Source organism: Streptococcus infantis (assembly GCF_000960085.1).
Classification (GTDB): Bacteria; Bacillota; Bacilli; order Lactobacillales; family Streptococcaceae; genus Streptococcus; species Streptococcus infantis_C.
The window spans coordinates 1-57104 of record NZ_JYGT01000004.1; the positions used below are offsets into that span (position 1 = coordinate 1).

A 57104-nucleotide genomic window follows, 5' to 3' on the forward strand; every position below is an offset into this window, starting at 1 on the left:
CGACCCCAAGCGAAAGTTCTGGTATTAAAGAATGGATTTTGGGAATTGGCCTCGTTATTGAAGTGATTGTATTTGGTTTTTTCTGTTTGAAAAATGTCAAGGAAACTCCGGACGAACGCTTTTATGCTAATTTAGCAAAGGCAGCAAGCTTAATGTTTGTTTTTATACTAGGCGCACTGATGATTCTAGCAGTTATCATTGGGTATATGGGGTCTCTCACTCTTTACATGGGCCAGATCTTTATTAGCATAGCTGCCTTGATTTTCATCTTTGCGGTTGTCTATCTTATCTTGGAACGGAGAGGATAAGTATGTCCAAAGAAAGCAATATTATTACTAATCTCAAATCTGTTCGTGAGTCCACAGGCATGACCCAGCAGGAGTTAGCCGACCTCATCGGCATGCGACGCGAGACAATTCTTCACTTGGAAAATAACCGTTACAATCCTTCGCTGGAAATGGCTCTTAAAATTGCTCAAGTTTTTAATCTGAAAGTAGAAGACCTCTTTGAACTCAGACAAAAAGAGGAAGCATAATTCTTTTCGAGACCTAGTATTAAGTTCATTGATTAATTAGGAATTGAAGTCAAAAGAAAAAATCCTTTGAAAATGTGCTCTTTTAAAATATAGTAATTCTTTCGAATTAGCGTTTACTAATTGTGATGCTTTACGAGCTTTTTTCAAGCCTGGCTTTGGGTAACAAAAATCAAATATCTGTAAAAGCCTATTAAATTAAGCAATCAAAATTCATTTTCGTTGGAAATAAACACTTATAACCTAATCTTACAAACAATGGATTATCATTAGATTACCAAAACTTCGTTTTCGGAGCTTATGTTATTGAGAAGTGAAGTAAGCATTCAATACGAATTGATATAGAAGAAAAACGCTCTAGTCCTATTTTCTAGAGCGTTTTTGTGTTGTTTTGAAATTACATATCAATTTTATCAACTTGTTATTTATTTTTATGAGTGTACATTTGGCAGAGACAATATCACAGACAATATAGATTCCAATTTTACTATTTTAAATATTTTAAAATAAAAAAGGTAGTAAGAGAGTATCTTACTACCTTTTTTGATTTATAAACCTAGTTTACTAAACTAATTCAATCAACATTAACCTCTCGTATCTTTTTCGACAGATTTTAATAGTTTGCTTGCTAGATAGGCCAATAGGATAGAGAAAGCAACTAAAAGGATCCATGCAACTATTAAATTTACTTGTACTTTTGTTGACGTACTGAAAAATGATCCTCCCTCTTTAAAACCCGCTAAGTCTAAAAGCCCATCAAAACTATAACGACTAAGTGTGAAATAAGATAAGAACTGCAAAAAGCCATTTAAAGGTATATTTCCTGCAAAGAGAAATTGAAGGAGAATGACAAAGGGCATTACAGTCATTGCTTTTTCAACATTTTTAACAATTGAAGAGACAAATAAACCTAAAGCATCTGCCGAATAAATGGTTAAAAATATAGTTAAGAAATAAGAAATGAATCGTAAACTGTCATTATCAAAGATAGTTTTAAATTCTGAAATTGAGTTGTGATAGAATAAGAATAAAATACTGGAGAAAATAATAGCTTGAATTAGAGAAACAAGGGCTTGGAATAGCATATGAGCGAACATATACGATGACAGGTTCATGCCTCCTCGGTATTCGTGCTTAATAATATCTCTTTCTTTACAAATCAATGTAATAGAGTTAAAAACCCCTATCCAAATACAAGCACAAACAATAATGAATGAAGTGGATTTCACTTCTGCACCTAAGCCGGTTGAAAATCCGTCTTTTCCAGCAACAATACAAGTAATAAGGGCAATGATAGCAGTACTTATAAAAGAATACCATCCGTTAGAATTTAAAAAATTTCGTTTAAATTTACCCAAATAGATCAAAATTTGTTCTTTATTCGATGCGTAGTTCATTTTAATCTCCTTTATATTCTTTATATTTTTCGATGTAGTAATCTGGAGTTTGCTCTACTTCAGACACCACAAGTTCAAGTTGATTGACATTAAAGAATTCTAGGGTATCTTCTACAGAGCCATAAAAGGCCAGTTTACCGCACGATTCTTCCTCACTTTTAGCGAGAACTAATACTTTATCAAATAATTCTGGTGTTCGATCTGGACTATGAGAAATAACAAAAACAATCTTATTGTCATCAGCGATACTTCTTAAGCTAGCCATAATTGAACGAGCGTTACTGCCATCTACTCCAGAATCTGGTTCATCTAGAACGAATACAACCGGATCTGCGATATACTCAGTAGCAATACTCAATCTTTTTTTCTCTCCGCCGCTTAATTCAGATACCAAGGCCTCTTTTTTCTTTGTTAGTTTGACTGTTTCTAATACTTTTGAAATTTTTTCTTCTAATAAAGCAGAATCCTTGGTAAAGTCTCGTACGAGTTTCATCTCTGCGGCATTTTTTAGAGTCATATAAACACTATCTTTTTCACGATGAAGACTGAATTGGGGTACATTAGCAATCATTCTTCGAACTTTGTCGAATTGATTATAGATGTTTATATTTCCTAATAAGATATCAGCATCCGCTTTTTCTATGCCCATGATTGCGTTAATCAGTGTGGTTTTTCCTGCTCCTGAACCACCTAAAATGAGCACGATTTGCCCAGAGGATACTTGAAAGTCAATCTCTGATAATAAAAGCTTCTCTCCTGCGAGACGTTTTCGAATTCGAACAGATAACTGTGTATCTTGTTCAATTCTATTGATATTATCTGCGAGACTCTTTCCTTGACTTTCAGTTAATTCATGTTGAAAAACTAAACAATTATTATAAACAACGAAAAGTCGATGATTTATGGATACTAAATCATAGTTATTTAGGTATGTTTTATCCTTAATTAGATGATTATTCAAATAAACCATGTCCCCTAGGGGGTGGACATATATATTCCCATTATCTAGGACTTCAAAATGCTTGTCCACTTTCTCCTCTAGACTTGTGTTGATTTCCTCTTGCTTCCATTCAATATCCTTCTGGTTCATGAGACTAAAAATATAAATAGTATCATCAACACGGAGGTTATCTCGATTATTTAGGTAGTGTTTTTTACCAATATCAATTTTTCTATTGTTTATATAGATGACATCCGTATTACTCTGTAAATAGTAACCAGTATGATCTTTTTCTAATGGAAAATTCTCATCATCATTCAAAATTTCAGTGATTTCTTTGGTAACAACGATAGCTTCTTTGAGAACAAAGGTAAATAAGGAAATTGTATGATCTTGAACTTCCTCTCCTTTGTCTAATTTTTCAGAGATAGTTTCTTTTATCCTATCGCCTACATTTTTGAGAGTTGATGGCTTTTTGAAAGGAATATTTTTATTTTCTTGACCGTTGTCTCTATAAATTTTATCGACATACTTTAAGTCCACTTTAGGTTTTGTATTATCAACATACTCTCCACAAAAAGGACAGAATTTCCAACCGATTCCAATATTTTTGAAACAGTTCGAACATTTTAGTTTTACAATATAATCCTTCATTTCGACTCTACTTTACTACTTTTCCACAATTGATGCAAAATTCGAAGCTTTTTGATAGACTTGTTCCACAATGGGGACAAGAAACTAGGTCTTGACCAGATGAATCAATAGATTTTTGAAGAGAAATCTGCTCTTGAAAGAGCTTAGTGATTTCAGCGATTTCAATTGAATAGAGAGGATTTTCCTTTATTTCTTCTAAATGTTCTTCAACAAATTTGATGCCTATTAATCTATACAAGTCATTGATTTGATTTTGTAGTACTTGAATTTCCTTTTTCTTGCGAAGGTTTTCTGCATTTTGCTTTCCTTCTGAAATAACAGTGCTTGTTGTCTCTTTGACAAGTCTAGCTCCATCTTTCAATTGATCTAAAAAAGCCATCTGTTCTCCTTATCTATGATTATTGTAAGTATATATTTCACTTGATTCCAGTATAACACATATGATAATATTATCAAAATTTCCATATACCGTTTTAAAAGTTAATAGAAAATAGTTTGATATTGGGATTCATAAGTTCTAATCAAGCTTGTACTTAGAGAAGTGATGGTTGTAACGGACATAATTCCAATATAGCTTTTTTCTATTTATATTTACTGCTCCTATTTTTGAGAGCGCTTGAAATATGTTATAATAAAACTAGATTAATTTATAGGAGGCAAACCGTGGGAAATTTCATTGAGCTAGTCTTTCATCGTTTCTTTTTGGGGATGATTGCGACAGCTTATTTTTGGTTATTGACACTAGCAGGAGGAGTGGTCTTTGGTATAGCGCCCGCTAGTGCAACTCTCATGAGTTTATATGCAGAACACGGTTATTCTTATCGTGCTTATCGTTTTAAGGAAGCCTGGGCTTTGTTTAAGAGTAATTTTGTCAAAAGCAATCTCAGCTTTTATACCTTTATGGGAATTGACTTAATCTTGATTTACGGTTTGTATCTGATGATTCAATTGCCCAACCAGACCATTATCCACTTGGCAGCAACCTTTCTAAATATCTTTTTAGTAGCCTTGGTATTTCTAGGCTATGCAGTGTCTTTAAAACTGCAGGTTTACTTTGAATTATCCTATAAAAACACTCTAAAGCTTGCTTTTATCGGAATATTTATGAGCCTATCAGCCATGACCAAGGTTCTTCTTGGAAGTGTCTTGTTGATTATTATTGGTTTCTACATGCCAGCCCTCCTTATTTTTGTAGGCATTGGAATGTGGCACTTCTTTATTAGTGATTTATTGGAGCCTGTTTATGAGAGTATTCATGAAAAATTGGCCACAAAATAATACCAAACAGTTTCGTCTCCACTCACTTCTTAGACTCTATAGTCTGGTCATGATTGCTATCATCACTTGTTTTGCTCTCTTGCTTTCCTATGCCTACTGGGATATGCGTGAAAAGGAAGCAAGTCGAGTTAGTCAACGTGTCTTGGCTCGGACAGTCGATGAGGTTGAATACTATTACCGTGAATCCACTCGCTTGGCTCAAGGTTTGGTAGAAAATCAAGCTCGCATCGAAGGGATTTATAAGTATTTCAGTCTCAGTACACCAGACTATTTCTATTGGCAACTCGAACGAAAGGCGTCTCCTTATATTTCGGTCTCTATTTATGAAAATATCGATGATATCTACGTTCGAAATGATTTTGTGAGCGGTGTTGCGATTGTTCTGCAGGATTCAACCGAGGTTTTTGTTTCCAAGAGAGATAATCGAAGTGGACAGAAGGTTCCAGCTGAACACTTTAAACCAGATGCCAATAGTTTTGCCGTTCCAGTATCTGATCCAGTATCAGACCGGGCCCTAGGAGTTATTTATATCTCAGTGCCACCGGAAGTCCTCTATAAGGCGATTGATAACACTAGAGGAATCGTTCCAGTCACTGTTTCTGTCATCACGCCCTATGAAACAGATATGTTCGATTTGGGAGAAAAAAGGACTAGAGGTTCTTGGCTTGTAGGAACAACAGCGCACGGTTATCAGGTTCAAGTGGCCGTGCCTCAGAACTATGTTTTAAATAGTAGTTTAGCGAGTTCAGCTCTAATCATTGGTTTGAGTGCTCTCTTTATCATCATCTTATATGTCACCCTAAGAAGAACCTTTTTTGATTATCAACTTCAGGTTGTGGACTTGGTGGATTCGATTCAAGCCATTACTAAGGGAGAGCAAACCAAGAGGATCAATACCGACAAAAAGGATCAAGAATTACTTTTGATTGCTGAGACGACAAACGATATGTTAGACCGGCTGGAAAGTAATATTCACGATATTTATCAACTGGAACTCAATCAAAAAGATGCCAACATGCGTGCGCTACAGGCTCAAATTAATCCGCATTTCATGTATAATACTCTGGAGTTTTTGCGGATGTATGCTGTGATGGAGAATCAAAATGAACTAGCAGATATCATCTATGAGTTCAGTAGTCTCCTACGCAATAATATTTCCGACGAGCGAGAAACGACACTCAAACAAGAAGTGGAGTTTTGTCGGAAGTACAGTTATCTCTGTATGGTTCGCTATCCAAAATCCATTGCATACGGATTTAAGATTGACCCTGAATTGGAAGAAATGCGTATTCCAAAGTTCACTCTCCAACCCTTGGTAGAAAATTATTTTGCCCATGGGGTTGACCACAGAAGAACAGATAATGTGATCAGTATCAAGGCTTTGAAAAAAGATGGCTATGTCGAAATCTTGGTAACCGATAATGGCCGTGGGATGTCTGCTGAAAAACTAGCAGAAATCCAAGCTAAATTAACTCAAAGAACCTTTGAACACACAGCAGATTATAGTGGGGAACGGCAGTCTATTGGGATTGTGAATATCCACGAACGCTTTGTGCTCTACTTTGGAGACCGCTATGACATTAGTGTAGAATCCGCTGAACAAGAAGGAGTTCAATATAGAATCACCATTCAGGACGAAGAGAAAGGATAAACATGTATAAAGTACTATTAGTAGACGATGAGTACATGATTACAGAAGGGCTCAAGCGTTTGATTCCTTTTGAAAAATGGGATATGGAAGTCGTCGCAACAGCCAATCATGCTGACGACGCTCTGGACTATGTTCGAGAGCATCCTGTAGATGTCGTCATTTCTGATGTCAACATGCCTGACAAGACAGGTCTTGAAATGATTGGGGAGATGAAGGAATTGTTGCCAGATGCATATTATATCCTTCTCTCGGGTTATCAAGAATTTGACTATGTCAAAAAAGCTATGAACCTCAATGTTGTAGACTATCTTGTCAAACCAGTTGATAAGGTCGAGCTAGAGCATTTACTTGAGAAAATCCTCGGTCAGCTTCGTGAGAAAGTGCATGAACCAGAAATGTTAAGCCAAAAATTAGATGAAGAAGCATTTAAGGCGCATCTCTCTCAAAAAGAAAACTGGTGGATTGGACTTTCCCAGGAAAAACAAGGGGATTTTGTCATTCCTTACTACGTCCTAGGTCAAGACTGGCAAATTGTGATTGCAGACCAGAAATTCGACGGTTTACTCGTTCTGCCTTTTGAGGCACCTTATCAGGCCAACTTTGAAAAATGGAAGTTTGATGCTGAAAAAGCACTTTTCTATGGAACGGTAAATCTAGATCAGTCTGAAAGTCTCTTCTCATATTATGAACCCATCTATCGAGTTATCATCCAGGGAAATCTTCAGCAGATTATCGATGAGTTAAACCTACTCGAGAAGATTGTGCTAGAAAATACACCTAGAGTATCCATCACCAAGCAACTCTTTACTCAGTTTGTTATGGATGTCTTTCATCTCTTCGAGCATCTGAAAGCAGATGATATGACAGATATCGTCAAGAATATTCAAGCCATCACATACTTTGAGGACTTAGTCGCTTATACAAAAGAAACCTTAACTTCCTTCTTTGGTCAATACCGCATGAATGAAAATGTCGTCAGTGTTCTCGAAGTTATTGGTAGAGATTACAAAAAAGAGTTATCTCTCAAGGATATCAGTAAGGACCTCTTTATCAACCCTGTGTATTTAGGGCAGTTAATCAAGAAGGAAACCAATTCAACCTTTGCGGAACTTCTCAATAAGCAACGCATCAAGGCTGCCCAGCAACTCTTGCTCTCTACAAACGATAGTATTGAGGATATCTGCTATACGGTTGGGTATAGTAATGTAGGGTACTTCTACAAGGTTTTTCGAAAACTATGTGGAAAGTCTCCTAAGGCCTACCGCAAGCAGATTGATGTAACCCTCTAACTTTTGTTATCCATTTTAAAATATGCTATAATAAGTTTAAAAAATATGAGGAGGTTACTTTTATGAAAAAGAAACCAATCTATCTATGGGTATTACTGATTTTTTCAGCCTTACTCTCAGCAATGTCGCTATTTGGAATCATATCTCCAGTACCTACTGCGGAGGGTATGAGCAATTTAGAAACATCAGCATCAGGTGTTAATGCCACTTATGCTAAGGAGCTCGTTGATTATACGATTAAGGTATCGGAGCATGGTCATTCTGTCTTCAGTATTCTCTTGGTTGTCTTATCTGTTATTCTAGTTGTTGTGGCTTTGTTTTTCCTTGTTCGTAAAAACATCCAATTGGCTAACTACACTTATCTTGGTTATGTCTTCGTTGCCATCGTTGGTTCTATCTACAACTTTATCGGCGTTCAGGATGCGGTTTCACTTTTTACAGATCCTAACATCCGTATGGGAGCGGAGCTTGGTGCCAAAGGTTCAGCCATTTTTGGGATCGTACTCAATGTTATCTTCCTAGCAATCGTCTTCTATAAAATGTGGCGTCAGCAAAAAGAATTAACAGAATCTCAAGAGGAAGAACTCGCCTAAGAGTTGACAAAGAATAACTATCAAGATACAATCTTGGTAGTTATTTTTTTGGATTCGAGAAAGAGGGAGGAAAAGATGAAAAAAATTTCCTTGGTCTATATAAGTTTGAGTGGCAATACGGAAAGTTTCGTAACCCGGCTAAAAGCATATTTGTTGGAGCAGTATGAGAACATTGAAGTAGAAAAGATTCATATTAAAGACTTGGTCAAAGATGGAGAAGACTTCTTTGAGATGACTAATCCATATGTGGCTTTTCTACCAACCTATCTAGAAGGCGGTAATGGTGTTGACAATGGAGACGTGGAAATTTTGACCACTCCAGTAGGTGACTTTATCGCCTATGGTGACAATGCCAGTAAGTGTTTTGGTGTTGTAGGATCAGGTAACCGCAATTTTAACAATCAATACTGTTTGACAGCTAAGCAATACAGCCAACGTTTTGGTTTCCCTGTTTTAGCTGATTTTGAGATGCGTGGCATGCTGGGAGACATCAAAAAGGTTGCAGCTATTATTGCAGAACTTTATGAACTTGAATCCTTGTAAGAGGACAGATTTTTTGTCGAAATGAGTAAATTCCTTAGATTTTTCTATCATAAGAAAGGTAAACCAAGCTTTAAAAATATTATGCTATGTAGTGCCTTGCTGCTCTTGGCAATTAGTCTGATACTGTTCTCTGAGAAATTTCTTGATGAAAGTTTGTCAACTTACGGAACCATGGCATCACTAGGAATTGTTATTTTGGTGGGAATCTTAGTTGTAAGAAAAAATAAATAAAAAAGACTCGAGAATTTTTATCTCGAGCTTTTTTGTTAGTTGCGAATTTCGTCAACGATTTCTTTTGAAATGGGAATTCCTAAACGGTAACCTTTATTGATGTAGTCGATGACATCATTGATGTTTTCTATCGTTTGGATTTTCTCTTTGATAGCTGCACGAAAAGCTTGGTCTTTCAATAGCTGGTCCTGAAGCAGTCTTTGAAGTTTTTCTTTTTCGTATTTATTGACAAGAAAGAGGAAAAGAAGACTGATAACAACTAAGATATAAGCATACTGGCTCATAAAAATTCTCCCTAAGTGATAAAGAAGTAGGTGGTAAGAGAAAAGCGAAACTTCTTCGCTTTTCGACTGATGATACTGTAAAGCATTTAGGCAAGTCGCCTCATTTACGACGTCGTAGCCCCTAAATCGATTATATTTAGGAACCACGACTAGTGAAGCAGTTAGCTAGTCCGCATAAAAGTGGCTAGCGTCCAACAATTAGGAACTTTAGTTCCAATTGTTGGTACTGAATCACATCTTCTCTGGCGCCTCTACACCCAGCAAACGAAGGGCTTCTTTGAGGACGACTGCAGTTGCGTAGCTGAGGGCTAGACGACTGTCACGTTCTGGACTTTCATCCAAGATACGAGTGTGGGCATAGTATTTGTTAAAGGCTTGGGCCAAGCTAATCGCAAATTTAGCGATGATAGAAGGCTCGTAGTTGTCAGCTGCACGTTTAATAATACGTGGGAAGTCTTGGATTAGCTTGATGATTTCCCAGCTTTCAGCATCGTTCAAGCTATAGTTGGCACCTGCTTCAGGTTTGAAATCGGCTTTACGCAAGATGGATTGGATACGAGCATAAGCGTATTGAACATAAGGACCAGTCTCACCTTCAAAGGATACCATAGCTTCGAGGTCGAAGTCGTAGCCGTTTGTACGGTCGGTTTTAAGGTCATAGAATTTAATAGCCCCAACTCCAACAGCATGAGCGACTTGGTCTTTGTTTTCAAGTTCAGGATTTTTGGCTTCGATCTGCGCTTTTGCACGGCTGATGGCTTCTGCAACAGTTGGCTCTAACAAGATAACATTCCCTTTACGAGTAGAAAGTTTCTTTCCTTCTTTTGTAACCAATCCAAACGGAACATGGACAATATCTTGACTCCAATCGTAGCCCATCTCTTGTAGTACTGCCTTGAGTTGTTTAAAGTGAGCAGATTGCTCTTGACCAACGACATAGATAGATTTGGCAAATTGATATTCGTTTTTACGGTAGAGAGCCGCAGCCAAGTCACGTGTGATGTAGAGAGTTGCACCGTCAGATTTCTTGATAAGAGCTGGGTGTTCAATTCCGTATTTTTCAAGATTCACAACTTGAGCACCTTCTGATTCGACCAAAAGTCCTTTTTCGGCGAGGATATCTACAACTGCATCCATTTTATCGTTGTAGAAGGCTTCTCCGTTGTAGCTATCAAATTCAACTTGTAACTCATTGTATAGACGGTTAAATTCTACCAAGCTTTCATCGCGGAACCATTGCCAAAGAGCAAGAGCTTCCTCATCGCCGCTTTCAAGTTTGCGGAACCATTCACGTGCTTCCTCATCCAAGCTTGGATCGTTCTCAGCTTCAGCATTGATACGGACGTAGAGCTTGAGAAGTTCATCGATTGGATGAGCTTTGACAGCTTCTTCGTTACCCCATTTCTTGTAGGCAACAATCAACATCCCAAACTGTTTCCCCCAGTCTCCCAAGTGGTTGACCTTGACAGTTTGATAGCCGATTTTTTGGAAGATTTGTGACAAGCTGTCACCGATAACTGTTGAACGAAGGTGGCCGATAGAAAATGGTTTAGCGATATTAGGACTAGACATGTCGATAACGATATTTTCTTGGTTACCAATTGTTTGGTCAGCGTAGTGATTTTTTTCAGTAACGACGTTCTGTAACACTTGACTAGAAATGGCAGCCTTATCAAGGAAGAAGTTGACGTAAGGACCTGTTGCTACAACCTTTTCAAAAGCTTGACTATTGATCTTTTCAGCGATGTCAGCAGCAATCATTTGGGGAGCTTTGCGTTCAACCTTTGCTAATGAAAAGACAGGGAAGGCGATGTCTCCCATATCTGAGTTTTTAGGTGTTTCTAGTAAATTTAAAATAGCCTCTTGATCCAGGCTATCAATGACGCTAGCCAACTCGCCAGCAATCAATTCTTTTGTATTCATTTAGGGCTCCTTTAGGGCTTTTCTACTATTTTAACACAATTTACTACATTTTTTTGGAAAGAAGAGAATTTTTTTGAAATATCCAGTTTTTTTGATATAATGTTCTTACTAAAAAAATGTAAAATGTTATAAATATGCACTCGAGAGGAACATATGAGAAAAAGAGAACGTCATCAGCTTATTAAGCGAATGATTACAGAAGAAAAATTAGGAACTCAAAAAGAAATCCAGGATCGTTTGGAAGCTTGTAATGTCTTTGTGACACAGACAACTTTATCTCGTGATTTGCGAGAGCTTGGCTTAACCAAAGTTAAGAAAAACGATGTTGTCTATTATGTATTAGCAAATGAGACAGAAAAGATTGATTTGGTCGAATTTCTTTCACATCACTTAGAAGGTGTTGCAAGAGCTGAGTTTACCTTAGTTTTGCACACTAAATTGGGTGAAGCCGCGGTTTTAGCCAATGTTGTTGATGACAACAAGGATGAATGGATTTTAGGAACAGTTGCAGGAGCAAATACCTTGTTAGTCATCTGTAAAGATCAACATGCTGCTAAAGTGATGGAAGAACGCCTGCTAGAGTTAATGGAAGATAGATAAGGTCTTGAGAGCTTCTCTCAGGACTGTTTTTACAAGGAGAGAATGAATGACTACTGAAAAATTATCACCGGGTATGCAACAGTATGTGGATATCAAAAAGCAATATCCAGATGCTTTTTTGCTTTTTCGTATGGGTGATTTTTATGAGTTGTTTTATGAGGATGCAGTTAATGCTGCCCAGATACTAGAAATCTCACTGACCAGTCGTAATAAAAATGCTGAAAATCCTATTCCCATGGCTGGTGTTCCTTACCACTCTGCCCAACAATATATCGATGTTCTAGTGGAGCGTGGCTACAAGGTTGCTATAGCTGAACAGATGGAAGATCCTAAACAGGCTGTCGGTGTGGTCAAGCGTGAAGTTGTCCAGGTTATTACACCAGGGACGGTCGTTGATAGTAGCAAGCCGGATAGTCAAAACAACTTTTTGGTAGCTATTGATCGTGATGGGTCTCAATATGGTTTAGCCTACATGGACCTAGTAACAGGTGATTTTTATGTAACGGGGCTATCAGATTTTTCTCTAGTCTGTGGTGAAATCCGCAATCTCAAAGCGAGAGAAGTGGTGATTGGTTATGACTTGCCTGAAGTAGAAGAGCAGATTCTCAGTCGTCAAATGAATCTAGTTCTTTCCTACGAACAGGGAACTTATGAAGACCTACATCTATTAGATTCAGGATTGGCTCCTGTTGAGCAAGCAGCTAGCAGTAAACTACTCCAATATGTTCATCGGACTCAGATGAGAGAGTTGAATCACTTAAAACATGTTATCCGCTATGAAATCAAGGATTTCTTGCAGATGGATTATGCGACCAAGGCTAGTCTGGATCTGGTTGAAAATGCTCGCTCAGGTAAGAAACAAGGCAGTCTTTTCTGGTTGTTAGATGAAACCAAGACTGCCATGGGGATGCGTCTTCTACGTTCTTGGATTCAAAGTCCTTTGATTGATAAGGAACGTATCCTTGAACGTCAGGAAGTTGTGCAAGTGTTTCTGGATTATTTCTTTGAGCGCAGTGATTTGACAGAAAGCCTCAAGGGAGTCTACGATATCGAGCGTTTGGCTAGCCGTGTTTCTTTTGGGAAAAGCAACCCCAAAGATCTCTTGCAGCTAGCGACTACTCTAGCCAGTGTTCCTCGGATTCGAGCGATTTTGGAGGGAATGGAGCAACCGGCTCTAGCCTATCTAATTGAACAGCTGGACGCTATTCCTGAGTTGGAGAGTCTTATAAGCGCAGCCATTGCTCCGGAAGCTCCTCATGTCATTACCGAGGGTGGCATTATTCGAACTGGCTTTGACGAGACCTTGGACAAATACCGTCGTGTTCTCAGAGAAGGGACTAGTTGGATTGCTGAGATTGAGGCCAAGGAAAGAGAAAATTCTGGTATCCATACGCTCAAGATTGATTACAATAAAAAGGACGGCTACTATTTCCATGTGACCAATTCGCAGCTAGGTAATGTTCCAGCCCACTTTTTCCGCAAGGCTACGCTGAAAAACTCTGAGCGTTTTGGAACAGAGGAGTTGGCGCGTATCGAGGGTGAAATGCTAGAGGCGCGTGAGAAATCAGCAAATCTAGAGTACGAAATCTTTATGCGTATTCGTGAGGAGGTTGGCAAGTATATCCAACGTCTACAGGCTCTGGCTCAAGGAATTGCGACTGTCGATGTCTTGCAAGGCTTGGCAGTAGTTGCAGAAAAACAACACCTGATTCGACCAGAGTTTGGGCAAGAGTCGCGGATTGATATCCAGAATGGTCGTCACGCAGTTGTTGAAAAGGTCATGGGAGCTCAAACCTATATCCCAAATAGTATCCAAATGGATGAAGATACTAGCATTCAACTAATTACAGGGCCGAACATGAGCGGTAAGTCAACCTACATGCGCCAACTAGCCATTACAGCGGTTATGGCGCAGATGGGATCTTATGTCCCTGCAGAAAGTGCTCGTTTGCCAATCTTTGATGCAATTTTTACCCGTATCGGGGCGGCAGATGACTTGGTTTCTGGTCAATCAACATTTATGGTAGAGATGATGGAAGCTAACAATGCTATTAGTCATGCGACAAAGGATTCATTGATTCTCTTTGATGAGCTTGGTCGTGGAACCGCAACTTATGACGGGATGGCTTTAGCCCAGTCTATTATCGAGTACATCCATGAGCATATTGGAGCCAAGACTCTCTTTGCGACCCACTACCATGAATTAACCAGTCTGGAGGCTAGTCTTGAACATCTAGTAAATGTTCACGTGGCTACGCTAGAGCAGAATGGTCAAGTTACTTTCCTTCATAAGATTGAACCAGGTCCAGCAGACAAATCATACGGTATTCACGTTGCCAAGATTGCAGGCTTGCCAGCAGACTTACTAGCAAGAGCTGATACTATTTTAGCTCAGCTAGAGAGTCAAGGTCAGGGTAATCCACTTTCTATCAATCAAAGGAACGTTGTCAATGAGCAAATGTCTCTCTTTGATGAAAAAGAAGAAAGTCCTATCCTAGCAGAGTTGGCTGAAGTAGATGTTTACAATATGACACCTATGCAAGCCATGAACCTCTTGCTAGAATGGAAGCAAAAACTATAATCAAAAACCCACTCAGTCCTGTGAGTGGGTTTTTAGCTATTATTTTTTATGAGCCAATAGTTGATTGATGTCTGCAACTTTTTTAGATTCTCTCTTGTAGAGAACAATCCAGATGATGAGGTAGACGATTGCAAACTCTGGGATGAGCTGAAGGATGAAAGTCCAGTGAAGCGGGAACCAACCAGCTAAGATTGCTAGAGGGACGAAACCTAGCAACATAAGGAAGAAGTGAGTGACAGTAGCTCGAAGGAGACTCCAGTCTTGGGCAAAGAGACGACCGCCAAAACTAAAGAGGACTCCAATTGCTGCCCAAATAAGCAGACAGTAAAGTAGGACGAGTGACCCATGAACCTGATGTTGGGTCATGAATTGACCGATCAAAGAGTTGGGGCTGAGAGGTGCGTAGTTACTTGGTGAGTGGATAAACGAAAAGATAATAGATAGGATGAGGCCGATGAGGATACCAGTTGTGGCATCGTGAAATACTTGTTTTTTCATAGTTCTAATTTCTCCTTAATAGCTTTGAGGTAACGGCGAGATGAGTAGGTAAAACTGTCGTTTTTGAGATAAATTTCAATCAAGCCGTTAGAGGTTAGTTTAAGATGACTGATAGCATCAATGTTGACAATTTCCGATTGGGAAATTTGGATAAAGGAAGCAGGTAAAATTTCAACTGCTTGGTAGAGACGAATGTCGAGTGCATAGGTTCGATTACCCGTTTCAGCTATCACTTTACGGTTTTCAATGTAAATCCGTTGAATCTTTTGAATTTCGATAAGAAAAACCTGATCTTGAAATTTTCCTTTAAGAGTTTCTTTTTGATCCAGCGATTGAACAAAGTCTTTAACTTTTTGAACTCTTGGAGACAAGGTTGGTGCCTCTATGAAGATTTGTTCTTCGGCATATTGTTTATCAATGTCAAGTCTGACTTTCATAATTTCTCCTTTATCAAGTTGTAATAGAGATCTCTTACTTACAAATCTATTAAACACCATTTTCTAGACAATTACAAGGTGATTTGACTATATGGTCGGATACAGAGTCTATGTGGTTTGTAATAAAACAAAGATGAAGGAAGTCGAAAAATAAGAAGAAATGTATTGACAAAGATAGAAAAATCGTGGTACAATAATAGACGGTACTTTTTACTTTTGGTCTCTCAAAAGTGTACAGGGACGTGCTGACAAATGTTGCAAAAGTACACACAGATGATAGCTGTCACCAAGTGTATCATCACCAAAAATAAAAAAACACAGGAGAATGTAGATGCCTACAATTAACCAATTGGTTCGCAAACCGCGTAAATCAAAAGTAGAAAAATCTAAATCACCAGCTTTGAACGTTGGTTACAACAGTCATAAAAAAGTTCAAACAAACGTTTCTTCACCACAAAAACGTGGTGTAGCAACTCGTGTTGGAACTATGACACCTAAAAAACCTAACTCTGCCCTTCGTAAATTTGCTCGTGTACGTTTGAGCAACCTTATCGAAGTTACTGCCTACATCCCAGGTATCGGACACAACTTGCAAGAGCACAGCGTGGTACTTCTTCGCGGTGGACGTGTAAAAGACCTTCCAGGGGTACGTTACCATATCGTCCGTGGTGCACTTGATACTGCAGGTGTTAACGATCGTAAACAAGGCCGTTCTAAATACGGTACTAAACGTCCAAAAGCATAAGGAAAGGGGATAAAGAGAAATGAGTCGTAAAAATAGAGCTCCAAAACGTGACGTATTGCCAGATCCGCTTTACAATTCACAATTAGTTACTCGTCTTATCAACCGCGTTATGCTTGATGGTAAACGTGGTACAGCTGCTTCAATCGTTTACGGTGCTTTTGAGCAAATCAAAGAAGCTACTGGTAACGATGCACTTGAAGTATTTGAAACAGCTATGGAAAACATCATGCCTGTACTTGAAGTACGTGCACGTCGTGTTGGTGGATCTAACTACCAAGTCCCAGTTGAAGTTCGTCCAGAACGTCGTACAACACTTGGACTTCGTTGGTTGGTAACAATCGCTCGCCTTCGTGGTGAACACACAATGCAAGACCGTCTTGCAAAAGAAATCTTGGATGCTGCTAACAACACTGGTGCAGCAGTTAAGAAACGTGAAGACACTCACCGTATGGCTGAAGCTAACCGTGCCTTCGCACACTTCCGTTGGTAATATAGGATGCGAAAGCGTTAAGAAAGTCCCAGAGAAAATAGGGAATCAAAGCAGGTTGCGATTGCAACCAATGAGATTCATCTTTTTCTCCAGACTTTTAGCTTGAGCTCAACTAGATCATGATGCTAGGAACGGTAAGGATGCAAGGTGAAAATAGGAAACTGACGCAGTATTCGACGAATACAAGGAAGTTTATCTTTTTCACACAGCATCCCGTTCCGGCTCAAATCGGCTAATTAACTTTAGCCCGAGTTCAATTCAACTTCCCATCTCACAAGTTGAAACCAACTAAACAAGATAAACATTGAGAACGGGTGGGTCCTGCCTATCCGTTTTTATTAAATCGTGTTATAATAGAATAGAAATAAAAAATAATAGGAGAAACAAACCTCATGGCACGCGAATTTTCACTTGAAAAAACTCGTAATATCGGTATCATGGCTCACGTCGATGCCGGTAAAACAACTACAACTGAGCGTATTCTTTACTACACTGGTAAAATCCACAAAATCGGTGAAACTCACGAAGGTGCGTCACAAATGGACTGGATGGAGCAAGAGCAAGAACGTGGTATCACTATCACATCTGCTGCGACAACAGCTCAATGGAACAACCACCGCGTAAACATCATCGACACACCAGGACACGTGGACTTCACAATCGAAGTACAGCGTTCTCTTCGTGTATTGGACGGTGCGGTTACAGTTCTTGACTCACAATCAGGTGTTGAGCCTCAAACTGAAACAGTTTGGCGTCAAGCAACTGAGTACGGAGTTCCACGTATCGTATTTGCCAACAAAATGGACAAAATCGGTGCTGACTTCCTTTACTCAGTAAGCACACTTCACGATCGTCTTCAAGCGAACGCACACCCAATTCAATTGCCAATCGGATCTGAAGATGACTTCCGTGGTATCATCGACTTGATCAAGATGAAAGCTGAAATCTATACTAACGACCTTGGTACAGATATCCTTGAAGAAGATATTCCAGCTGAATACCTTGACCAAGCTCAAGAATACCGTGAAAAATTGGTTGAAGCAGTTGCTGAAACTGATGAAGAATTGATGATGAAATACCTTGAAGGTGAAGAAATCACTAACGAAGAATTGAAAGCTGCTATCCGTAAAGCAACTATCAACGTTGAATTCTTCCCAGTATTGTGTGGTTCTGCCTTCAAGAACAAAGGTGTTCAATTGATGCTTGATGCAGTTATCGACTACCTTCCAAGCCCACTTGATATCCCAGCAATCAAAGGTATCAACCCAGATACAGATGAAGAAGAAACTCGTCCTGCATCTGACGAAGAGCCATTTGCAGCTCTTGCCTTCAAGATCATGACTGACCCATTCGTAGGTCGTTTGACATTCTTCCGTGTTTACTCAGGTGTACTTCAATCAGGTTCTTACGTATTGAACACTTCTAAAGGTAAACGTGAACGTATCGGACGTATCCTTCAAATGCACGCTAACAGCCGTCAAGAAATCGACACTGTTTACTCAGGTGATATCGCTGCTGCCGTTGGTTTGAAAGATACTACAACTGGTGACTCATTGACAGATGAAAAAGCGAAAATCATCCTTGAGTCAATCAACGTTCCAGAACCAGTTATCCAATTGATGGTTGAGCCAAAATCTAAAGCGGACCAAGACAAGATGGGTATCGCCCTTCAAAAATTGGCTGAAGAAGATCCAACATTCCGCGTTGAAACTAACGTTGAAACTGGTGAAACAGTTATCTCTGGTATGGGTGAGCTTCACCTTGACGTCCTTGTTGACCGTATGCGTCGTGAGTTCAAAGTTGAAGCTAACGTAGGTGCTCCTCAAGTATCTTACCGTGAAACATTCCGCGCTTCTACTCAAGCACGTGGATTCTTCAAACGTCAGTCTGGTGGTAAAGGTCAATTCGGTGATGTATGGATTGAATTTACTCCAAACGAAGAAGGTAAAGGATTCGAATTCGAAAACGCAATCGTCGGTGGTGTGGTTCCTCGTGAATTTATCCCAGCGGTTGAAAAAGGTTTGGTAGAATCTATGGCAAACGGTGTTCTTGCTGGTTACCCAATGGTTGACGTTAAAGCTAAGCTTTACGATGGTTCATACCACGATGTCGACTCATCTGAAACTGCCTTCAAGATCGCTGCATCTCTTGCACTTAAAGAAGCTGCTAAGACTGCACAACCAGCTATCCTTGAACCAATGATGCTTGTAACAATCACTGTTCCAGAAGAAAACCTTGGTGATGTTATGGGTCACGTAACTGCTCGTCGTGGACGTGTAGATGGTATGGAAGCACACGGTAACAGCCAAATCGTTCGTGCTTATGTTCCACTTGCTGAAATGTTCGGTTACGCAACAGTTCTTCGTTCTGCATCACAAGGACGTGGTACATTCATGATGGTATTCGACCACTACGAAGATGTACCTAAGTCAGTACAAGAAGAAATCATTAAGAAAAACAAAGGTGAAGAATAATTCACCGTCACTTTAAAAGAAGTCATTTTGTGGCTTCTTTTTCTGTTTGGTAGAAATAGCTAAAATAGCCTCAAATATGGTAAAATAGAAGGAGTATATTGTGAGGAAAATGGATGTCAACCACTTTTGAAATTTTAATGAATCAGTTGGGAATCCCCGCTGAGATAAGAAATCATGAAGCCTTCTCCCAGGCAGAAATTGAACAAGTTATTGTACACAAGCAAAGTAAAATTTGGGAGTTTCGTTTTGTCTTTGAGAATATCCTCCCCTTTGAACTCTTTTTAGCATTGAAGAAGGGATTGAAAGAAGAATTTTCAAAAACAGGAAATCAAGCGACTTTCGAGATTAAAACGAAAAATAAAGATTTTTCAAGAGAGCTTCTACAAGCCTACTATCAAGAGGCTTTTTCAGATGGACCTTGTGCTAGTCAAGGTTTTCGTTCCGTGTATCAGGGATTTCAGGTTCGAGTTGAAAATGATCAGTTGATTATTGAGGCTTCTGAAGCAGCAGATACAGAACATTTTAGAAAAAACCACCTACCAAATCTCAGTAAACAGCTGGAACTTTTTGGCTTTCCTAAATTCACTTGTGTTTTAGAGAAAAATGAAGATTTGACCAAGGAGGAGCAAGAAGCTTTCCATTCGGAAAATCAAATGATTGTTCAGGCTGCCAATGAAGAAACACTTCGGGCTATGGAACAATTGGAACAGATGGCGCCGCCTCCTCCAGCTGAGGATAAGCCTGTCTTTGATTTCCAATCCAAGAAAGTAGCTGCTAAGCCTAAACTTGACAAGGCAGAGATTACTCCTATGATTGAGGTTAATAATGAGGAAAATCGTCTGGTTTTTGAAGGAGTTGTCTTTGATGTCGAGCAGAAGGTGACTAGAACAGGTCGTGTTTTGATTAACTTCAAGATGACAGACTACACTTCTAGCTTCTCCATGCAAAAATGGGTCAAAAACGAAGAAGAAGCTCAGAAGTTTGACATGATCAAGAAAAATTCTTGGCTCCGTGTTCGTGGGAATGTTGAGGTCAATAATTTCACGCGTGATTTGACCATGAATGTGCAAGATGTGCAGGAAGTTGTCCACTATGAACGGAAAGACTTGATGCCAGAGGGAGAACGTCGTGTTGAGTTCCATGCGCACACCAATATGTCGACCATGGATGCTCTACCTGAAGTTGAAGAACTCGTTGCGAAAGCAGCTAAATGGGGACACAAGGCAGTAGCAATCACGGACCACGGAAATGTTCAATCCTTCCCTCATGGCTATAAGGCAGCTAAGAAAGCTGGCATCCAGCTAATCTATGGGATGGAAGCCAATATCGTAGAAGACCGTGTTCCTATCGTCTATAACGAAGTTGAGATGGATCTTTCTGAAGCTACATATGTGGTCTTTGACGTTGAAACGACTGGTCTATCTGCTATCTATAATGATTTGATTCAGGTGGCGGCTTCCAAGATGTATAAGGGTAATATCGTCGCAGAATTTGATGAATTTATCAATCCTGGGCATCCTTTGTCAGCTTTTACAACTGAATTGACAGGAATTACGGATGACCATGTAAAAAATGCCAAACCCTTGGTTCAAGTTTTAAAAGAGTTCCAAGAATTTTGTAAGGATACCATTCTTGTAGCCCACAATGCAACCTTTGACGTTGGCTTTATGAATGCCAATTATGAACGTCATGGCTTGCCAAAAATCACTCAACCTGTCATCGATACGCTAGAATTCGCAAGAAATCTTTATCCTGAGTATAAACGCCACGGTCTAGGGCCTTTGACTAAACGTTTTGGTGTTGCCTTAGAACACCACCATATGGCCAACTATGATGCGGAAGCAACTGGCCGTCTGCTCTTTATCTTTATTAAAGAAGTAGCAGAAAAACACGGTGTTACTAACTTGGCACGATTAAACCTTGATTTAATCAGTCCAGATTCATATAAAAAAGCTCGTGTCAAGCATGCGACAATCTATGTGAAAAATCAAGTGGGCTTGAAAAATATCTTTAAGCTGGTTTCCCTCTCTAATACCCAGTATTTTGAAGGAGTTCCACGGATTCCACGTACGGTGCTAGATGCCCATCGAGAAGGCTTAATCTTAGGTTCTGCTTGTACAGAAGGAGAAGTCTTTGATGCAGTCGTATCACAGGGTGTAGATGCAGCAGTTGAAGTCGCTAAATATTATGACTTTATCGAGGTGATGCCTCCAGCTATCTATGCACCTCTGATTGCCAAAGAGCAGGTCAAGGACATGGAAGAACTCCAAATCATCATCAAGAGCTTGATAGAGGTTGGAGATCGCCTTGGGAAACCCGTTCTTGCGACAGGAAATGTCCACTATCTCGAACCTGAGGACGAAATCTATCGTGAAATCATCGTGCGAAGTCTAGGTCAGGGAGCTATGATTAACCGAACGATCGGCCATGGAGAAGCTGCCCAACCAGCTCCGCTACCAAAGGCGCATTTTAGAACAACCAATGAAATGTTGGATGAGTTTGCCTTTCTAGGGGAAGACTTGGCTCGCAAGATTGTTATTGAAAATACCAATGCCTTGGCAGAAATCTTTGAACCTGTGGAGGTTGTAAAGGGTGATTTATACACGCCTTTCATTGACAAATCTGAAGAAACAGTTGCCGAGTTAACCTATAAAAAATCCTTTGAAATCTATGGAAACCCACTGCCTGATATCGTTGATCTACGGATTGAAAAGGAATTGACCTCTATCTTGGGGAATGGTTTCGCCGTAATTTATCTGGCTTCACAGATGCTAGTGCATCGTTCCAACGAACGAGGTTACTTGGTTGGTTCCCGTGGGTCTGTTGGATCTAGTTTCGTTGCGACCATGATTGGAATTACCGAGGTTAATCCGCTATCGCCTCACTATGTCTGTGGTCAGTGTCAGTACAGTGAGTTTATCACAGATGGTTCTTACGGTTCAGGATTTGATATGCCAGATAAAGACTGTCCAAACTGTGGGCACAAGCTCAGCAAAAATGGACAGGACATTCCTTTCGAGACCTTCCTTGGTTTTGATGGGGATAAGGTACCTGATATCGATTTGAACTTTTCGGGTGAGGATCAGCCGAGTGCCCACTTGGATGTTCGTGATATCTTTGGGGAAGAATACGCCTTCCGTGCAGGAACGGTTGGTACGGTGGCTGCTAAAACAGCCTATGGATTTGTCAAAGGTTACGAGCGTGACTATGGTAAGTTCTACCGTGAAGCCGAAGTAGAGCGCCTAGCCCAAGGAGCTGCTGGTGTTAAACGGACGACCGGTCAGCACCCAGGGGGAATCGTTGTTATTCCTAACTATATGGATGTCTATGACTTTACTCCAGTGCAATACCCCGCTGATGATGTAACTGCTGAATGGCAGACTACTCACTTTAACTTCCACGATATCGATGAGAACGTCCTCAAACTCGATGTTCTTGGTCATGATGATCCGACCATGATTCGAAAACTCCAGGACTTGTCAGGCATTGATCCAAACGATATTCCGATGGATGACCCTGGTGTTATGGCCCTCTTCTCAGGAACCGATATCCTGGGAGTGACGCCTGATCAAATCGGTACCTCAACCGGCATGCTTGGAATTCCAGAATTTGGAACTAACTTTGTTCGAGGGATGGTTGATGAAACCCATCCGACGACCTTTGCCGAGTTGCTTCAGCTTTCTGGTCTGTCTCATGGTACCGACGTTTGGTTGGGAAATGCCCAAGACTTGATTAAGGCTGGAATTGCGGACCTATCAACCGTTATCGGTTGTCGGGATGACATCATGGTTTACCTCATGCATGCAGGTTTAGAACCTAAGATGGCCTTTACTATTATGGAGCGAGTGCGTAAGGGATTGTGGCTTAAAATCTCAGAAGAAGAGCGCAATGGTTATATCGAAGCTATGAAGGCTAACAATGTACCTGAGTGGTATATTGAATCTTGTGGAAAAATTAAGTACATGTTCCCTAAAGCCCATGCGGCAGCCTACGTTATGATGGCCCTTCGCGTGGCCTACTTCAAGGTTCACCATCCGATTTATTATTACTGTGCTTACTTCTCCATCCGTGCCAAGGCCTTTGATATCAAGACCATGGGTGCAGGCTTGGAAGCTATCAAACGCAAGATGCAAGAAATTGCTGAAAAGCGCAAGAACAATGAGGCTTCCAACGTAGAAATCGATCTCTACACAACACTTGAAATCGTTAATGAGATGTGGGAACGTGGCTTCAAATTTGGCAAGTTGGACCTCTATCGCAGTGATGCAACTGAGTTTATTATCGATGGAGATACCCTCATCCCACCGTTTGTCGCTATGGATGGTCTAGGCGAGAACGTTGCCAAGCAATTGGTGCGAGCTCGTCAAGAAGGGGAGTTCCTCTCTAAAACAGAACTCCGCAAGCGTGGTGGACTCTCATCAACCTTGGTTGAAAAGATGGATGAAATGGGCATTCTCGGCAATATGCCAGAGGACAACCAGTTGAGTCTGTTTGATGATTTGTTTTAAGAGCTTGAAATGTCTTATGTAGGTTTGAGGGTGGTTAATGATGATAAAGAAAAATAGAGCAACGCCCTGGAAATCAGGGAAAGTCATTTCTATATGTTTACGAAATGGCGTTTATATCTTAGCGCAAATGGTGCGAGAACCTTATCTAGTTTTTTTCAACCATTTTAACGAAGAAAATAACTGGAAGGGAGTGACCTTGAAAGAGGAGGATATCCTCTTTTGTAAAGCAGTTACTCGTCAGTTTCTACGCTATAGTCCTGTATCGATTGTCAAAGAAATTACCCCCCTGTTAGATTATGAACTGCCTAAAGAATGGATTTATAGTCATATTGGAGGGCATCCTATTACTGTTTCGGTAAAGGGACGGGAGCGCCAAGTAGCTGGTTTTGGTCGACGCTGTTCTTTGGTTCTAGCGGATAAGGACAGTGGTCAACCGGAGGATAATCCACTTATGGGCCTCTTCCAAGCTTATATCATACCAGTTATCAAAGAACAGGATTGGGAACGAGTAGGTCAGGCTGAACACATGTCCATTGAAGTATTTCCAACACTCAATGAGCGTCTCTACCTTTGCTATCTTTATGGGAAAAATATAAATCCAGAACAAGATATCTCTTTGGGAAAGCCCCTACTTGATGACTATGAAACCTATGTAGATATCCTCACGAATAGCCCAGAGGCTCAACGTCTCTATCTAGGAGAGTACGAAGAATAAGAAAGGACATTTGATGAAACTCAGAATTTTTGCGGAAGACAAACCAGCTCAAAAGGTTTTTGAATATCAGTTAGAACAATCTGATCGTACGATTCTTCTATCGGTGGCAATGGTGTCTACTGCCATTGCTTTAGCAGGATTATTGTCTGCTTTGAAAGAAAAATAAAAATAGAAAAGAGAAACAACATGGTTTTACCAAATTTTAAAGAAAATCTAGAAAAATACGCTAAGCTTTTGGTTGCAAACGGTGTGAATGTGCAACCTGGTCACACCTTGGCTCTCTCTATTGATGTAGAGCAACGTGAGTTGGCTCACTTAATCGTCAAAGAAGCCTATGCACTTGGAGCCCACGAAGTTATCGTTCAATGGGCAGATGACTTTGTAAACCGTGAGAAATTCCTTCACGCGCCGATGGAGCGTTTGGACAATGTACCAGAATACAAGATTGCTGAGATGAACTACCTTCTTGAAAACAAAGCTAGTCGTCTCGGTGTCCGTTCTTCTGACCCAGGTGCCTTGAACGGAGTGGATGCTGAAAAACTCTCAGCTTCTGCTAAAACTATGGGAATTGCTATGAAGCCAATGCGTATCGCAACTCAATCTAACAAGGTTAGCTGGACTGTAGCAGCTGCTGCTGGACTAGAGTGGGCTAAGAAGGTCTTTCCAAATGCGGCAAGCGACGAAGAAGCAGTGGACCTCCTTTGGGATCAAATCTTTAAGACTTGCCGTGTCTACGAAGAAGATCCAGTTAAAGCTTGGGAAGAACATGCAGCTATCTTGAAGAGCAAGGCTCAAATGCTCAACAAAGAGCAATTCTCAGCCCTTCACTATACAGCCCCTGGAACAGACTTGACACTTGGCTTACCGAAGAACCACGTTTGGGAATCTGCCGGAGCGATCAACGCTCAAGGCGAAGGATTCCTGCCAAATATGCCAACAGAAGAGGTCTTTACAGCCCCTGACTTCCGTCGTGCAGATGGTTATGTCACTTCTACAAAACCTCTTAGCTACAATGGGAATATCATCGAAGGCATCAAAGTGACCTTTGAAAATGGTCAAATCGTTGATATCACAGCTGAAAAGGGTGATCAAGTAATGAAGGACCTCGTCTTTAAGAATGCTGGTGCGCGTGCCTTGGGTGAATGTGCCTTGGTACCAGATCCAAGCCCAATTTCTCAGTCAGGCATTACCTTCTTTAACACCCTTTTCGATGAGAATGCTTCTAACCACTTAGCTATCGGTGCCGCTTATGCAACGAGCGTTGTTGGTGGAGCAGAGATGAGCGAAGAAGAGCTGGAAGCTGCAGGACTTAACCGTTCAGATGTTCACGTTGACTTTATGATTGGTTCTAATCAAATGGATATTGATGGTATCCGTGAGGATGGAACACGCGTACCACTCTTCCGCAATGGAGATTGGGCAATTTAAGGAGAAACTATGATTGGAAGTATGTTTGTCGGTCTTTTGATCGGACTATTAGCAGGAGCTCTCACCAATCGTGGCGAACGTATGGGATGCTTCGGGAAAATGTTTCTGGGTTGGATTGGTGCTTTCCTGGGTCAAATGCTTTTTGGAACTTGGGGGCCTATTTTAGCTGATACGGCTATTATCCCATCAGTTTTAGGAGCCATGATTTTATTAGCCATCTTTTGGAAAAAAGACAGCTAGTTTTAACTTGCTAGAACAGATAGAGAGGTTGGAAATCTTCCAACCTCTTTTTTATGAGCTGCAAAAAAAGACTGATATGCGCCTAGCTTCGCTTTCAGTGACTGGTCCTTTTTATATTGCCTCAAGTATGGTACAATAAAAGCATGAGAATTCAACAATTACACTATATTATCAAAATCGTAGAGACTGGTTCCATGAATGAGGCTGCCAAGCAACTCTTTATTACACAACCCAGTCTATCAAATGCAGTTCGTGACTTAGAAAATGAGATGGGAATTGAGATTTTTATCCGAAATCCTAAAGGAATCACCCTCACACGTGATGGGATGGAGTTTCTATCCTATGCCCGTCAGGTTGTCGAACAAACCCAACTCCTAGAAGAACGTTATAAGAACCCAATCGCTCATCGCGAGCTTTTTAGTGTGTCTTCGCAGCACTATGCCTTTGTAGTTAATGCCTTTGTTTCCTTGCTCAAGAAAAGTGATATGGAAAAGTACGAGCTTTTTTTGCGTGAAACCAGAACTTGGGAAATCATTGATGATGTCAAGAACTTCCGCAGTGAAGTAGGAGTCCTCTTTTTAAATAGCTATAACCGAGACGTCCTTTCAAAGATGTTGGATGATAACCATCTGGTTGCCCACCATCTCTTTACAGCCCAACCCCATATCTTTGTCAGCAAATCCAATCCACTTGCTAAAAGAGACAAGGTGCAGTTATCAGACCTGGAAGACTTCCCATACTTGAGCTATGACCAAGGGACCCATAATTCCTTCTACTTTTCAGAAGAGATTTTGTCACAGGAACACCACAAGAAATCCATCGTGGTTAGTGACCGTGCGACCTTGTTCAATCTCTTGATTGGTTTGGATGGCTATACCATCGCGACTGGTATTCTCAATAGTAATCTTAACGGAGACAATATCGTCTCAATTCCACTTGATATTGATGATCCCATTGAGTTAGTTTATATCCAGCATGAAAAGACAAGCTTGTCTAAGATGGGTGAACGTTTCATCGAGTACCTACTTGAGGAAGTTCGCTTTGATAAGTAATTTGAGTAAATGAGAAGAGAAAAGAAGAATGACGACATTAAATACAAATGATTTTGATTTTCACTTACCTGAGGAGTTGATTGCACAAACACCTCTGGAAAAGCGCGATGCCTCTAAACTCTTGATGGTCAATCGCAAAACAGGTGAATTTCAAGATCGCCACTTTCACTCCATTATCGAAATGTTAGAGCCAGGTGATGCCCTGGTTATGAATGATACCCGCGTTTTGCCAGCTCGACTTCATGGTCAAAAAGAAGAAACAGGGGGCCATGTTGAACTCTTGCTTTTGAAAAATACAGCAGGAGACGAATGGGAAGTCTTGGCAAAACCTGCCAAACGTCTCAAGGTCGGCACCCGAGTTATTTTTGGTGATGGTCGACTTAGCGCAGTCGTGACTGAGGAATTAACCCATGGCGGTCGTATTGTCCGTTTTGAGTATGAAGGAATTTTCCTAGAAGTACTTGAAAGTCTTGGAGAAATGCCTTTGCCTCCTTATATTCACGAAAAATTGGATGACCGTGAACGTTACCAGACAGTCTATGCCAAGGAGAGTGGATCAGCAGCAGCCCCAACTGCAGGTTTGCATTTTACCAAGGAATTACTGGAAGAAATCCAGCAAAAAGGCGTTCACCTAGTCTACCTGACCTTGCACGTTGGGCTTGGAACCTTTAGACCTGTTTCAGTAGATAATCTGGATGAGCACGAGATGCACTCAGAGTTTTATCAATTGTCTGAGGAAGCAGCAGCGACCTTGCGTCAGGTCAAAGAAAATGGTGGCCGCGTGATTGCTGTAGGAACAACCTCTATCCGTACGCTAGAGACTATCGGAAGTAAGTTTGATGGGCAAATCCAGGCCGATTCTGGCTGGACCAATATCTTTATCAAACCGGGCTATGATTGGAAAGTGGTGGATGCTTTTTCTACTAATTTCCATTTGCCGAAGTCTACCTTGGTCATGCTTGTCTCAGCTTTTGCAGGCCGTGAATTGGTCCTTGAAGCCTACCAACATGCTATCGACCAAAAATACCGTTTCTTTAGCTTTGGCGATGCCATGTTTATCTACTAAAAAACGAGCAAATCAAAACTAGAAATAAAAGAGCTAATTCCTACTTGGATTAGCCTTTTTTGATATCAGATAGCTATTGAATTATATGGAAATAAATGATACACTGAAGACTACAAGACAGCCGTCAAATATATGCAAAATCTGACGAGCTACTTTTATCTGTATCTATTTCAAAGGAGATTTTTATGAAAAACAAAACATTGCGCTATACGAGCCTATCAGTCCTGACCTTATTGGCTGCCTTGACTTTGGCTGCCTGTGGTGGAAAAACTGACAAGAATACGTCATCTTCAAGCCAAAAGGAAACAACAAGCAAGGTGACTACAGAGTCCGCAAGTAAAACAGAAGCTAGTCAAAAAGAGGAGCAGAAATCTGAGACGAGCTCATCAAGTTCAGTAAGCACTCAAACGGATAAGAAGGAAGAGAAGAAAAAATCGCCAGAAGCTTACGCAAAATTTCTTGGAACTTGGGAAAACTATGCTGGAACAACTGCTACAGTCACAGCTGATGGAATTGTGACCATTCAAAGTTCAAAAGGAACCTTCCAGTATGAAATGGGCCAAGTAGAGGAAAAAGATGGCTACTACTCAACAGGAATCCATCTTGTCGATGGTGGAGAAGGTGCACGCCTCATCTTTACACCAGCAGGTGTAGCAAATGAATTGACAGGTACAGACGGTAGCCAAGACGTCTTGTCTATCGGTCAATCTGTAAGCGACAAAGATAACCAATTTTACCGTAATTAAGCATGAAAAAGAAGAGGTGGGCTAAACCGATGGCTCACTTTTTATATGGTGAAAAGTTTGAATAAGATTTTTTGACATCAAAAAAAGCCTTATAAATCAAGGCTTTTTCCTGTTGATTTAGATGCCCCCTGCATGGATTTGTAAGAAATCTTTATATTGAAAGTAATCAAAAATGTTGAAATATAGCTGATTTTAGGGAAGTACTTTTAGGTATTTTCAATGACATGATTTAAAAGTGGGGCAAAAATGGGGCAAAAACGAATGACTCATAAAGGTTTCTAATTTGGTTTGAAAAACCTATAATACCTAATGATTATGCCATACTAGATATATAGTGTTGTTATAAATAAAAATCAGTATGAAACCAAATCCTCAAATAAAAATTGAGTGTACTCAATGGTTATGGTATAATACACATAAAAATTATATCTAAAGAAAAGAGGAAACGGCATAGCATTAAATTATAAACCCTTGTGGATACAACTCGCCAAAAAGGGATTAAAGAAAACAGAAGTTATTGTTATTGCACAGATTACAACTAATGTCATGGCACAGATGGGAAAAAACAAGCCAATCACACTTAAAAATTTGGAAAAAATATGTAATGCATTGGAATGTACTCCAAATGATGTATTTAGTTTTAAGGGGGGTGGAAATGAATGACTGAAATGAAAATAATGCTTGTAGAAGATGATATTAACTTAGCAGAGCTTATTAAGATATATTTAATATCAGAGAATTGGAAAATCAGCATTTTTCATACTGGAAAAGAGGCGTTAGAGGAATTTGAAAAAAATAAATATGACTTGATATTATTGGATATTTTACTTCCTGATATAAATGGATTTGAAATATGCAAAAAGATAAGAGAAACGTCCACTATGCCAATCATTATGCTTACTGCCTTAGAAGATTCTTTTCATAGAGTGCAAGGATTGAATATAGGTGCAGATGACTATATCGTAAAACCGTTTGAACCATCTGAATTGATTGCGAGAATTAATTCTCATTTTAGAAGAAGTTATGTATTTACAAAAAATATTGTAAATACAATTAATTGTGATAGAGAAGTTAATAATTTAAAGATTAGCATTAAAACACATAAAGTTTACTATGGTAATATAGAGATTGAACTAACACCAAAAGAATTTGATATTTTATGGTTGCTTATGGAAGAACCTGGTAAAGTGTATAATATGGATGATATACACTATAAAATATGGGGTGAAAAGGTGTTAGAAAATGAAGTTAATCCAGTTATGGTTCATGTAAGAAGAATTAGAAGTAAGTTTGAAAAGATTGGGTTAAAATCAGTCATAGTAACCGTTTGGGGAGTGGGGTATAAAATCAATGGGTAAGCAAAAAAGTTTTTTTGTGGAAGGTATTATTTATCAAATACTATGGATATTTTTAAGTACGATCCTATTTTTCATTATTTACAAAATAATGGATAATTTTTTTGTTGACAGTGTAAATCCAGAATTGCCATTAGATAAATTTGCTTCCTTTTATTTTGAAATAGGTAAATATATAATACTTTTACTAGGGGCGCTTACTATATTGATAGGAACATTTATAATACAGAAAAAAAGGTTTTATGTATATAATCAATATTTTGAGTCTGGACTGAATTATCTTAGAAGTGAAGATAAAGATTTAATACCATTTCATGAGTCATTATCAAAGGAACGAGATTTGTTTATAGAACTTCATAATTACCAAAAAGAACTTGAAAAGGAGTATGAACTGGTATATAAAGAAAAAACAGATCTGCTAACGTATTTAGCTCATGATATAAAAACTCCTCTTGCGAATATGATAGGTTATATAACACTATTAAAAGACGAAAAAAATCTTTCTGAAGAACAAAAAAACAAGTTTGTTGATGTTATATATGAGAACATAAAATATTTAAATCGTTTATGTGAAGATTTTTTTTCATATTTAAAATTCAATTTAAATGAAATTCCACTAAATTTAATGGATGTAGATATAAAAATTTTTTTTAGCCAGTGGGAAGAAGAAAAAAGTTTATCTATAAAAGATCATCTTTTAATTTTGGAGTTTTTAAATTTGGAAAACAGTAAGATTAAAACGGAACCACAACTTTTACTTAGAATAATGGAGAATCTGATTACAAATGCAGTTAATTATTCTTTGAAAGGAACAAGCATAAATATAAAGGTTGAGGAAATTAATGGAATGTTAAAAATAAGTGTTATAAACGATGTTTCTCCAAATTTAAATGTGAATTGGAATATGGTTACTTCAAAGTTTTATAGGGGAAATTTATCAAGACGAATAAGCAATAATGGATCGGGACTTGGACTTACAATTGTAAGTGACATTGTAAAACACTTGGGTGGAAATTTTGAAATTGGAGAGGAGAATAAAAGAGTTTGTGCTAAAGTAATACTTCCATATAGATTAAATTAAATCGCAAAGAAAACGCAAGAATTATTCAAAGATACCGTTAAGTATAAAGCAAAGAGCTATTCTATAATATAAGTAAGGATAGCTCTTTTATATTTGAATGGAATTATTAATTTGAATCATCATCTGTGATTATAAATATATAAAATAGAGGTGGAGTTTTATGAATTACAATAATCCTCATAGGTATAGGAACGGAGATTGAGTAGAGTTTTTGACAACTTTATTCGGAAGAAAAATTTTACAAAAAGTTAAAGTATTTGAAGAAGATTATACTCAGCCAAGGTTGTTCAGTTATGATAGCGGATGGAAAAGTTTTTTAGGTGGAAAATGGAGACATGGTGTAGGTAGTCGATATGTTTGGTATAAATACGATCACAATAATAAAACACATAAAACTACAGTACAAGGTGCTAGTGGTCAATTCTCTTATTCGGGTTGTACAAGCTCTGGAAGTAGAGCAGAAGCTTCTTGGGAAAAAGCTTTAAGTGGTAATAGGGCTTGGGCTGATGTTAAATAACAATAAATAAAAAATAGTTGAATGAGTTTGAGCGTTGCCACGTTGTTATTTTAGCATTATGGCATTACTCATACTCGCTATTTTTATAAAGTTGGAGATGATGCAGAATGAAAAAAACAGTGGGTATATTGGTAATTTTACTAATTATAGTGATTGGTATCGGAAAGTTTTTCTATTCAGACGGCATGTTTTTAAATATATTCATAAAAGAGTTTAATACTACTGTAAACATTGTAACAAAGCCAGAAATAGCTGATAAAACAATAATTGAATTGCAGAAAATAGCCAATAAAAATGATTTAAGCTTCATAAAGGAAGAATATATTCCTAAGAATAGTAGATTTGATAAACAAAAAATAAAGATTTACATTCATCTAAATGATTCTGAATGGTTCAAGAAATCTTTTAGAAATATATCTATTGCTGATAGCAAAGACAAATTGAATGATTTTGAGAATGTAAAATCAATGAGTTTGCTCACGTCAAAAGATATAAGCTTAATTCCTTTTGAAAACGTCAGCAAGGAAAAAGTTAATGGGGATTATCATGTAAGAGGTACGGAAGTAAATATTAATAAGTTTATTGAAGAAATAAATCAAAATGAAAAATTAAAAACAGAAGTCGTGGTTAATCCGGATTTTATTGTTTCTAGTCAATTCACAAAGAAACAAGCATATCTATATATTCTTACGATTTTTATTATATTTGTAGCTACTGTCTTTTGTCTAATTATTTATAATGGGATGCTTTCAAAGGAATTATCGATATCCATTTTACTAGGATACGACAAATTAACTTTAGCTATTGCTAAGGTTTTAAATATTCTTGCAATACCAGCAATAGTGGGACTTGTACTGACGATTGGAATTATAGAATATTTAGTTGCTCCTAGTGATATTTTAGGATTTATGATATCAATGAAAACAATACTTATTTTAGTTGCTTTTATAATAGGGGGGCTAATATCAATAGAGTTTATATTGATTTATCTCAAATTAAAAGGAATTAATGTTATTGCCTCATTGAAAGGTTATAGAAGAAGTTATCATAGAAGTTCTTTTTTTATAAAAACAGGGTCGATTGTTATGGTTCTTTATTTAGCAATTGTAAGTATTTTAGGACTCGCTGATTACTTGAGTATGAAACAATACATTCCAACTTGGGAACGCTCAAAGAATTATGCAAATATTGCTTGTGCATGGTCTTGGAGTTATGCAAAAGATGATGATAAGTTCCATGAAATTGTTATTCCAAAGCTGAATAACTTATGGAATAGTTTGGACGATAGTGGAGCAATATTATTTAATGCCCCAAACGTTAGAAAAGAGGGAAAGAATGATGATGAGGAGTATCTAAATCAACAACCGTTTCAAGGCAATTATGCTTATGTAAATAAAAATTATTTACATATTGCTAATCTCTTAGATAAAGATACGAATAAAATAGAACAATATAAAATACATGAAAATGAGTGGATTGTTTTTGTTCCAGAAGATGTTAAAATTACTGAATTTGACAAAGAAAAAATTCACGAAGATCATATTTTTCAAAATATAAAAAAACAAGGTACAATTACAGAAACATATGTAAGGCTGAAAGATAATCAAAGTGTATTTTCTTTTGATAGTGGCAAAAGAATTGATGAAGCAGACTTGAAAAATTATGTTTTGGTAGCAGTAAATGGGAAAGAATTACTCCCAGATTACGGAATCAAACTATCATCTTTAGTAAATGGTCAGCTACATCCATATGTTAAAGAGCCTAGTAGAGGATACGAGAGTTTGAAGGACATAATTGAAGAAACAGAATCTGAGCCGTTTATACTCTATATCAGCTCAGTCTACGATGATATAGTTTCAAGAATAGACGAATATAAGATGGAGGCAAGTATATATGTTATTGATCTTGTCTTATCTATTATTATTTTAGCAACGTTATTAAAAATAGATAAAGAAACATATTTTTATAATCATGGACAACGAATAGATGTTTCTAGGTTGTTGGGATATGGATTTTTTGATATACATCATAAGAAAATTATTGAAAATATCGTTGGTTATATCATAAGTATTATTACTTTATTTATGGTTATTATGGTAACAGGAGTAACAAGTTATGTTGGACAGTTTATACCTAGTGATGGTTGGAGTATGTCTAAACTTTTGATTAGTTTAATAATAGGTATTTGTGGAAGCTTTATATGTTTTGGCATAGAAATTTTACAACTAAAGAAAAGTGAAAGAAACATTGTACTTAGGTTAAAGGAGGGGTGTTAAATGCAAAAAGAAAAGGAATTGCAAATAACCTTAAGAAATGTCTCTAAGAAATATGGGGAACACAGTATTTTGGAAAATATTAGTTTGGATATTTATAAAGGAGATTTTGTTTGTATCTTTGGGAAAAGTGGAGGAGGAAAAACAACACTTTTGAATATAATTGGGACATTAGAAAATTATGATAGTGGTAGTGTAACCTGTTTTTCAAATCGAGACCCTATAAAAGATCCTAAAGTAGGAGAGCTATTACGCAGAGAAAAAATTGCTTATTTATTTCAAAATTTTGCTTTGGTGGAAAAAATGACGGTTGAGGAAAATATGATGCTTGCTGCCAAATACAATCAAGAAAAAAATAAGAAAAATCTTATAGAAGCTGCCTTGAATAAAATGGGCATTTCAGACAAATTAAAATCGAAGGTTTATGAACTTTCAGGTGGAGAACAGCAAAGGGTAGCCCTTGCAAGAAATATGATAAAACCGTTTGAAATTATGTTGGCGGATGAACCGACAGGTTCTCTTGATTATGAGAATAAAAAAATTGTAATCGATACACTTATTAGATTAAATGATGAAGGTAAGACGATCGTAGTTGTAAGTCATGATAAGGACTTTGAAAAAGTAGCACATAAGAATTATATTATTGAAAAGTCAGCTATAAGGGAGGTGTTAAGATGAAAAAGAAGATTGCTTTATTAGTACCGGTTATAGCACTGTGCATTTGTGGTTTATTCTTTTACATGAACAGAAATAGTGATGATATTGATGTTGCATTTACAGTAAAAAATGAAACAAAAGAAAAAATAGATACAGTGGGTATTGCGATGGGGAAAAAATGTATTTTGAATAGAACAAATGGAGAAAAATTTTATTTTCCAAAAGATCTAGTCAAAGAAAAACAAGACAAAGCTATTGTTTTTGTAGTATCTAAAGATGGAATCATAGCAAAGTCAGGGGAAATAGATTTAAAAGAGAATAAAGAAGTAAGTATAAGGGAAATTAAAGAAGGAGAAATATCATTGGATATAGTTGCTCAAAAAACAGATATAAAAATTAGTATTCCTAGATTAGATGCTTGGAAAGTTAGTACAGATGAAAAATTCATCAAGGGTTCTTATGAAGCAAATACTGATTCGCAATATACATTATATTTATTAGGAAAAGGCGGAAAATTAGGCATTTCCAGTACAGAAATGAAAGGAATACGTGTTATTGCAAGTTGGGAAAAACCAAAAGATAAAATAGATAGTTGGCTTATATTTAATGATTAAAAACACCCCAAAAGTTAGATTTTTTCTGTCTAACTTTTGGGGTGCAGTTCATATCCTCGCTATTTTTATTTAATCTAATAGGTCCTTATTTTCAATTAAGAGTTCTAGTGGGGATTTATCTCTTGCTACAATAAAACCAGGTTCATATTGGTTATGAAATGTTCTTTTCGGAGAAGTTGGATCCATATACAACTCTTCTCCATCTTCTGTGTATAGTTGGTTGCCTCTTGTTAGGTAAAGTAAATCCTCTAAGTACTGTCCATCAGTTTCTAGAAAATGTTCGATGTATTTGACAGCCTTTAAGATCTCACTTACTTTATCAGAGTATTCATTCGATTCAAGAACACTCTTTTCTAATTCAATCTCCTTACTCGTTCCAAAAAGTTGAGTTGGAGTTGCATTAAAATATTCTGCTATCTTATCTAAATTTGCAAAGGTAGGATAGCTTTTTTGTTTTTCGTAGTCAGAGATGGATTGTTTACCGATTCCTAAATCTTCAGCTAGTTGAGTTTGACTTACTCCTTTTTCTATGCGTAGTCGTGCCAAATTGGGTCCAAAATTTTGAATAATAAAGGTCATGATAAACTCCTATGTTGTATTTTAAACTTATTTTATCACCTATAAACTTACAAATCAAGTTTTTAGTTGACTGTTTAAAATATTTTTTATAAAATATATTTATAACTTATAAATAAGTTATAAATAATACAAAAAATAGCTCGTAAGTTTAGGATTGGTGAGTGAGGAAGAAGTTGAGGACGAGACTATGACTTATGACTATTCGAAGCCTTGGAGCTAGAAATTGTGTGGACAAGGACAAGGGCGAGCCTGACGGGAAGTCAGGCGAAGTCCCGAAGACTGCCGTCCAGACAATTTCTAGCCAAGCAAAAGCTGGCTATTCTAACAGCCAGCAAAAAGGTACACTTAGGGCAACGCCCAAAGAACGACGGAACGAGCAAACGTTGATTTGACGGTGTTTCTGAGACCTAAAAAATCAAAAAGAAGGGGGGGACAATTTTGTTGGTTTCTATACAAGATTTAAGAAGCATTCAAGAACAATGTGATGTAGGAGAATTAGTACAGCGACTAGATGTCAGTATTGATAGATTAACGGTTCTCTGGGATACAGACACTGGTTCCCTAAGACGAATTTTCAAAAATCTGAAACAGGCAATAAGTACAAGAGTTGACGCATTTGAAATACATGATAACGTGCGAGATGATGTCTTTACTTTAGCTAAGGATCTTAATGAGTATGATTCAATCAATATTATATTTTTTCAATTATCCACTTATGGAGGTGAACAATTGATTCGGATTGATTTCAATCCTAACACTTTAAAAGAATTTGATGGAATGAAAGTATGGAGGCAATTAATGTACTTTGCCAGATTGAATTCATTGACGGTACGTTTGTCTCGTTTTGATTTGGCATTTGACATTTTCAACAGGCCTGAAATCGTTAATTTGCAACATATTAAAGGTGGTGTTACACATAAGGTCTTCTATGGTCGAGGGGGCGAATTAGAGACGAAATATTGGGGTTCTAGCGGTAGTAATGTACAAGTTAGGTTATATGATAAGAATAAAGAAATCATTGCTCACAAGCGAGAAGAGAAGCTAGATTTGGATGTGAATCCGTTTTGGTGGAGACTAGAGTTCCAACTCAGAACCAAAGCGATTGGTGAGGAGATGGTCCAAGATATTATGAGTAGACTTGATAATTTCGGGTTTTATAAGCTAGATCATATTCGAGTGGATCAAAGAGCCTTTACAATTATCTTTCTCAACAATCCTGAACTGTTATCATTAGCTTTTCCAAATTTAAAATCTGACAGCATCAAAAAGAAAAAAACAAGAGTCCGCAAACTATTGAGAGAAGAAACGAACCAATTTGCGGAAGAATTAAAAGAAGTATTAATACAGAATCTCCCTAAATTAAATACAGAATTAAAACTACTTGTAGGCGAGTTTCTGAATTTAGAAAATAATTAAGGAGGATAACTATGGATAATAATTTAATTAGCAACAAAGAATTAATTGAAATGGGCTATCGCCCTCATACAGCGAATGATATCATTCATCAGGCAAGAGAATTACTTGTATCACGAGGCTATACATTTTATAATCGCAAACGTTTGATGGTTGTTCCAAAAAGTGTTGTAAATGAGATTCTAGGAACAGAGGTGGCGTAATATGGCAAGTGTTCGTTATCGAAAGCGAGGAGATAGTAACTTATGGACCTATGAAATTCGTAACGAAGGAAAAACTGTTGCTCATAATAGCGGTTTTAAAACAAAAAAACTTGCAGAGTCAGAAGCTGAACCGATTCTGCAAGAACTTCGTTTAGGGAAAAGAATTTCTAGAGATATTTCTCTTGTCGATCTATATCAAGAATGGCTTGAACTAAAAATTCTACCGAGTAGTAGGTCGGAAGAGACAAAGAAAAAATATCTTCTCCGTAAAAACACAATTGAAAGATTATTTGGAAATAAAAAAGTCACTCAAATTCGTGCGAGTGAATACCAAAGAATAATGAATAAGTATGGGCAAACAGTTGGTAGAAATTTTCTTGGTAGATTAAATACTGGAATTCATCAGAGCATCCAAATGGCAATTGCAGACAAAGTTCTAATAGATGATTTTACACAACATGTCGAGTTATTTTCATCCAAAGAACAACAGATGACAGAAGAGAAATATTTACATACAGAAAAGGACTATCTGGATTTACTTTTAGCAGTAAAGAGAAAATTTGATTACCAACGTTCAATTGTTCCTTATATCGTCTATTTTCTATTAAAAACAGGCATGAGGTTTGGAGAGTTAATAGCGTTAACTTGGAATGAAGTTGATTTTGACAGAGGACTGCTAAAAACATATAGGAGGTTTAATACCCTTTCTCATAAATTTGTCCCTCCAAAAAACAAAACGTCTATTCGGATGGTACCGATAGACGAAGAATGTATTAAGATATTACAAGTCCTAAAAATTGAACAGGAGAAGGCTAATAAAGAGCTAGGAATCAAGAATAGGTATAAATTGATTTTTCAGCATTATGGATATATTCACTTGGTACCAGACATTGCAAGTGTCAATAAAGCTTTGAGTGTTCTTTTAAATGAATTAGATATTTATCCAATTATCACGACAAAAGGAGCACGTCATACCTATGGAAGCTACCTCTGGCACAAAGGTTTTGACCTTGGAGTTATTGCAAAAATTCTAGGGCATAGAGATATTTCAATGTTAGTAGAAGTATATGGACACACTTTAGAGGAGAAAATTTTTGAGGAATTTAATCAAATCAGAGATGTCTGGAAAGATTGCTCATAAAAAAATGTGGGGCAAATGATGGGGCAAATCAGTTATAGACAAGCAAAAAAGCCTTGTAAATCAAGGCTTCTTCCTGTTGATTTAGATGCCCCCTGCAGGGCTCGAACCTGCGACCCATAGATTAAGAGTCTACTGCTCTACCAACTGAGCTAAGGAGGCAAATAAAAAGCTGTATTGGTGCCGAAACTTCACGGTTTGTATTGAACCCGCGCAACTAAGCAGGTGGGCAACTCGCTCTAACTGAAGCTGTTTCCGTGTGAGACGGCCTACATGCTGTTAGAAGTCTTTTGTTTCCCTAAAAATACAAAAAATAGTCGGTCAACACTTGAATGTGAAGTCGTACACCACAGCGTTTCTATGTTTATATGATACCACTTTTTCAAAAAAAATCAAGGGGGAAATGCAACTTTTTGAAAAGGATTTCACAAGTTTCGTAATTTATCAATGGTTTCCTTGCGTTGAGCCAGGGCCCGTTCGTATTTTCCACTATCTTCTGGAGAAAAGTAGCTATGGTCACGGATTTTTTCTGGTAGGTATTCTTGTTTGACCCAGTGACCTGGATAGTTATGAGGATAGAGGTAGTCTTGGGCGTTTCCAAGCTCCTTACTTCCACTATAGTGACCATCTCGTAGGTGTCTTGGAATCGGCAGGTGCCCCGATGTTTTGAGGTCAGCCAGAGCCTTATCCATAGCCACATAGGCTGAGTTGGACTTAGGCGAGAGTGCCAGATCGATGACGACATTGGCAATGAGAATGCGAGCCTCTGGAAAACCAATCCTCTGCGCCGCATCCAGAGCAGTGACAGTGTGAATCTGGGCATCGGGATTAGCCAAGCCAATATCCTCATAAGCAATCACAGTCAAACGACGTGCCAGGCTAGGTAGGTCACCAGCCTCTATCAAGCGAGCAGCATAGTGAAGACTGGCATCGACATCTGAACCTCGAATGGATTTCTGTAGAGCAGAGAGAACATCATAGTGCCCATCCCCATCCTTGTCCATAGTAATGTAGCTTCTCTGGAGACTATTTTCCATGATATCGAGAGTGATATGGCGGATACCTTTATCATTTGCCGGAGTCGAAAGAACTGCTAAGTCCAGCGAGTTAAAGGCAGAACGGAGATCTCCATTGGTAGATGTTGCGATAAAATCAAGGGCATCATCATCTAACTCAACTGGGAAATCAAAACCTCTTTCAGGGTCGGTCAGGGCGATTTGAATGGCTTCTTTGACATCTTGGTTAGACAGGGGTTCCAATTCAAAAATCTGAACACGACTGCGGATGGCTGGAGTGACAGAAAAGAAAGGATTTTCAGTTGTCGCTCCAATCATGATGACAAGTCCACTTTCCAAGAGAGGAAGGAGAAAGTCTTGTTTGGTCTTGTCTAAGCGGTGGATCTCGTCTAGGAGTAGTACAAGACCACCTGAAAACTTGGCTTCTTCGGCGATTTCTTGGAGACGTTTTTTACTATCAACTGTCGCATTAAAGGTTCGAAAGGCATACTTGGTCGTTCCAGCGATGGCCGAAGCGATACTGGTTTTTCCGATGCCCGGAGGTCCATAGAGAATCATGGATGATAGACGGTTAGCCTCCACCATGCGACGGATGATTTTTCCTGGTCCGACCAGATGTTCCTGACCGATGACCTGATCGATGGTTTTAGGGCGCATACGAAGTGCGAGATTGTCTGGCATAGCAGTCCTTTCTAACATGGATTTTCTGATACTAATGTGGTAATATGGTAGTATCTATTTTAGCATATTTCCGAGTATTCGGGGCGATTAAAGAGTCGTATAGAAAGAGGACAAAATGGCAACATACGGATTTTTAGATGTTTTACAGGAAGAGTTGGACAAGAACTTTCCTTTTGACTATGAGATTAGCTGGGATAAGCGCAATCATGCGGTTGAAGTGAGTTTTCTATTAGAGGCACAAAATGCTGCAGGAGTGGAGATGCTGGATGAGGACGGAGAGGTGTCATCAGACGATATCCTCTTTGAAGAAGCGGTGCTTTTTTACAACCCTGCCAAGTCAACAGTTAATGCAGAAGACTATCTCACAGTCATCCCTTACCTGCCGAAGAAAGGTTTTTCTCGTGAATTCTTAGCTTATTTTGCCCTATTTCTCAAAGATACTGCAGAGGTTGGGCTAGATGCCCTCATGGACTTTTTGGAAGATCCAGAAGCAGAAGAATTTGTCATGGAATGGAACCAAGAAGTCTTTGAAGAAGGAAAAGTAGGCTTGGAAGAGGGAGAATTTTACCCTTATCCGAGATATTAGAAAAGATTCTAAGTGGACATTTTTAAATAATGAATTCAAGGAGAAGGGGGAGACTATGCTAGAAAAAGTCAAACAGTTTTTCAGGAGAAGGTCAGCTAAAACTGAGCCGTCAGTTGATATTCTTCCCCGCAATCGCTTTGCGGATTTAGATTTCGAGCGAGTATTGAAGTCAGGAACTCGTTGTTGTGTTGATGAAGATGGGCACTATGTTGAGGATGGTAAAATCACATTATTTGAATTTTCTATAGACTTTGCAGAATTTGAGTTCATAGGTGATTTCAAAATTGAGGAGGAGGATCAGTTTAAGCAACTATTAGCTCGTTTGAATAGTTTTGACAATGCCATTCAGTCCCATTTGGAAAGCGAGTTGCAACAACCTATCCCTCAGTTTGCCAAGAATCTCGGCTATACTCAGAAAAGGTGGGAGAAAACCTTTTACTTCCATCCTTGGATATTAAGTTTTGATGAAAATCCTCCTAATCTTCGCTATGTTGCAGATTATGTCAATGATGAGTTTACGGTTTATTTTGCTAAAAAACATGGCAGATGGCAGGCGTACTGGGATGCAGAGTGCCAAAAGGTGATTGAAGAAAGCTAGTTCGGTCTTTTACAGAGTCTAGTTGTTATCATAGGAAAGAGTAAACATCATGGAATTATTGGATAAACACTTGGATTTTACGGGTTGTAAAATTGCCCTCTTTTGTGGGGAAGAGATACTGACCATCTTGCGTGATGACAAGGACAATATCCCTTGGCCCAATATGTGGGAGTTGCCAGGTGGTGGTCGTGAAGGGGACGAAAGTCCTTTCGAGTGTGCAGCGCGTGAAGTTTATGAGGAACTAGGAATTCATCTGACAGAAGAGTGCCTGATCTGGAGCAAGGTTTATCCCAGCATGCTCTATGAAGGTCGGCAGTCTGTCTTTATGGTCGGTCAGCTCAGTCAGGATCAGTTTGACAAGATCAACTTTGGAGATGAAGGACAGGCTTACAAACTGATGAGCATTGAGGAATTTCTCAATTCTAAACAGGCAGTGCCTCAGCTACAGGGGAGATTGAGGGATTATTTGGAGGAAGAATAATGATTTTTGCGATTGCAACAACCACGTTGAATAAGGAAGTTAAGCGTAAGCTAGAAACTGGACAATATTCTAGAGAAGAAGCTAAATTTATTTATATGGAATATTTAAAATTAAAGAAGCAGAGAGAAAGTGGTACGAAAGTAGCTGGGATCTCTATGGCTGTTATTTGGGGATTAATGCTTGTTTTACCCTTACTGAGTGGTAGAGGTCTCGTACTGCCCCTTTCAGTACATTTTTTATTTTTGCTACTGCTTGCAGGAATTGTTCTATTTGTTTATTATCTGATGTTTGGTATTTTTAAACAGCAGATTCATAGCGCAATGAAAGAACACTATACAGATTTGATTGAAGAATTTAAGAAGAATAAGGATAATACAAAATGGAAACATGGCAAGAGTTAAAAGTTACAGTGAAGCGTCAGGGAGAGGAGCTGGTCTCTAATCTATTGATTGAGTTAGGTGCCCAAGGGGTAGCAATCGAAGACAGCATGGACTATGTGGGAAATGTGAACCGCTTCGGTGAAATTTTCCCAGAGGTCGAGCAACAAGAAGATATCGTGGTGACTGCCTACTATCCTGAAACGGTTGATGTAGCAGCGGTTGAAGCGGATTTGCAGGCTCGCTTGGCAGAATTGACAGATTTTATGGATCTAGGAGAAGTCAAGATTGGCAAGACTGCCTTGGCTGAGGAAGACTGGGCTGACAACTGGAAGAAATACTATGAACCAGCTCGTATCACTCATGACTTGACTATCGTGCCGTCTTGGACAGAATATGAAGCAACAGCGGGAGAAAAGATTATCAAGCTGGATCCTGGTATGGCCTTTGGAACAGGAACCCACCCAACGACCAAGATGAGCCTTTTTGCCTTGGAGCAGGTCCTTCGTGGAGGAGAATCAGTGCTAGATGTAGGGACTGGTTCAGGGGTTCTTTCTATTGCTAGCTCCCTTCTAGGTGCCAAGGAAATCTTTGCTTATGACTTGGATGACGTAGCGGTTCGCGTCGCTCAGGAAAATATTGAGCTCAACCCAGGCATGGAAAATATCCATGTAGCCCCAGGCGATTTGCTGAAAGGGGTGGAGATTGAGGCAGATGTCATCGTGGCCAACATCCTAGCGGATATCCTTATCCATCTGACAGAGGATGCTTATCGTTTGGTCAAGGATGAAGGCTACCTGATCATGAGTGGCATTATCAAGGACAAGTGGGACATGGTGCGTGAGTCGGCTGAGTCAGCTGGATTTTTCCTCGAAACCCATATGATTCAAGGGGAATGGAATGCCTGTGTCTTCAAGAAGACTAAGGATGTCTCCGGTGTGATTGGGGGCTAGTATGCAGCAATATTTTGTTAAAGGCAGTGCAATCTCTCCTGTCACCATCGAGGATAAGGAAACCAGCAAGCACATGTTTCAGGTCATGCGCTTAAAAGAAGATGATGAGGTGACTTTAGTTTTTGATGATGGGATTAAGCGCTTGGCGCGCGTGGTAAATGTGGAAGCACGTCGACTGGAGCTGGTTGAGGAATTGGCTGACAATGTGGAACTGCCTATTCATGTGACCATTGCCTCTGGTTTTCCAAAAGGAGACAAGCTGGAGTTCATCACCCAGAAAGTAACTGAACTTGGCGCTAGCCAGATTTGGGCCTTCCCTGCTGACTGGTCTGTTGCCAAGTGGGATGGAAAGAAATTGGGTAAAAAGGTTGAAAAACTAGAAAAAATCGCCCTTGGAGCAGCCGAGCAAAGCAAGCGGAATTTGATCCCAAACATCACCCTTTTTGAAAAAAAAGCAGATTTTCTATCTCAGCTGGACCAGTTTGACTCTATCGTGGTAGCCTATGAAGAGTCAGCCAAAGAAGGTGAATCAGCAGCGCTTATCCAAGCAGTCACTGAGCTTGAAAAAGGGGCTAAACTGCTCTTTATCTTTGGTCCAGAAGGTGGTCTTTCACCCGCAGAAATTGAAAGTTTTGAAGCCAAAGGAGCAGTCCTTGCAGGACTTGGGCCTCGCATCCTACGAGCAGAAACAGCGCCGCTCTATGCTTTATCTGCTATCAGTGTTTTGCTTGAATTGGAAAAATAAGAAAAGCAAAAGGGTGCTTATTAATGTTAATAAAAGCCTTATCTAAAGCCATCTTCGGATGGCTTATTTATGTAAACAACCCCCCTAAAAGCTTGATTTTGTTTCCTGGTATATTTTCTAAGCACATTTCTTGAAACCCTTTCCTTCTTCTGATAGACTAATACATAGTTTGAAAAAAGGAGACTTAACATGAAAAAATTTGTTGCTGAATTAATCGGTACTTTTATGCTTGTGTTCATCGGAACAGGAGCGGTTGTTTTTGGAAATGGTGTTGAAGGACTTGGACACCTTGGAATTGCTCTTGCCTTTGGTTTGGCAATCGTAGTCGCAGCCTTCTCAATTGGAACTGTTTCAGGTGCTCACTTGAATCCTGCTGTTTCTATCGCTATGTTTGTGAACAAACGTTTGTCATCTTCAGAACTTGTAAACTACATCCTTGGTCAAGTAGTTGGTGCTTTCCTTGCATCTGGAGCTGTATTCTTCCTCTTGGCAAATTCAGGTATGTCAACTGCAAGTCTTGGTGAAAATGCCTTGGCAAATGGTGTAACTGTCTTTGGTGGTTTCTTGTTTGAAACAATTGCAACTTTCTTGTTTGTTTTGGTGATCATGACTGTAACTTCAGCAAGTAAAGGTAATGGGGCAATTGCTGGTTTGGTGATTGGTTTGTCATTGACTGCTTTGATCCTTGTTGGATTGAATATTACTGGTCTTTCAGTAAACCCAGCTCGTAGCTTGGCTCCTGCTGTATTGGTAGGTGGCGCAGCCCTTCAACAAGTTTGGATTTTCATCCTTGCACCAATCGTTGGTGGAGTTCTTGCAGCTCTTGTTGCTAAAAACTTCCTTGGAACTGAAGAATAATTGAAACGCAAAAAGCCTACTCTTCACATTGGAGAGTAGTTTTTTTGTATATTAAAATCCCCCACGATAAGAGGTGAGGGATTTTATAATTAACTCAATTCAGCAACGATTGCTTTGATTTGTTCTGCAGTGTGGACACCTGCAACTTGTTTGACGACTTGTCCATCTTTCTTGAAGAGTAGAGTAGGGATAGACATGATTCCAAATGCACGAGCTGTGTTTGGATTTTCATCAACGTCCATTTTAACGATTTTCAAAACATCTTCTGAAAGTTCTTCAGACAATTTGTCCAAGATTGGACCTTGCATACGACATGGACCACACCAAGTTGCCCAGAAGTCTACCAAGACCAATCCGTCTTTAGTTTCTTGTTCAAATGTTGCATCTGTAATTGCTTTTGCCATAGTATTTCTCCTTTTAGTTATATTGGCTTAAATCTTGTTTCATGAGATAGAAGAAAACATCCCCATAAGTCCCATGGTAGTCCAGAACATGACCATTGTAAGTTAGTTTTTGGACAGGGTAATAGTCTGCGACACCAATCAGGCAGGCATGTTGAGAACGTTCAAATTCTTCATATGACTCGAAGGTCATTGTTCTCTCTTGCTTGCTGGCATCTAGATAAGTGATTTCAATCATAGGATTCTCCTTTGCTAAATCATGTCTTCATTTTACTCCTTGGAAAAAGGAATGTCAAGAAAATTGATTGCGCACGCAAGTTTTTTGAAAAACTTTAAGATAACCAACTTGCTTTTGTTTCAAGACTTTCTTCGACTGCTTTTTGTAGATAAGCAAGAGTGGTCTGGCCCTCCTTAGTGAGGCAGATAAAACTAGCTCGCTTGTCCTGATCGCAGCATCTCCGACTAAGTAAACCACAGTTTTTTTCTTCTAGGCGTGCCACCATCCGTGATACAGCGCTAGGGCTCAGATGAAGTTTGTCAGGCAAGTCAATCTGTCTCAAAGATTTTTCTTGAGCCTGATTTAAAAAGTGCAAGAGATAGAATTCTTTGAGCGTTAGACTTTGGTCGCTCTGATCAGCGATCGTTTGCTCTAAAATAGCTTCTAGCTCTACTTGTCGGCGGTTGAAGTCAAACCATTTTTCTAAGTAAGTCATATCAATCTCCTTTCCTCTATAATAGTTGTAAATGGATTTTTACATCTAAGATGCTTGCGCACGCAATTAGTATACAACTTTTTAGATGAGATAGCAAGAAGGAGGTTTCTTGTGTATTTCCTTGAAATTTTCTGAAAAAGGAGTAAACTGGTATGCAGAAAGTCTATTTGTGGAGTAAACGATGAAGTTATATGTTCAGTTAATGATTCTCTTTGTGATTTCGCTGATTGGTGAAGGAATCTCTAGCTTTTTCCATTTGCCTATCCCTGGAAGCATTATCGGTTTGATTATTTTATTTTTAGCCTTGCAGTTCAAGTGGTTGCGGATACGTCATGTCAACATGGTTGGGAATTTTCTCCTAGCTAATATGACTATTCTATTTTTGCCTCCTGCAGTTGGGATTATGGAGAAATTTGATGTGATTGCTCCCTATTTATTGCCCATTGTCTTGATTGTCTTTTTTGCAGCAGTCATCAATATTATCTTGATTGCGCTGGTCGTTCAGTTTATCAAAAAGCGTTATGAAGGTGATTACGAAGAAAGAGGTGCCAAATGAGCGAATTTGTATCCAATCCACTTTTTGGGATAGCCTTGTCAATCCTAGCTTATCTAGGAGGGATGATTATCTTTAGACGCTACCCTCATCCTCTGACAACTCCTTTGCTACTAGCGACCTTATTTATCATTGCATTTCTGAAATTGACGGGTATTTCTTACGCTGCCTATTATCAAGGTGGGGTCTACCTCAATAACTTGATTGTTCCCTCAACAGTAGCTTTAGGAATTCCTCTTTATAAGAGTTTTCACCTCATGAAACACCATGTTAGAAGTATTCTACTCAGTAGTTTCCTTGCTGTTGTTGTAAATACAGGTTTTACAGCTTTAGTTGCAAAATTTTTCGGTATGGATTTCTTCTTGGCGATTTCACTTTTTCCAAAGTCTGTAACGACGGCCATGGCAGTTGGAATTACGGATAAGCTACAAGGGATAGCGACGATCACTTTGGTAGTTGTGGTAGCAACTGGCATTTTGACTAGCGTTATTGGACCAACACTTTTAAAATGGCTAAAAATAGACGACCCAGTAGCTGTTGGTCTTGCTCTTGGAGGAACTGGTCACGCAGTTGGGACTGGGACAGCTTTTCGCTATGGAGCTGTTGCGGGGGCTATGGGTGGCCTGGCTATCGGTGTCACCGGTATTCTCTATGTATTTGTCAGTCCCATCGTAGCAGGTTTGATATTGAGTTAAAAAATAAGAATTTTATATTTCTTTGTGTAAAAAGAAGCCCCTAGCTTTATTTGCTAGGGGCTTCATTCATTATTGTAAGTTTACCTTGTTCTTTAAGATATAGTAGGTTCCGAGATAGAAGCCGACGCTAAGGATTAAGTCTTTGAAAATTTCAAAGGATAATACCCAATTGTAGTCGAAATCGATGCGAAGATTTAGGGTGATAAAACCAAGGACTATTTGGATAGCGATGTAGGCGACAACCGCAAGAGCTGTACGGTATTCATTAAAGAGTTGACCGATAGAGATAGAAAAGTAGATACAAAGGATACTTGCAAGAGTGTTAACGATATAGGAAATCAAGGCTAACCAGAAATCATCTGTATAATTTTTTAGCATATACTCGGCAAAGTTGGATATGAAGGCGTCTGGTTGAATCATAGCAATGATAATGTAAAGACTCAAAAGAAAGACTACTGTACTTGATAAAGACCAGACAAAAGCTCCAAGGAGTTTAGAGGAGAGAATCTGGTGCTCAGATACTGGCAGGGTGAGGGTTAGATAGCCACGACGATCATAAACGCTTCCTTTAAATCGTTGAATAATCAAAATCAAGGTTGAGATGCCCAAAGTAATAACCAGACCCCCAAAAACCAGAGATAGAAAGACTAACATGACAACGCCCTTGTCTTGATAATAGGTGCTTGAGAGGGTGCTGCCCTGAATTCCTATTATGACAGATAGGGAGAGTACAGCAGCATAGAGGGCTAAAAACCATTTGTTGACATTTTTAAATTCATAACGAACTAAATTCCAAAACATAAGAATCTCCTTTAACTAGGCTTTGAATTCGTGACGGAAGAGCTGGTCGATAGACTCTCCTGATTCGTAGCGAATATCATCCACATTTCCTTGACGGACGACTTTTCCATCCTTGAGGAAGACAATCTCATCCAAGATTGGTTCGATGTCTGAAATCAAGTGAGTTGAAATCAAGACAGTCGAAGTTGGAGAGTAGTTGTTGATGATGGTGTTCAAGATATAGTCACGAGCTGCAGGATCGACACCACCGATTGGTTCATCAAGGACGTATAGACGAGCATCACGACTCATGACAAGGATCAACTGAACTTTTTCTTTATTCCCTTTTGAGAGTTTCTTGAAACGGCTATTCTCATCGATACCAAGGTCACGAAGAAGACCTTGAGCACGTTCGAGATTGAAATCTTTATAGAAGGTCTTGAAAAAGGTAAGAGCTTCTTTGACTTTCATCTGTTCGTTGAGATAGGTCGTATCAGGTAGATAAGAAACGATAGCCTTAGTTGCTGGGCTTGGTTCCATGCCATTGATGAGGATACGCCCTTGCTCTGGTTGGAGTAAACCGTTGATTAATTTAATCAAGGTTGTCTTTCCAGAACCGTTTGGGCCAAGGAGACCCACAATCTTTCCTGCCGGGATTTCAAGGGAAACATTTTGAAGAGCAGGGCTTGCTCCATAGAATTTTGAAACATTTTCAAACGTTAACAAGGTCATAGTCTAAACTCCTTCAATATAATCTCTCAAAACAGTTGGTAGTTCTTCTTTTTCATAGCCAAATTCTACCATGCCTGTCACAAATTGCTGCAACTGTTCTTCTGATAGTTGCTTCCGGGATTGGAGGATTAAGTCCAAGTCCTCGGTGACAAAACGCCCTGCAGTCCGCTTGGTGTAAACGAAGCCTTCTCTTTCTAGATCTGATAGGGCACGTTGGATGGTATTAGGATTGACGCCAGCCTCGCTAGCCAGTTCTCTGACAGTTGGCAGTTGTTGGTTGGGTTCTAGTTTATGGGAAACGATTTGCAGTTTGATTTTATCCATTATCTGCAAATAAATGGGTTTGTTGTTATCAAATGTCCAGGACATCACAGTCTCCTTTCTACATTTCTTTTTGTACCACTTAAATAATACAACTAAACAAAAAACTTGTCAAGCTAAAAGGAGAATTATTTTGGGAATTGTTCAAAAAATGGTATAATGAAAAGAAAACGACAAGGAGGGGAAGGCATGCGTTGTCCAAAATGTGGCGCTACTAAATCAAGTGTTATCGATAGCCGTCAGGCTGAAGAAGGAAATACGATTAGAAGAAGACGTGAGTGTGAAGAATGTCAGCATCGTTTTACGACCTATGAACGTGTAGAAGAAAGAACGCTGGTTGTAGTCAAAAAGGATGGCACACGGGAGCAGTTCTCCAGAGACAAAATCTTTAACGGGATTATTCGTTCGGCTCAAAAACGTCCGGTGTCTAGTGATGAGATTGGCATGGTGGTCAATCGTATCGAACAAAAACTCCTCAGTCGCAATGATAATGAAATTCAAAGTGAAGATATTGGTTCGCTTGTAATGGAAGAGCTAGCAGAACTTGACGAAATCACATATGTTCGTTTCGCTAGTGTCTATCGTAGTTTTAAAGACGTGAGTGAGCTCGAGAATCTTCTCAAACAAATTACGCAATCTTCAAAGAAGAAAAAGGAAAAATAAATGAAGCCTAATGATCGTTTTTCTTTTCTAAAGAATAATCGGGTGTCGCAAGATCCCACAACTTTGGTGCAGTGCTACCTCCCGATTATCGGTCAGGATGCTCTGAGTCTTTATCTTTACACCCTAGCCTTTTGGGATAATGGGCAAAAAGAACACCTTTTTGCAGCTATTCTCAATCATCTCAATTTTGGGATGGATAGGCTTTTAAAGGCTTTTAAAATCTTATCAGCCTTCAATTTGGTTACCCTCTATCAAAAGGGTGACGTTTATGAGCTTGCTATTCATCCAACGCTTTCTAGTTCGGATTTCTTGCGTCATACGGTTTATCGTACCTTATTGGAGAAAAAAATCGGTGAGCCAGCAGTTTCTGATTTGCGCCAAGAACAGGCAGATGGAGAGCCTTTGGCCGTTTCTTTGAGTCAGGCCTTTCCAGAGATAGAAGATATGGCTAACACTGAGGAAACACTCGGAAAAGCTAATTTTTCAAATGATTTTGATTTGGAGCATTTCCGTCAACTTATGGCTAGAGACGACCTACGTTTCCAAGATGAACAGTCAGATGTCTTAGAGCTGTTTAAAATTGCTGACGAGAAAAAATGGACCTGGTTTGAGACCTATCAATTGGCCAAGGCGACAGCTGTTTCTCAAGTTATCTCTGTTAAGCGTATGCGTGAAAAATCAGCGCAAAAATCTGTTTCGTCGGATTTCAGTCCCCAAGAAGCGACTATTATCAGGGAAGCTAAAAGCAAAACTGCCCTACAGTTTTTAGCGGGAATCAAACAAACACGAAATGCAGGAATTATCCAAGCTGAACGCGATTTGTTAAAACAGATGGCAGACTTGGGATTGCTTGATGAGGTTATCAACATTGTTATCCTCTTGACCTTCAATAAGGTTGATTCTGCCAACCTCAATGAAAAATATGCCATGAAAGTGGCTAATGATTACTCTTATAACAAAGTCAGATCTGCTGAAGAAGCTGTACTTCGAATCAGAGAGAAGAATCAAAAGGGACAGGAGCAAAAAGTAGCTAAGACTAATCAAGCCAAAACCAATGTCCCAAAATGGAGTAATCCAGAATATAAAAATGAAACCAGTGAAGAAACTCGCTTGGAATTAGAACGCAAGAAAAAAGAAATGTTAGACCGATTAGGAAAAGGAGGAGACTAGATGGAAAGTGTAGGAGATGTGCTTAAAGATCATCCCAGCCGTTTTCAATACCAAGACCTGGTTCAGCAGATTGTAAAAGATCCTGATGTTGCGGCTTTTATCCAGAAGGAATCTCTTAGTCAAGAGGAATTGAATCGTAGTATCTCTAAGTTTAATCAATACATCACCGAACGTGATAAGTTTCTTCGCGGAGATACCGACTATATTGCTCGAGGTTATAAGCCGATTTTAGTCATGAATCATGGTTACGCAGATGTATCCTATGAGGAAACTCCGGAACTGATTGCAGCTGAGAAGGAAGCGGCTATCAAGAATCGTCTCAGACTGATCAATCTTCCAGCTAGTCTTAAAAAAGCTAGTTTGGCTCAAGTTGATTTGGATGACTTGGGACGCATGCCAGTTTTTGAAAAGCTCTTTACTTTTGTTGAGCAATATCCAGAAGTCCGTAAAGGTCTCTATCTCTATGGAGACTTTGGAGTTGGGAAGAGCTTTATGGTGGCTGCCCTAGCCCATGATTTGTCTGAAAAACGTGGTGTTTCATCTACCCTTCTTCATTATCCAAGCTTTGTCATTGATGTCAAAAATGCTATCGGTGATGGAAATGTCAAGAGTTTGGTGGATGAAATCAAGCAGGCTGAAGTCTTGATTTTTGATGATATTGGTGCGGAGCAATCAACGCCTTGGGTGCGTGATGAAGTCTTGCAAGTCATTCTCCAATATCGTATGCAGGAAGATTTGCCAACCTTCTTTACCTCGAATTTCAATTTTGAAGATTTGGAAAAACATTTTGCCAAAGGCAAGAATGGAAATGATGAAACCTGGGAAGCTAGACGTGTGATGGAGCGTATCCGTTATTTAGCAGCGGAAACACGACTAGAAGGAGAAAACCGCCGATGAGTGAAACAATCACATTAATGAAATCTCATACTTCGGTTCGCAGATTTAAAGAAGAAGCAATCCCTCAAGAAGATTTAAATACTATTTTGTCTGCAGGACAAATGGCTTCTTCTTGGAAAAATTTCCAATCTTATTCTGTGATTGTAGTCAGAAGTCAAGGAAAGAAAGATGCCTTGTATGAGTTAGTTCCTCAGGAAGCGATTCGTCAGTCTGCTGCCTTTCTCCTCTTTGTGGGTGATTTAAATCGTGCAGAGAAAGGAGCTCGCCTCCATACAGATACTTTCCAACCTCAAGGAGTTGAAGGGCTCCTCATCACTTCAGTAGATGCTGCATTAGCTGGGCAAAACACCTTGCTTGCGGCAGAAAGCCTTGGCTATGGTGGAGTGATTATCGGTTTAGTGCGTTACAAATCTGTTGAATTAGCAGAATTGTTCAAGCTACCTGACTACACCTATCCAGTTTTTGGGATTGCACTAGGTGTACCAAATCAACAACACGATGTAAAACCAAGATTGCCTCTCGATAATGTTGTTTTTGAGGAAGAATACCAAGAACAAACAACTGAGGCTATTGAAGCCTATGACCGTGTGCAGACTGAATACGCAGGAGCGCGTGCGACCACCACTTGGAGTCAGCGTCTTGCGGAGCAATTCGGTCAGCCTGAACCAAGCTCAACTAGAGAAAATCTTGAACAAAAGAACTTATTGTAGAAAGTGAGAAAACATGGCCTTACCAACTGTTGCCATCGTAGGACGTCCCAATGTTGGGAAATCAACCCTGTTTAACCGTATTGCAGGGGAACGCATTTCAATCGTAGAAGATATCGAAGGAGTGACACGAGACCGTATCTATGCGACTGGTGAATGGCTCAATCGTTCTTTTAGTATGATTGATACTGGAGGGATTGACGATGTCGATGCTCCGTTTATGGAACAAATCAAGCACCAGGCAGAAATTGCCATGGAAGAGGCAGACGTCATCGTCTTTGTGGTTTCTGGTAAAGAAGGAATCACAGATGCAGACGAATACGTAGCTCGTAAACTCTATAAAACCCATAAACCGGTCATCCTTGCAGTCAACAAGGTGGACAATCCTGAGATGCGAAATGATATCTATGATTTTTATGCACTAGGTTTGGGTGAACCGCTGCCAATTTCATCTGTTCACGGGATTGGTACAGGGGATGTGTTGGATGCTATCGTCGAAAATCTCCCACACGAAGTCGAAGATGAAAATCCAGATGTCATCAAATTCAGTTTGATTGGTCGTCCAAATGTCGGAAAATCTAGCTTGATCAATGCCATTTTGGGAGAAGACCGCGTGATTGCCAGTCCCGTAGCTGGTACAACTCGTGATGCTATTGATACGCATTTTACAGATGCTGATGGACAAGAGTTCACCATGATTGATACAGCTGGTATGCGTAAGTCTGGTAAAGTCTATGAAAATACAGAGAAATACTCAGTTATGCGTGCCATGCGTGCTATTGACCGTTCGGATGTAGTCTTGATGGTGCTCAATGCCGAAGAAGGCATCCGTGAGTACGACAAGCGTATCGCAGGATTTGCCCACGAAGCTGGTAAAGGGATGATCATCGTGGTCAATAAGTGGGATACGCTTGAAAAAGATAATCACACCATGAAAAACTGGGAAGAGGATATCCGTGAGCAGTTCCAATACTTGCCTTACGCACCGATTATCTTTGTGTCAGCTTTGACCAAGCAGCGTCTTCATAAATTACCAGAGATGATTAAGCAAATCAGCGAGAGCCAAAATACCCGTATCCCATCAGCTGTCTTGAATGATGTGATTATGGATGCTATTGCCATCAACCCGACACCGACAGACAAAGGGAAACGCCTCAAAATCTTCTATGCGACTCAAGTTGCAACCAAACCACCGACCTTTGTTATCTTTGTAAACGAAGAAGAACTGATGCACTTCTCTTACTTGCGTTTCTTGGAAAATCAAATCCGCAAGGCCTTTGTCTTTGAAGGAACACCAATCCATCTGATTGCAAGAAAACGGAAATAAACCTTGCTTATTTTCCAATAAGAATAAGTTAAAGAACCTGAGAACTATTTTGTCTCAGGTTTTTTTGTTTATTTTGATTTTCAGAATAGGTTTGAAATGAAAAAGAATAGTTTTTGTTCGTTTAGGTACCAAAAGGTTACCAAAGACATAATCTTCCACAAATAAATAATTTCAATATGCTAGCGTTAGGTAAAGTTTTAACATTGTTTTTCATCTTGGAATCATGTTAGTAATCATTAAAAGAATAACTTTTTCTGTCAGTAGCTTTCTTTTTAATTTGTAATTTTTTAAAATCGTGTTCTTGTAAATTCCAGTTAAAGTAAGATTGATTCATCAATTCTTTAAAAATTAAATAATTGGTACAATTTCTTCCTAGTTTATTTAATTCTTCATTTTTCAAATCCTCTAAGACGTTTGTTGCAAATCGTCTTCCTATTTTTAAGTTTTGAAATTCTGGATAATAAAGAAAATCATTTAAAATATAAAAATACTTAGCATCTTCTAATAAACTATCCGTATGTGTTTGGTAATTTTTTACAAAATTCATTATCGATTTAAATAAATAATTTAAGACGACCTTATATCTACTTTCATATCCAATTATATAATAACCAATAGCGCAAAGTGTATAGTAATCTTCTGGATTTTCGTCTAGTAGTTGACATAAAAACTGCGAGCTCAACTTCTTATCAAAAAATTTCAAATATACAATTAGATCAGAAATATTATTGATTCTATTTGAGTTACTCTTCAATATCCGATAGATATTTTCAAATATCCTATTTTCAATATCTAATAAATAATTTTCACTATTTGTTATAAAGTTTTCATTATCATTGTTATTATTGATTGTTGTTCTTAATTTAGATATTGAAGCTCTGAATTCCATTAAAGTATAAATGTATGACTTTGTTGTATCAGAATCAGGATGAATTGAATAAATATTATTTATTTGATCTAAAGCAGTATTTATTCTACGAAGGTATTTGAAAAAGTTTTTACGATATGCTGTTTCTTGATTAATAAAAATTGGTTCATAAATTTCTAAAGAGATAGCATTTAAAAAGTATAGAACGACCCGCCTTTTAGAACTGGGTGTATTGCTAATTATATTCCTTGTTGTATCATATAGATGATTCCAAGTAGGTTCCTTAAGAATTATCTTGCCTATTGAAATTTTATACTCATTAGAGTGTCTATTAAGAAGTTGTTTATACTTTTCAATAGCATGAGGATTCTGTGACAATTTCAGAAGCTTTAGTTCTCTCCTGTTATTGAAACTATTAAGAAGTTGCTTTAATTGTATGATAGATGTATCAGCTAATGAGAAAGGCTGCTCCTTAATTTGATGTTTTTCAAGATTGAGTTTTAAATTGAAATTAGATAGTTCCCTAGAAATTTCATGCTCAATAATTTCTAGTATTTCGTGAGTTGAGGAAAAGATGTAATAATCATCAATGAAGCGATAAATTTTATAATTTTTATTGAAGTATATATTTTGCTTATTTAAGTTCTTCTCAATATTAAAATCACAGTGTGTTAGAATAATATCAGCAATTATTCTATTTATTTCTGGTCCGATTATAATACCATTAGTTTCGTTATCATTGCTTTTTTGTTGAATTATGTCAGATTGAGCAGCAAAAGTATTTTTCAATGAACGATGAGAATACTCCTTACCTAGATGTTTATCTCCAACAATTGCCCATGTGATTGAGTGTGTATATACACTTCCAAAAAAGTTTTGGATATCAAGTTTAGAAAAAAATCTATATCGTAAACTATCTCTATTAAAACTAGGAGAATTCAGAATGTTAGATAATTTATGATGTTTATTATAGGTGAAATATTTTTTAAAGAAAGGGTCCAATTCTTCATTTGTAATAGAATTATTTCCTTCGATACCAAAATCTTGTTCTATTTTTAACAGTTCTTTTTCTAAAGCTTTACTTTCTGAATATGTTATAGTGTTTGCTTTTTGAACTTTACGAACATTAAATTTAGACTTTTGAAGAAAGTTAATTAATAGATATTCGTATTTCATATTATAAAGTAAAAACTTTAACTGTGAAGCAGGATGCATCAACGAAATTGTCCTATAAGCACCATTATTTTTAGGTATTTCGTAGCGAAGAGGTATGGTATATTTCTCATTGAATTTTTTGTTAAATTTTTTATTATCAGTTGGAACTAGATTAATCAAATTTTCTAAATTATCTTTTATTGGTGAATTTGAGAAAAATGTTGGCACCTCCGAAGGGAGAACTTCTGTTGTTAAAAACCATTCTTGTTTAAGATATTGTTTATCCATAACTAAATTATCCTTGATTTTTTGTCTCTTATATTGTACCATATAAAGCGTAGGCTTGAGAATACTAAATATTTTAATTCTTGTTAAAACAAGTTTAAGTTCTCATACACACAAAAAGATTATTTCAAGTGTTACTTAAAAAGCACATAGATTTGCTAGTTATTCTGTGCTGATTATCTCGGGTGGAGCATAAATATTTGTTCCACTCAGTCTGCCTACAATTTTAGGAGTATATATTATGAAATTTAACTCAATGTTTATAGAAATTAAACGAGGTGATAGACACGTTTACAAATTAAGGGATGAATCACTACGTTGTGAATTAGAAGCTTTAAACATTGAGATTATTAATAAATTTAATCTAAGTGTTCCAAACAGGAATGCTATTATTAAATCATTGATTCAATTTTTAAGTCAAGGGAATATTTATTGTAATCAATCTGATTTAACTGCAACACCTCAGAAGTTTTATATTATAAAATCAGATATTAAAAACTTCTTTCCATCCATCAATAAGCACAAGCTATATAAAAAAATAGTTAAATCATCTTTGTTAAAAGACTATAGTATCGAAATTATTAAAAAGTTTATTTTTAATGGTAGCATTTCAGGTATTCCTTTGGGGATGCCATTTTCTAATGCACTTTCTGAAGTATACTTAGAAGATTTTGATGATGCAATAAGGAGGGAGTTTGCTCCAATTTTTTATGTTAGATATGTAGATGACATATTAATGATAAAAAGTTATCCTAAAAATATGACTATTGATAAAGATAGTGAGAAAAATTTATTATTTAGTTTATTGAAACAAATT

Annotated in this window: 60 protein-coding genes, 1 tRNA gene and 2 pseudogenes (1 of these 63 running past the window's edge); 46 read left to right on the top strand and 17 right to left on the bottom strand. The window is 38.4% G+C overall.

The features are described 5' to 3' along the window. Window positions 1-308 (top strand): annotated as a pseudogene (locus tag TZ94_RS01090) (DUF3796 domain-containing protein); the annotation flags it as partial. 2 nt (window positions 309-310) lie between these two features. After that, the gene (locus TZ94_RS01095; RefSeq protein ID WP_045613392.1) at window positions 311-535 is read left to right on the top strand and encodes a helix-turn-helix transcriptional regulator; all 225 of its coding nucleotides are present in this window, start codon (window positions 311-313) and stop codon (window positions 533-535) included. A 581-nt stretch (window positions 536-1116) separates the two neighbouring features. Here TZ94_RS01095 and TZ94_RS01100 read toward each other — a convergent pair. Genes TZ94_RS01100 through TZ94_RS01110 form a run of 3 tightly spaced genes read right to left on the bottom strand, consistent with a single transcriptional unit; the run spans window position 1117 to window position 3902 of the window. Further along, the gene (locus tag TZ94_RS01100) at window positions 1117-1929 is read right to left on the bottom strand and encodes an ABC transporter permease (protein ID WP_045613393.1); all 813 of its coding nucleotides are present in this window, start codon (window positions 1927-1929) and stop codon (window positions 1117-1119) included. A 1-nt stretch (window position 1930) separates the two neighbouring features. Further along, entirely contained in the window at window positions 1931-3523 is a 1593-nt protein-coding gene (locus TZ94_RS09320; protein ID WP_052689724.1) for an ATP-binding cassette domain-containing protein, read from the bottom strand. A 7-nt stretch (window positions 3524-3530) separates the two neighbouring features. Continuing rightward, complete coding sequence (locus TZ94_RS01110) at window positions 3531-3902, bottom strand: zinc ribbon domain-containing protein (RefSeq protein ID WP_045613394.1); 372 nt, start codon at window positions 3900-3902, stop codon at window positions 3531-3533. 284 nt (window positions 3903-4186) lie between these two features. On the opposite strand from TZ94_RS01110, the gene TZ94_RS01115 reads away from it, so the two are divergent. The 5 genes from TZ94_RS01115 to nrdI all read left to right on the top strand — a co-directional run bounded on the left by TZ94_RS01115 (window position 4187) and on the right by nrdI (window position 8877). Continuing rightward, on the top strand, window positions 4187-4801 hold the full coding sequence (locus TZ94_RS01115) for a YesL family protein (protein WP_045613395.1): 615 nt from the start codon (window positions 4187-4189) through the stop codon (window positions 4799-4801). Beyond that, on the top strand, window positions 4779-6452 hold the full coding sequence (locus TZ94_RS01120; protein ID WP_052689725.1) for a sensor histidine kinase: 1674 nt from the start codon (window positions 4779-4781) through the stop codon (window positions 6450-6452). Before TZ94_RS01115 ends, TZ94_RS01120 begins: the two co-directional genes overlap by 23 nt. Before the next feature lie 2 nt (window positions 6453-6454). After that, window positions 6455-7741: a response regulator transcription factor gene (locus tag TZ94_RS01125; protein ID WP_045613396.1), complete on the top strand. Its 1287-nt coding sequence runs from the start codon at window positions 6455-6457 to the stop codon at window positions 7739-7741. A gap of 62 nt (window positions 7742-7803) precedes the next feature. Further along, on the top strand, window positions 7804-8334 hold the full coding sequence (locus TZ94_RS01130; protein ID WP_045613397.1) for an ABC transporter permease: 531 nt from the start codon (window positions 7804-7806) through the stop codon (window positions 8332-8334). Window positions 8335-8409: 75 nt separating this feature from the next. Then, entirely contained in the window at window positions 8410-8877 is a 468-nt protein-coding gene (nrdI, locus tag TZ94_RS01135; RefSeq protein ID WP_045613399.1) for a class Ib ribonucleoside-diphosphate reductase assembly flavoprotein NrdI, read from the top strand. 266 nt (window positions 8878-9143) lie between these two features. On the opposite strand, the gene TZ94_RS01145 is transcribed toward nrdI, so the two are convergent. Further along, window positions 9144-9392, bottom strand: coding sequence for a hypothetical protein (locus tag TZ94_RS01145; RefSeq protein WP_045613402.1), 249 nt, complete (start codon window positions 9390-9392; stop codon window positions 9144-9146). Window positions 9393-9623: 231 nt separating this feature from the next. Beyond that, a complete protein-coding gene (gene argS, locus TZ94_RS01150) occupies window positions 9624-11315 on the bottom strand; it encodes an arginine--tRNA ligase (protein ID WP_045613404.1) in 1692 nt (563 codons plus the stop codon). Between the two features lie 153 nt (window positions 11316-11468). Between argS and argR the strand changes: the two genes are divergently transcribed. Beyond that, the gene (argR, locus tag TZ94_RS01155) at window positions 11469-11915 is read left to right on the top strand and encodes an arginine repressor (RefSeq protein ID WP_045613406.1); all 447 of its coding nucleotides are present in this window, start codon (window positions 11469-11471) and stop codon (window positions 11913-11915) included. A 46-nt stretch (window positions 11916-11961) separates the two neighbouring features. Then, entirely contained in the window at window positions 11962-14496 is a 2535-nt protein-coding gene (gene mutS, locus TZ94_RS01160; protein ID WP_045613407.1) for a DNA mismatch repair protein MutS, read from the top strand. Between the two features lie 39 nt (window positions 14497-14535). Here the strand turns inward: mutS and TZ94_RS01165 are convergent, their stop codons facing one another. Both TZ94_RS01165 and TZ94_RS01170 read right to left on the bottom strand, forming a co-directional pair. After that, entirely contained in the window at window positions 14536-14994 is a 459-nt protein-coding gene (locus TZ94_RS01165) for a DUF3021 domain-containing protein (protein WP_045613409.1), read from the bottom strand. Next, entirely contained in the window at window positions 14991-15431 is a 441-nt protein-coding gene (locus tag TZ94_RS01170) for a LytTR family DNA-binding domain-containing protein (RefSeq protein WP_045613411.1), read from the bottom strand. The genes TZ94_RS01165 and TZ94_RS01170 overlap by 4 nt, the downstream gene beginning before the upstream one ends. Before the next feature lie 331 nt (window positions 15432-15762). Here TZ94_RS01170 and rpsL point away from each other — a divergent pair, with 331 nt between their 5' ends. From rpsL to TZ94_RS01260, 18 genes are all read left to right on the top strand, one after another. Next, the gene (gene rpsL / locus TZ94_RS01175) at window positions 15763-16176 is read left to right on the top strand and encodes a 30S ribosomal protein S12 (protein ID WP_001142332.1); all 414 of its coding nucleotides are present in this window, start codon (window positions 15763-15765) and stop codon (window positions 16174-16176) included. Between the two features lie 19 nt (window positions 16177-16195). Then, window positions 16196-16666, top strand: a complete 471-nt coding sequence (rpsG, locus tag TZ94_RS01180) for a 30S ribosomal protein S7 (protein ID WP_000087873.1) — start codon at window positions 16196-16198, stop codon at window positions 16664-16666. A 392-nt stretch (window positions 16667-17058) separates the two neighbouring features. After that, a complete protein-coding gene (fusA, locus tag TZ94_RS01185) occupies window positions 17059-19140 on the top strand; it encodes an elongation factor G (RefSeq protein WP_045613413.1) in 2082 nt (693 codons plus the stop codon). A gap of 113 nt (window positions 19141-19253) precedes the next feature. Then, window positions 19254-23648 (top strand): PolC-type DNA polymerase III, encoded by a 4395-nt coding sequence (locus tag TZ94_RS01190; protein WP_045613415.1) that lies wholly within the window; start codon window positions 19254-19256, stop codon window positions 23646-23648. A gap of 37 nt (window positions 23649-23685) precedes the next feature. Next, entirely contained in the window at window positions 23686-24363 is a 678-nt protein-coding gene (locus TZ94_RS01195; protein ID WP_045613417.1) for a hypothetical protein, read from the top strand. Between the two features lie 13 nt (window positions 24364-24376). Beyond that, window positions 24377-24529, top strand: a complete 153-nt coding sequence (locus tag TZ94_RS09725) for a hypothetical protein (protein WP_045613419.1) — start codon at window positions 24377-24379, stop codon at window positions 24527-24529. Window positions 24530-24549: 20 nt separating this feature from the next. Beyond that, window positions 24550-25791 (top strand): aminopeptidase, encoded by a 1242-nt coding sequence (locus TZ94_RS01205; RefSeq protein ID WP_045613420.1) that lies wholly within the window; start codon window positions 24550-24552, stop codon window positions 25789-25791. A gap of 9 nt (window positions 25792-25800) precedes the next feature. Continuing rightward, a complete protein-coding gene (locus TZ94_RS01210) occupies window positions 25801-26031 on the top strand; it encodes a GlsB/YeaQ/YmgE family stress response membrane protein (protein ID WP_045613423.1) in 231 nt (76 codons plus the stop codon). Between the two features lie 143 nt (window positions 26032-26174). Continuing rightward, window positions 26175-27083: a LysR family transcriptional regulator gene (locus TZ94_RS01215; RefSeq protein WP_045613425.1), complete on the top strand. Its 909-nt coding sequence runs from the start codon at window positions 26175-26177 to the stop codon at window positions 27081-27083. A gap of 28 nt (window positions 27084-27111) precedes the next feature. Next, window positions 27112-28149: a tRNA preQ1(34) S-adenosylmethionine ribosyltransferase-isomerase QueA gene (gene queA, locus TZ94_RS01220; protein WP_045613427.1), complete on the top strand. Its 1038-nt coding sequence runs from the start codon at window positions 27112-27114 to the stop codon at window positions 28147-28149. A 185-nt stretch (window positions 28150-28334) separates the two neighbouring features. Continuing rightward, window positions 28335-28895 (top strand): hypothetical protein, encoded by a 561-nt coding sequence (locus TZ94_RS01225; RefSeq protein ID WP_045613429.1) that lies wholly within the window; start codon window positions 28335-28337, stop codon window positions 28893-28895. Between the two features lie 450 nt (window positions 28896-29345). Further along, complete coding sequence (locus TZ94_RS01230) at window positions 29346-29558, top strand: helix-turn-helix domain-containing protein (RefSeq protein ID WP_045613432.1); 213 nt, start codon at window positions 29346-29348, stop codon at window positions 29556-29558. After that, entirely contained in the window at window positions 29555-30253 is a 699-nt protein-coding gene (locus tag TZ94_RS01235) for a response regulator transcription factor (protein WP_045613433.1), read from the top strand. Before TZ94_RS01230 ends, TZ94_RS01235 begins: the two co-directional genes overlap by 4 nt. Next, window positions 30246-31331 (top strand): sensor histidine kinase, encoded by a 1086-nt coding sequence (locus tag TZ94_RS01240; RefSeq protein WP_045613435.1) that lies wholly within the window; start codon window positions 30246-30248, stop codon window positions 31329-31331. The genes TZ94_RS01235 and TZ94_RS01240 overlap by 8 nt, the downstream gene beginning before the upstream one ends. Before the next feature lie 211 nt (window positions 31332-31542). Continuing rightward, window positions 31543-31848 (top strand): lactococcin 972 family bacteriocin, encoded by a 306-nt coding sequence (locus tag TZ94_RS01245; protein ID WP_241672572.1) that lies wholly within the window; start codon window positions 31543-31545, stop codon window positions 31846-31848. A 107-nt stretch (window positions 31849-31955) separates the two neighbouring features. Beyond that, window positions 31956-34124 carry a membrane protein gene (locus tag TZ94_RS01250; RefSeq protein WP_045613437.1) on the top strand — a complete coding sequence of 723 codons (2169 nt, stop codon included), beginning with the start codon at window positions 31956-31958 and terminating at the stop codon, window positions 34122-34124. Further along, the gene (locus TZ94_RS01255; protein WP_045613439.1) at window positions 34125-34799 is read left to right on the top strand and encodes an ATP-binding cassette domain-containing protein; all 675 of its coding nucleotides are present in this window, start codon (window positions 34125-34127) and stop codon (window positions 34797-34799) included. Beyond that, window positions 34796-35392 (top strand): hypothetical protein, encoded by a 597-nt coding sequence (locus TZ94_RS01260; RefSeq protein ID WP_045613441.1) that lies wholly within the window; start codon window positions 34796-34798, stop codon window positions 35390-35392. The genes TZ94_RS01255 and TZ94_RS01260 overlap by 4 nt, the downstream gene beginning before the upstream one ends. A gap of 69 nt (window positions 35393-35461) precedes the next feature. Here the strand turns inward: TZ94_RS01260 and TZ94_RS01265 are convergent, their stop codons facing one another. Beyond that, the gene (locus TZ94_RS01265) at window positions 35462-35971 is read right to left on the bottom strand and encodes a helix-turn-helix domain-containing protein (RefSeq protein WP_045613443.1); all 510 of its coding nucleotides are present in this window, start codon (window positions 35969-35971) and stop codon (window positions 35462-35464) included. Window positions 35972-36181: 210 nt separating this feature from the next. On the opposite strand from TZ94_RS01265, the pseudogene TZ94_RS10135 reads away from it, so the two are divergent. From TZ94_RS10135 to TZ94_RS01285, 4 genes and pseudogenes are all read left to right on the top strand, one after another. Further along, window positions 36182-36363, top strand: a pseudogene (locus tag TZ94_RS10135) (hypothetical protein). 46 nt (window positions 36364-36409) lie between these two features. After that, window positions 36410-37387 carry a replication initiation protein gene (locus TZ94_RS01275; protein ID WP_045613446.1) on the top strand — a complete coding sequence of 326 codons (978 nt, stop codon included), beginning with the start codon at window positions 36410-36412 and terminating at the stop codon, window positions 37385-37387. An 11-nt stretch (window positions 37388-37398) separates the two neighbouring features. Continuing rightward, a complete protein-coding gene (locus tag TZ94_RS01280) occupies window positions 37399-37587 on the top strand; it encodes a DUF3173 domain-containing protein (protein WP_000369785.1) in 189 nt (62 codons plus the stop codon). 1 nt (window position 37588) lies between these two features. Continuing rightward, window positions 37589-38728: a site-specific integrase gene (locus TZ94_RS01285; RefSeq protein ID WP_045613452.1), complete on the top strand. Its 1140-nt coding sequence runs from the start codon at window positions 37589-37591 to the stop codon at window positions 38726-38728. An 86-nt stretch (window positions 38729-38814) separates the two neighbouring features. Here the strand turns inward: TZ94_RS01285 and TZ94_RS01290 are convergent. Both TZ94_RS01290 and TZ94_RS01295 read right to left on the bottom strand, forming a co-directional pair. Continuing rightward, a tRNA-Lys gene (locus tag TZ94_RS01290) sits at window positions 38815-38887 on the bottom strand. A 263-nt stretch (window positions 38888-39150) separates the two neighbouring features. Further along, window positions 39151-40422, bottom strand: coding sequence for a replication-associated recombination protein A (locus TZ94_RS01295; protein WP_045613454.1), 1272 nt, complete (start codon window positions 40420-40422; stop codon window positions 39151-39153). Window positions 40423-40537: 115 nt separating this feature from the next. Here TZ94_RS01295 and TZ94_RS01300 point away from each other — a divergent pair, with 115 nt between their 5' ends. From TZ94_RS01300 to TZ94_RS01330, 7 genes are all read left to right on the top strand, one after another. Further along, on the top strand, window positions 40538-41008 hold the full coding sequence (locus TZ94_RS01300) for a DUF3013 family protein (protein WP_016466255.1): 471 nt from the start codon (window positions 40538-40540) through the stop codon (window positions 41006-41008). A gap of 55 nt (window positions 41009-41063) precedes the next feature. After that, the gene (locus tag TZ94_RS01305; protein WP_045613455.1) at window positions 41064-41606 is read left to right on the top strand and encodes a hypothetical protein; all 543 of its coding nucleotides are present in this window, start codon (window positions 41064-41066) and stop codon (window positions 41604-41606) included. A gap of 49 nt (window positions 41607-41655) precedes the next feature. Next, window positions 41656-42087 carry an NUDIX hydrolase gene (locus TZ94_RS01310; protein WP_045613456.1) on the top strand — a complete coding sequence of 144 codons (432 nt, stop codon included), beginning with the start codon at window positions 41656-41658 and terminating at the stop codon, window positions 42085-42087. Beyond that, complete coding sequence (locus TZ94_RS01315; RefSeq protein WP_045613458.1) at window positions 42087-42488, top strand: hypothetical protein; 402 nt, start codon at window positions 42087-42089, stop codon at window positions 42486-42488. Before TZ94_RS01310 ends, TZ94_RS01315 begins: the two co-directional genes overlap by 1 nt. Beyond that, window positions 42467-43417 (top strand): 50S ribosomal protein L11 methyltransferase, encoded by a 951-nt coding sequence (prmA, locus tag TZ94_RS01320; RefSeq protein WP_045613460.1) that lies wholly within the window; start codon window positions 42467-42469, stop codon window positions 43415-43417. The genes TZ94_RS01315 and prmA overlap by 22 nt, the downstream gene beginning before the upstream one ends. Before the next feature lies 1 nt (window position 43418). After that, window positions 43419-44162, top strand: a complete 744-nt coding sequence (locus tag TZ94_RS01325) for a 16S rRNA (uracil(1498)-N(3))-methyltransferase (RefSeq protein WP_045613462.1) — start codon at window positions 43419-43421, stop codon at window positions 44160-44162. Window positions 44163-44351: 189 nt separating this feature from the next. After that, the gene (locus TZ94_RS01330; RefSeq protein ID WP_006150854.1) at window positions 44352-45020 is read left to right on the top strand and encodes an MIP/aquaporin family protein; all 669 of its coding nucleotides are present in this window, start codon (window positions 44352-44354) and stop codon (window positions 45018-45020) included. 89 nt (window positions 45021-45109) lie between these two features. Here TZ94_RS01330 and trxA read toward each other — a convergent pair whose 3' ends face one another. From trxA to TZ94_RS01345, 3 genes are all read right to left on the bottom strand, one after another. Continuing rightward, a complete protein-coding gene (trxA, locus tag TZ94_RS01335) occupies window positions 45110-45424 on the bottom strand; it encodes a thioredoxin (protein WP_001029581.1) in 315 nt (104 codons plus the stop codon). Window positions 45425-45437: 13 nt separating this feature from the next. Continuing rightward, the gene (locus TZ94_RS01340; RefSeq protein ID WP_006150880.1) at window positions 45438-45659 is read right to left on the bottom strand and encodes a DUF4649 family protein; all 222 of its coding nucleotides are present in this window, start codon (window positions 45657-45659) and stop codon (window positions 45438-45440) included. 94 nt (window positions 45660-45753) lie between these two features. Next, entirely contained in the window at window positions 45754-46134 is a 381-nt protein-coding gene (locus TZ94_RS01345) for a MarR family winged helix-turn-helix transcriptional regulator (protein WP_045613464.1), read from the bottom strand. A 181-nt stretch (window positions 46135-46315) separates the two neighbouring features. On the opposite strand from TZ94_RS01345, the gene TZ94_RS01350 reads away from it, so the two are divergent. Both TZ94_RS01350 and TZ94_RS01355 read left to right on the top strand, forming a co-directional pair. Beyond that, on the top strand, window positions 46316-46690 hold the full coding sequence (locus tag TZ94_RS01350) for a CidA/LrgA family protein (protein WP_000781321.1): 375 nt from the start codon (window positions 46316-46318) through the stop codon (window positions 46688-46690). Then, window positions 46687-47382, top strand: coding sequence for an LrgB family protein (locus tag TZ94_RS01355; protein ID WP_045613467.1), 696 nt, complete (start codon window positions 46687-46689; stop codon window positions 47380-47382). The genes TZ94_RS01350 and TZ94_RS01355 overlap by 4 nt, the downstream gene beginning before the upstream one ends. A 69-nt stretch (window positions 47383-47451) precedes the next feature. On the opposite strand, the gene TZ94_RS01360 is transcribed toward TZ94_RS01355, so the two are convergent. The 3 genes from TZ94_RS01360 to TZ94_RS01370 are packed head-to-tail and all read right to left on the bottom strand — an operon-like array spanning window position 47452 to window position 49263. Next, window positions 47452-48183, bottom strand: a complete 732-nt coding sequence (locus tag TZ94_RS01360) for a hypothetical protein (protein WP_045613468.1) — start codon at window positions 48181-48183, stop codon at window positions 47452-47454. A 15-nt stretch (window positions 48184-48198) separates the two neighbouring features. After that, entirely contained in the window at window positions 48199-48894 is a 696-nt protein-coding gene (locus tag TZ94_RS01365; RefSeq protein WP_006154572.1) for an ABC transporter ATP-binding protein, read from the bottom strand. A gap of 3 nt (window positions 48895-48897) precedes the next feature. Beyond that, window positions 48898-49263, bottom strand: a complete 366-nt coding sequence (locus TZ94_RS01370) for a GntR family transcriptional regulator (RefSeq protein WP_006149409.1) — start codon at window positions 49261-49263, stop codon at window positions 48898-48900. 141 nt (window positions 49264-49404) lie between these two features. Between TZ94_RS01370 and nrdR the strand changes: the two genes are divergently transcribed. From nrdR to der, 5 genes are read left to right on the top strand one after another with little or no spacing between them, the layout of a single operon-like run. After that, window positions 49405-49878, top strand: coding sequence for a transcriptional regulator NrdR (gene nrdR / locus TZ94_RS01375; protein ID WP_004250782.1), 474 nt, complete (start codon window positions 49405-49407; stop codon window positions 49876-49878). Further along, the gene (locus TZ94_RS01380) at window positions 49879-51048 is read left to right on the top strand and encodes a DNA helicase (RefSeq protein ID WP_045613472.1); all 1170 of its coding nucleotides are present in this window, start codon (window positions 49879-49881) and stop codon (window positions 51046-51048) included. Further along, a complete protein-coding gene (gene dnaI / locus TZ94_RS01385; protein ID WP_045613474.1) occupies window positions 51049-51945 on the top strand; it encodes a primosomal protein DnaI in 897 nt (298 codons plus the stop codon). Beyond that, window positions 51942-52655, top strand: coding sequence for a nitroreductase family protein (locus TZ94_RS01390; protein ID WP_045613476.1), 714 nt, complete (start codon window positions 51942-51944; stop codon window positions 52653-52655). The genes dnaI and TZ94_RS01390 overlap by 4 nt, the downstream gene beginning before the upstream one ends. A gap of 13 nt (window positions 52656-52668) precedes the next feature. Beyond that, on the top strand, window positions 52669-53979 hold the full coding sequence (der, locus tag TZ94_RS01395; RefSeq protein ID WP_045613478.1) for a ribosome biogenesis GTPase Der: 1311 nt from the start codon (window positions 52669-52671) through the stop codon (window positions 53977-53979). 226 nt (window positions 53980-54205) lie between these two features. Here der and TZ94_RS01400 read toward each other — a convergent pair whose 3' ends face one another. Then, a complete protein-coding gene (locus TZ94_RS01400; protein ID WP_045613480.1) occupies window positions 54206-56290 on the bottom strand; it encodes an RNA-directed DNA polymerase in 2085 nt (694 codons plus the stop codon). Window positions 56291-56528: 238 nt separating this feature from the next. Here TZ94_RS01400 and TZ94_RS01405 point away from each other — a divergent pair, with 238 nt between their 5' ends. Further along, a protein-coding gene (locus TZ94_RS01405; protein ID WP_052689726.1) for an RNA-directed DNA polymerase crosses the window boundary here: on the top strand, window positions 56529-57104 show its 5' end (the start). The gene runs 657 nt beyond the window's last position; the window shows 576 of its 1233 coding nt (coding positions 1-576); the start codon lies at window positions 56529-56531; its stop codon lies beyond the right edge, outside the window.

Excerpts from the sequence above, each read along its gene's own strand:
- TZ94_RS01095 (WP_045613392.1), top strand. The coding sequence starts at position 311 with ATGTCCAAAGAAAGCAATATTATTACTAATCTCAAATCTGTTCGTGAG.
- TZ94_RS01100 (WP_045613393.1), bottom strand. The coding sequence starts at position 1,929 with ATGAACTACGCATCGAATAAAGAACAAATTTTGATCTATTTGGGTAAA.
- TZ94_RS09320 (WP_052689724.1), bottom strand. The coding sequence starts at position 3,523 with ATGAAGGATTATATTGTAAAACTAAAATGTTCGAACTGTTTCAAAAAT.
- TZ94_RS01110 (WP_045613394.1), bottom strand. The coding sequence starts at position 3,902 with ATGGCTTTTTTAGATCAATTGAAAGATGGAGCTAGACTTGTCAAAGAG.
- TZ94_RS01120 (WP_052689725.1), top strand. The coding sequence starts at position 4,779 with ATGAAAAATTGGCCACAAAATAATACCAAACAGTTTCGTCTCCACTCA.
- TZ94_RS01125 (WP_045613396.1), top strand. The coding sequence starts at position 6,455 with ATGTATAAAGTACTATTAGTAGACGATGAGTACATGATTACAGAAGGG.
- TZ94_RS01130 (WP_045613397.1), top strand. The coding sequence starts at position 7,804 with ATGAAAAAGAAACCAATCTATCTATGGGTATTACTGATTTTTTCAGCC.
- nrdI (WP_045613399.1), top strand. The coding sequence starts at position 8,410 with ATGAAAAAAATTTCCTTGGTCTATATAAGTTTGAGTGGCAATACGGAA.
- TZ94_RS01145 (WP_045613402.1), bottom strand. The coding sequence starts at position 9,392 with ATGAGCCAGTATGCTTATATCTTAGTTGTTATCAGTCTTCTTTTCCTC.
- argS (WP_045613404.1), bottom strand. The coding sequence starts at position 11,315 with ATGAATACAAAAGAATTGATTGCTGGCGAGTTGGCTAGCGTCATTGAT.
- argR (WP_045613406.1), top strand. The coding sequence starts at position 11,469 with ATGAGAAAAAGAGAACGTCATCAGCTTATTAAGCGAATGATTACAGAA.
- mutS (WP_045613407.1), top strand. The coding sequence starts at position 11,962 with ATGACTACTGAAAAATTATCACCGGGTATGCAACAGTATGTGGATATC.
- TZ94_RS01165 (WP_045613409.1), bottom strand. The coding sequence starts at position 14,994 with ATGAAAAAACAAGTATTTCACGATGCCACAACTGGTATCCTCATCGGC.
- TZ94_RS01170 (WP_045613411.1), bottom strand. The coding sequence starts at position 15,431 with ATGAAAGTCAGACTTGACATTGATAAACAATATGCCGAAGAACAAATC.
- rpsL (WP_001142332.1), top strand. The coding sequence starts at position 15,763 with ATGCCTACAATTAACCAATTGGTTCGCAAACCGCGTAAATCAAAAGTA.
- rpsG (WP_000087873.1), top strand. The coding sequence starts at position 16,196 with ATGAGTCGTAAAAATAGAGCTCCAAAACGTGACGTATTGCCAGATCCG.
- fusA (WP_045613413.1), top strand. The coding sequence starts at position 17,059 with ATGGCACGCGAATTTTCACTTGAAAAAACTCGTAATATCGGTATCATG.
- TZ94_RS01190 (WP_045613415.1), top strand. The coding sequence starts at position 19,254 with ATGTCAACCACTTTTGAAATTTTAATGAATCAGTTGGGAATCCCCGCT.
- TZ94_RS01195 (WP_045613417.1), top strand. The coding sequence starts at position 23,686 with ATGATGATAAAGAAAAATAGAGCAACGCCCTGGAAATCAGGGAAAGTC.
- TZ94_RS09725 (WP_045613419.1), top strand. The coding sequence starts at position 24,377 with ATGAAACTCAGAATTTTTGCGGAAGACAAACCAGCTCAAAAGGTTTTT.
- TZ94_RS01205 (WP_045613420.1), top strand. The coding sequence starts at position 24,550 with ATGGTTTTACCAAATTTTAAAGAAAATCTAGAAAAATACGCTAAGCTT.
- TZ94_RS01210 (WP_045613423.1), top strand. The coding sequence starts at position 25,801 with ATGATTGGAAGTATGTTTGTCGGTCTTTTGATCGGACTATTAGCAGGA.
- TZ94_RS01215 (WP_045613425.1), top strand. The coding sequence starts at position 26,175 with ATGAGAATTCAACAATTACACTATATTATCAAAATCGTAGAGACTGGT.
- queA (WP_045613427.1), top strand. The coding sequence starts at position 27,112 with ATGACGACATTAAATACAAATGATTTTGATTTTCACTTACCTGAGGAG.
- TZ94_RS01225 (WP_045613429.1), top strand. The coding sequence starts at position 28,335 with ATGAAAAACAAAACATTGCGCTATACGAGCCTATCAGTCCTGACCTTA.
- TZ94_RS01235 (WP_045613433.1), top strand. The coding sequence starts at position 29,555 with ATGACTGAAATGAAAATAATGCTTGTAGAAGATGATATTAACTTAGCA.
- TZ94_RS01240 (WP_045613435.1), top strand. The coding sequence starts at position 30,246 with ATGGGTAAGCAAAAAAGTTTTTTTGTGGAAGGTATTATTTATCAAATA.
- TZ94_RS01250 (WP_045613437.1), top strand. The coding sequence starts at position 31,956 with ATGAAAAAAACAGTGGGTATATTGGTAATTTTACTAATTATAGTGATT.
- TZ94_RS01255 (WP_045613439.1), top strand. The coding sequence starts at position 34,125 with ATGCAAAAAGAAAAGGAATTGCAAATAACCTTAAGAAATGTCTCTAAG.
- TZ94_RS01260 (WP_045613441.1), top strand. The coding sequence starts at position 34,796 with ATGAAAAAGAAGATTGCTTTATTAGTACCGGTTATAGCACTGTGCATT.
- TZ94_RS01265 (WP_045613443.1), bottom strand. The coding sequence starts at position 35,971 with ATGACCTTTATTATTCAAAATTTTGGACCCAATTTGGCACGACTACGC.
- TZ94_RS01280 (WP_000369785.1), top strand. The coding sequence starts at position 37,399 with ATGGATAATAATTTAATTAGCAACAAAGAATTAATTGAAATGGGCTAT.
- TZ94_RS01285 (WP_045613452.1), top strand. The coding sequence starts at position 37,589 with ATGGCAAGTGTTCGTTATCGAAAGCGAGGAGATAGTAACTTATGGACC.
- TZ94_RS01295 (WP_045613454.1), bottom strand. The coding sequence starts at position 40,422 with ATGCCAGACAATCTCGCACTTCGTATGCGCCCTAAAACCATCGATCAG.
- TZ94_RS01300 (WP_016466255.1), top strand. The coding sequence starts at position 40,538 with ATGGCAACATACGGATTTTTAGATGTTTTACAGGAAGAGTTGGACAAG.
- TZ94_RS01305 (WP_045613455.1), top strand. The coding sequence starts at position 41,064 with ATGCTAGAAAAAGTCAAACAGTTTTTCAGGAGAAGGTCAGCTAAAACT.
- TZ94_RS01310 (WP_045613456.1), top strand. The coding sequence starts at position 41,656 with ATGGAATTATTGGATAAACACTTGGATTTTACGGGTTGTAAAATTGCC.
- TZ94_RS01315 (WP_045613458.1), top strand. The coding sequence starts at position 42,087 with ATGATTTTTGCGATTGCAACAACCACGTTGAATAAGGAAGTTAAGCGT.
- prmA (WP_045613460.1), top strand. The coding sequence starts at position 42,467 with ATGGAAACATGGCAAGAGTTAAAAGTTACAGTGAAGCGTCAGGGAGAG.
- TZ94_RS01325 (WP_045613462.1), top strand. The coding sequence starts at position 43,419 with ATGCAGCAATATTTTGTTAAAGGCAGTGCAATCTCTCCTGTCACCATC.
- TZ94_RS01330 (WP_006150854.1), top strand. The coding sequence starts at position 44,352 with ATGAAAAAATTTGTTGCTGAATTAATCGGTACTTTTATGCTTGTGTTC.
- trxA (WP_001029581.1), bottom strand. The coding sequence starts at position 45,424 with ATGGCAAAAGCAATTACAGATGCAACATTTGAACAAGAAACTAAAGAC.
- TZ94_RS01340 (WP_006150880.1), bottom strand. The coding sequence starts at position 45,659 with ATGATTGAAATCACTTATCTAGATGCCAGCAAGCAAGAGAGAACAATG.
- TZ94_RS01345 (WP_045613464.1), bottom strand. The coding sequence starts at position 46,134 with ATGACTTACTTAGAAAAATGGTTTGACTTCAACCGCCGACAAGTAGAG.
- TZ94_RS01350 (WP_000781321.1), top strand. The coding sequence starts at position 46,316 with ATGAAGTTATATGTTCAGTTAATGATTCTCTTTGTGATTTCGCTGATT.
- TZ94_RS01355 (WP_045613467.1), top strand. The coding sequence starts at position 46,687 with ATGAGCGAATTTGTATCCAATCCACTTTTTGGGATAGCCTTGTCAATC.
- TZ94_RS01360 (WP_045613468.1), bottom strand. The coding sequence starts at position 48,183 with ATGTTTTGGAATTTAGTTCGTTATGAATTTAAAAATGTCAACAAATGG.
- TZ94_RS01365 (WP_006154572.1), bottom strand. The coding sequence starts at position 48,894 with ATGACCTTGTTAACGTTTGAAAATGTTTCAAAATTCTATGGAGCAAGC.
- TZ94_RS01370 (WP_006149409.1), bottom strand. The coding sequence starts at position 49,263 with ATGTCCTGGACATTTGATAACAACAAACCCATTTATTTGCAGATAATG.
- nrdR (WP_004250782.1), top strand. The coding sequence starts at position 49,405 with ATGCGTTGTCCAAAATGTGGCGCTACTAAATCAAGTGTTATCGATAGC.
- TZ94_RS01380 (WP_045613472.1), top strand. The coding sequence starts at position 49,879 with ATGAAGCCTAATGATCGTTTTTCTTTTCTAAAGAATAATCGGGTGTCG.
- dnaI (WP_045613474.1), top strand. The coding sequence starts at position 51,049 with ATGGAAAGTGTAGGAGATGTGCTTAAAGATCATCCCAGCCGTTTTCAA.
- TZ94_RS01390 (WP_045613476.1), top strand. The coding sequence starts at position 51,942 with ATGAGTGAAACAATCACATTAATGAAATCTCATACTTCGGTTCGCAGA.
- der (WP_045613478.1), top strand. The coding sequence starts at position 52,669 with ATGGCCTTACCAACTGTTGCCATCGTAGGACGTCCCAATGTTGGGAAA.
- TZ94_RS01400 (WP_045613480.1), bottom strand. The coding sequence starts at position 56,290 with ATGGATAAACAATATCTTAAACAAGAATGGTTTTTAACAACAGAAGTT.